The following is a 57671-nucleotide window of genomic DNA, read 5'->3' on the forward strand; positions in this document are numbered from 1 at the left end:
GGCCGACGCCTTCGGGCGTCGTGCAACCTTTCGGCCCCTCCACCACCGCTTCGCGGCGGTCCCCCTCCCCATGGCCTGCGGCCACAGGGAGGATCAATGGGGCGCTCCCGCCCGTTTCCGGACTAACCCGCCTTGGCGGCGATCACGCCGCAGACGATGCGGTCGCCGCTGTTGCCGCTGGGATCGGTCTTGTAATCGTCGGGCTTGGCATGGATGATGAAGGCCGCACCGTCGGCGTCGAGGAGGCCACCCTCGCCCGTCAGGCGCGTACCGACGATCCGCAGCGTCGCGCGGCCGATCGTGTCGGGTTCGATGACGAGGTTGGGAATGTCGCCATGATGCGCGCCGAGCGGATTGTCGCGGCCGTGCTGGGCGCTCGTCGGATTCCAGTGCGGACCGGCGGTGGTGAATTTCGGCGCATCGCACAGCCCGACAGCATGGACGTGCATGCCATAGGTCCCGGCGGGGAAACCGCGCGCGACGAGTTCGAGGCGCAGGCCGTCGCTATCGCGGAAGATGTCGACGCGGCCGCGATCGGCACCGCGCGCATCGAACAGCGGCGCGCTCGCGTCGGGAACGGGCAAATTCGACGCCGGATCCTTCTTCTGGCCGATCAGGTCGCAGCCCGACAGCGCGAGCGCCGACAGGGCGACGGCGCCGATGGTCATGTTGCGGCCAAAGGTCGAACGGATCGTCATGCTTCTGCTCCCCGGAAAAACCATCGGAATCGCAAAGCCGCCACGGCGGCTTTCGTTCCCGTCGGCGATGATGCCTTTATTCGCCGCGGGTTCCAATAGCGATGTGACGGAAGCCGTGGCGCGCCACCTCTTCGCGGCGATAGATGTTGCGCAGGTCGACGAGCAATTTGTCGGCCATGCCCGCGCCAAGGCGGGCGAGGTCGAGCGCACGGAAGGCGTCCCATTCGGTGACGATCGCCACCGCATCGGCGCCGTCGGCGGCGGCATAGGCGCTCGCCTTCATCTCGACATCGGGCATCATTGGCGCCGCGATGTCCATGCCTTCGGGATCGTAGGCGGTGACCCGCGCGCCGGCATCGACCAGCGTCTGGACGATCGCGAGGCTGGGCGAATCGCGCATGTCGTCGGTGTTCGGCTTGAACGTCAGCCCGAGCAGCGCGACGGTCTTGCCGCGCGCATTGCCGCCGAGCGCGGTGACGATCTTGCGCCCCATCGCGCGCTTGCGCAGGTCGTTGGCGAGCACCGTCGCCTCGACGAGACGCAGCGGCACGTCATGGTCCTGCGCGGTCTTGAGCAGCGCCAGCGTGTCCTTGGGGAAACAGCTGCCACCGTAGCCGGGGCCTGCGTGGAGGAATTTGCCGCCGATCCGGTTGTCGAGGCCGATGCCGCGCGCGACGTCCTGCACCTCGGCACCGACGGCCTCGCACAGGTCGGCGATCTCGTTGATGAAGGTGATCTTGGTCGCGAGAAAGGCGTTCGCGGCATATTTGATCATTTCCGCGGTGCGGCGGCGGGTGACGAGGATCGGCGCTTCGTTGAGGAAGAGCGGGCGATAGACTTCGCGCAGCACCGCCTCGCCACGGGCATCCTCGGCACCGATGACGATGCGGTCGGGGCGCTTGAAATCGCCGATCGCGGCGCCTTCACGCAGGAATTCGGGGTTCGAGGCGACGCTGTGGCTGCGCCCCGCCGAGCCTTCGCGCAAGATGCGTTCGACCTCGTCGCCGGTGCCGACCGGAACGGTCGACTTGGTGACGATGACGCAGTCATGGTCGAGGGTGGCGGCGAGTTCCTCGGCGGCGCCGAAGACATAGGACAGATCGGCATGGCCGTCGCCGCGACGCGACGGGGTGCCGACGGCGATGAACACCGCGTCGGCGCCGGCGACTGCGGGGGCGAGTTCGGTGGTGAACGACAGGCGGCCGGCGGCGACATTCGCCGCGACGAGCGCATCGAGACCGGGTTCGTATATCGGCATGCGGCCCGCGTGCAGCGCGTCGATCTTGGACGCGTCCTTGTCGACGCACACCACGTCATGGCCGAAATCGGAGAAGCAGGCACCCGAAACCAGGCCGACATAGCCCGTTCCGATCATGGCGATTTTCATCTGCGAAGCCCTTTTGCTGCTGGTGTCGGCGCGGGTGGGGCGCACGGGGAGAGGGGATGCGGCGCGTCCTTAAAGCCAAAGCGCCCAAAGGGAAAGGGCCGCGAATTGCTTCGCGGCCCCCTGCCTGTTCACGTCGCTTCGATCAGCGATCAGAAGACACGCGCATATTGTTCGTTGCCGACGAAGCCGAGCTTGCCGACGCCGCTGCGCTTGATCACCGCCATCACGCGATCGACGACGATATAGCGTGCGTAGGGATCAGGCTGCACCTGGAGTTCGGGTTCGACCGCCAGCTGCTTGGTTTCGAGCAGATAGCTTTCGAGCGTCGCCAGATCGACCGGCGCGCCGTTCCAGGTGATCGTCCCGCGCGGATCGATCATGACCTTGTTCTTTACCGGATCGACGTTGTTCTTTGCGTCGGTCGGAACCGGAAGGTCGATCTTCACCGCGTGGGTCTGGGGCGGGATCGTGATGATGAACATGATGAGGAGCACGAGCATGACGTCGATCAGCGGCGTCGTGTTCATCTCCATCATCGGTTCGTTTTCGTCCCGATCTCCAACTGCCATGGACATGCGTTTATTCCTTCATAGCTTGTGGCGGAACGCGCTTACATGCGCGCCAGCGTCCCCGAGCCAGGAGCCGGTTCGGAAATGAAGCCGATCTTCTGGAAACCAGCATATTGCATGGTGTAGATCACCCCGCCGATGCACTGGTACGGCGTGTTGATGTCGCCGCGGATATGCACTTCGGGGAAATTTTCCTCGGTAATGTTTTCGACGCCGCCGATATCCTTGATCAGCTTCTCGAGCTTGTCCTGGCCCTTTTTCAGCAGCTCTTTCGAATCGACCGGGGTCTGGCCCCAATAGACTTCGCACGCGGTGCTTTCGGGGTTGGGTTGGCCGTCGCCGTCGGTATCGCCCGAACGCACCGACAACAGCACGTTTTCAGGCTTGGTCGTCGTCGCCTCGAATACCACGTCGGGCAGCTTGAGGTTCACCGTCTCCAGCACCACGGGAACCGTGATGAGGAAGATGATGAGCAACACAAGCATGATGTCCACGAGCGGCGTCGTGTTGATGTCGGACATGGGGGCGTCTTCGCCGCCCTTATCGCCTACACTCATCGACATAGGATCAGCATCCTGTCACAAATAGTTACACGGGACGACCCGGTGTCCGGCGTCCGCCCCGAAGGGCGGCGACGGACACCGGGTCGCCAGATAATCAGGCCTTCTTCGGCGCGGCGGCCGGGGCAGCCTTTGCCGGAGCAACGACGGCCGGCTTCACCTGGCCGCCCGACATGATCGAGCCGAGAACGTCGTTCGAGAAGGTCGACAGACGGCGGCTGATCGCCTTGTTGCGGCTCTGCAGCCAGTTGAACGCGAGCACCGCGGGAACCGCGACGATCAGGCCGACGGCGGTCATGATGAGCGCTTCACCGACCGGACCGGCAACCGCGTCAATCGACGCCTGACCCGACGCACCGATCTTCACGAGCGCGTTCAGAATGCCGATAACGGTACCGAACAGACCGACGAACGGTGCGGTCGAACCGACGGTCGCAAGGAAGGCGAGACCCGAGTTGAGCTGCGAGTTGATGTGGTTCTGCGAACGCTCGAGCGTGCCGTGCATCCAGTCATGCGCTTCGACGGGATCGGTCAGCTTGGTGTGCTCTTCGTTGGCGCGCAGGCCGTCTTCGACGACCTGGCGATAGGCGCTGTTCTTTTCGAGCTTCGCAGCACCCTCGGCGAGGGTCGGCGCGCGCCAGAAATTGACGTCGACGGCCTTGCCCTGGTTCATCACCTTATTCTGTTCGAACAGCTTGGTGAACAGGATGTAGAGCGTGCCCATGAACATGATGACCAGCACCAGGCCGGTCAGCTGCGTGATCCAGCCGCCTTCGCACAGCGCCGGGAAGACGCCATATTTGTTGGTGGGGTCGGCGAGCTTTGCTTCGCAGAACGTAGACGGCATCATGCCGTAGCTCCGGTGACCCGCGGCGGCGGCGGTCGCAATCAGATTGATCATCGTGGTATTCCCTCTCAAAATTTCGTCAAAAACTAAAAATCCAGATCGTTGGGCCCAGATCGCTGGGCCCGGTCCCGATCAACGCGGAATCTGCCAGCGGATGCGGTTGCTGTAGCTACCGCCCGTCGGGTTGCCCGCACGGTCCTTGCCCGGGTTGAACCGGCCGCGACGCGTGATGAGCTTGCAGGTCTCGGCATCGAGATCCGCATGACCGCTCGACGCGGTCACATCACAGGAGGTGATCCGGCCGTCGGCGCTGTACGTGACGCGGAAACCGGTCGTCCCCTCGCGCTCTTCGCGCATGGCACGGGCCGGATAATCGTCGTTGGTCGCCCAGCGCCCGGGGTTGCCGCGCGGCGTACCGGCGGCGCTCAGGTCCGCCGTCGGCGGCGGAGCCGGCGGCGCGGGCGGGATATAGACCGGCGGCGGCGGCGCCGGAGGCGGCTCGCGCACCGACTGAATCTGCGGCGCAGCCACCGGCGGCGGGAACGGCGACGGCGGAGTCACGACCGGCGGCGGCGGCGGCAGGACATTGTCCGGCGGCGGCGGCGGCGGCGGCTCCTCGGGCGGCGGCGGTTCTTCGACGTCCACCACATCCAATTTTTCGGCGAGCTTCTTGACGATGCTGATATTCAGGCCGTTGACCAGGCCGTAGCCCAGTCCCGCCGTCAGCAGTCCCACCAAGACGATCGCCACTACCCTGTTTTTAGGGTCGACACTATCACCATAAGCCATTCAGGAACGACGCTCCTTGCTAGATCATCCTGACACCAATCCAAACCGTCGGGGGGAGTTGCCAAATGCCCGGATAATTCCGATGCGTTCCGCAGACCCGGCGGGCGGCTTCCGGCTATTATGTTCTGTGCCGGACGCTTCGTCGGACGTCCTATCGCGGTGGCGGCAAGTTCGCAAACCCTTTATCAGCGGTTAATGTGGCGCGCGCCAAGATGGCACGCCGCCACCGCAACCGGTGTCAATGACAAACAGAAAGTGGATCCACCATGCGCAAGCTCCTTCCCGCCATCGCGATCGCCCTGGCCGGCTTAAGCGGCGGAATCCCGGCGGTTTCCGCGATGCAGGCGCCCGCCGCCGCGCCGCCGCCGAGCCCGTACAGCTATGCCGACGTCGCCGATCTCGCCACCGCGGCGCCGATGGCGATCCATGCGCGCATCGCGTCGGCCACCGCGCTCAAACCCGAGCGGGCGCCCGGCGTCGCCGCGGGTTCGAGCCGATTCTATGTCGAGGCCGACGTCGTCGGGCTGATTCGCGGCAAGGGGCCGCTGGCGGCGCGCATATCTTACCTGGTGGACCTGCCGCTGGGCGCCAATGGCAAGCCGGTGAAGCTGAAAAAGAAGCAGCCCGTCCTGCTCTTCGCGCGCCCGGTCGCTGCGGGCGCGGCGGGATCGACCAGCACGAACAGCATCCGGCTGGTCGCGCCCGACGCCCAGCTGCCGTGGGATCCCGCGACCGAGGCGCGGCTGCGCGCGATCCTGACCGAGCTGGTCAAGCCGGGTGCGGCGCCCGCGATCAGCGGCTTCGCCAACGGCTTCCATGTGCCGGGCACGCTGCCGGGCGAAGGCGAGACCCAATTGTTCTTCGACACCGCGACCGGCGAGCCAATGTCGCTGACCATCCTGACCAGCGCCGACGGATCGCGGCGCTGGGCGGCGGCGTTCGGCGAGATCGTCGACGGATCGGCGGCGGTGCCGGCGCGCGATACGCTCGCCTGGTACCGGCTCGCCTGCGGGCTGCCGCGCCAGTTGCCGCTCGCCAAGCTGGCGGGCACGCCCCCCGAAGACCGGCGCAAGGCGGCGTCGGACTATGGCATCGTCCTCGGCGCGCTCGGCGACTGCACGCGGACGAGAAAGCCGCCGGCGGGCTAAGCCTCCTCCACTCTTGTTTCCTCGGTAAAAGCCGATAGGGGCGCAGGCTCTATATATAAGGAGTGCCTGCATGTCGCCTTCCCCCGCCCCCGCTGCCCCGCGCCCGCCGCTGCGCGTCGCACTCGCCGGGCTTGGCGTCGTCGGCGGCGGGGTCGTCCGCCTGCTGCAGGTCAACCGCGACCTGATCGCACGCCGCGCCGGGCGCGCGATCGAGATCGTCGCGCTGTCGGCGCGCGACCGGCACAAGGACCGCGGCGTCGACCTCTCGGCCTATCGCTGGGAGGATGATCTCGACGCCCTGGTCGCGGCCGACGACGTCGATGTCGTGGTCGAGATGATCGGCGGCGCCGACGGCATGGCGCTGACGCTGGCGCGGCATACGCTGGGCGCGGGCAAGGCGCTGGTCACCGCGAACAAGGCGATGATCGCGCATCACGGACTCGACCTCGCGCGGCTCGCCGAGGCGACCGACACGCCGCTGAAATATGAAGCCGCGGTCGCGGGCGGCATCCCGGTGATAAAGGCGATCCGCGAGGGTGCGTCGGCGAACGCGATCGCGCGCGTCTATGGCATCCTCAACGGCACCTGCAATTATATCCTCACGCAAATGGAGCGCAACGGCGCGAGCTTTGCCGACGCGCTCGCCGCGGCGCAGGCCGAAGGCTATGCCGAGGCCGACCCGACCTTCGACGTCGACGGCATCGACGCCGCGCACAAGCTGTCGATCCTCGCGGCGCTGTGTTTCGGGACGAAGCTCGACATCGGCGCGGTCGCGACGGGCGGCATCCGCGACCTGATCGCGGCAGACATCCGCGAGGCCGAAGCCTTGGGACACCGCGTCCGCCTGATCGGCATGGCCGAACGCGATGGCAGCGGCCTGTACCAGCATGTCCAGCCGTGCCTGGTGCCCGCCGACCATCCGCTCGCCTATGTCCCCGGCGCATTGAACGCCGTGGTCGCCGAGGGTAATTTTGTCGGGCGGCTGTTCTTCGAGGGCGCGGGCGCGGGCGCGGGGCCAACCGCGTCGGCGATCGTCGCCGACATCATCGACATCGCACGCGACGAATATGGCCCCGCCTTCGCGATGCCGGTCGATGCGCTCGACGAGGCGCCCGCCGCCGACGCCGGGGCGCGGGTCGGCAAACATTATGTCCGGCTGGTCGTCGAGGACCGCATCGGCGTGCTCGCCGAAATCGCCACCGCGATGCGCGACGCCGGGGTGTCGATCGAAAGCTTCATCCAGCGCGGCACCGAGAAGGACGACGGCGTCGTCATCGCGATCGTCACCCACGAAGGCCCGGCGCGCGCGATCGCGGCGGCGCTCGCCACGCTCGCGGCGTCGGACCATGTCGTCGGCGCGCCGATGCACATGCCGATCCTGGCGCTCTAGCCCGCTTGAAATAGCCTTCGCCCCTGCTACCCATGCCCATGGGGAACAGGGGGCGATATCATGACGATAGAGATCGGACGCGGGCTGGCCGAGGCGCGGGCGCTGGCGGGCGCGCATTGGCAGGCGCTGCTCGTCTATGCGGCGCTGGGGGTGGTCTTCCCCTTCCTGCTGCTGTCGAGCGATCCGATCTTCAGCCTGCGCAACATCATGGCGATCGTTTCCGACCCCTGGACCAACCGCGTCGGCGGATCGATCACCGGGCCGCTCTATCTGCTCGGCATCGTCCTGGTCATCGTCTTCGGCGCGATGCTGGCGGCGTGGAACGCGCTGCTCGCCGAGATGCGCGAAGGCTATATTTCCGAGATCATGTACGGGATGGTCGCGGGCGTCGCCTATCTCCTCGCTTATCTGCTGCTCTATCTGGTCGTCGCGCTGGTGCTGGTGCTGCCGGTCATGCTCGCGGTCGGCGTCAACGAATGGGCGGCGGCGAGTCCGGCCGTGTCCTCGATCCGCCAGCTCGTCTATTCGCTGATCGGATCGTGGCTCCTTGCGCGCTTCTGCCTCGTCGGGCCGATCATGGCTGCAGGCGGGCGGCTCGAGCCCTTTTCGCCCTATGTCGAATCATGGCAACGCACGGCAAGCGCCCAATGGTGGCTGTTCGGTTTCTTCCTGCTCTATAATCTTGCGTTCGGTGTCGCGTTCGGCGGACTGGCCGTGGTCCACGGCATGGTCATCATCAACAATGCGCCGGGCAGCCTGATCGAAACGATGATGAGCGTCGCTTGGGTGCTCTTGCTCGGGACCTATTTCATCGGGCAGTTGCTGGTTCCAGCCGGCCTCTATCGCGCGTCGCAGCCGGGCGCGACGGCGGCCGAGGTTTTCGCCTAGGGTTCGGGGTCCTCGGGCGGCGGCGGCACCCCGGTGTCGGGGTCGGTCGCACGCTTCGCCATTTCATAGAGATGATTATATTCGGGGCCGGGTTTGAAGCGGCCGCCAATCGACATCCAGTTGTGGGGCAATTTGTCCAATGGCGTCGGGTTGATGCCCGGCGCCGGCGGTCGGCTGTCCTTCGTCGATTTTCCCACCCCGGCGATCGCTCGCAGTTCGGGCGACAGCCGGTGGCGGTCGGTGTCGCTGCCGCAGACGTTGATCGATCCATCCTCGGCGGGTTTGCAGCGCTTGATCGGATCGACCAGGTCCTTGGCGTTGGCGGCGGCGCTTTCGGCATCGCGCGCGGGCCGGGGCGCGGGCGGACCCTGCACCTGCGCGGCGACGGGCGTCACAGCCATGACACAGGCGGCGGCGAGAGCGACGCCGAATCGACGGATGTATTCTCGACAAGCGGCGCGGGCGACCATATGGCGCGCACCATGCCCATGCGGCGGAACAAGTAAAGACGGAGAGTGGCGAAGATGACGAAGACCGGCAGCAATCTCGACCGGGTGCTCGTGCTCGAAATGGTGCGCGTCACCGAAGCCGCGGCGATCGCCGCCGCGAAGCTGATCGGCCGCGGCGACGAAAAGGCCGCCGATGCCGCCGCCGTCGAGGCGATGCGCACCGCATTCAACACCCTCTATATGGACGGCACGATCGTCATCGGCGAAGGCGAACGCGACGAGGCACCGATGCTCTTCATCGGCGAAAAGGTCGGCAATGCGCCGGGCAAGGGCCCGAAGATCGACATCGCGGTCGACCCGCTGGAAGGCACGACGATCACCGCCAAGGCCGGGCCCAACGCGCTCGCGGTGCTGGCGATCGCCGAGGAAGGCTGCCTGCTCAACGCCCCCGACGTCTATATGGACAAGCTGGCGGTCGGCGCCGGCTATTCGCCGAACATCGTCAATTTCGACAACAGCATCCGCGAGAATGTCGAGGCGGTGGCGCGCGAAAAGGGCTGCGGCGCCGAGGGCATCATGGTGTGCGTGCTCGACCGCCCGCGCCACGAGGCGATGATCGCCGAACTGCGCGCGCTGGGCTGCGGGGTCGCGCTGATCCCCGATGGCGACGTCGCCGGCGTGATCGCGACGACCAATCCCGAAACCAATATCGACATCTATATGGGCAGCGGCGGCGCCCCCGAGGGCGTGCTCGCCGCGGCGGCGCTGCGCTGCGTCGGCGGCCAGTTCAAGGGTCGCCTGCTGTTCCGCAACGACGACGAGCGCCGCCGTGCCGCCAAATGGGGTGTCGAGGACCTCGACCGCGTCTATGACCTCGAAGACCTCGCCAAGGGCGACGTGATCTTCGCCGCGACCGGCGTGACCGATGGATCGCTGCTGCGCGGCGTCAAGCACCGCCGCGACGGGGTGATGACGACCGAAACGGTGGTGATGCGCGCCTCGTCGGGCACGGTGCGCTGGGTCAAGGGCGAGCATCGCGAGGGGTAGGCGAAGCGTAGCGGCGGGATGATACGGCGCCAGCCGTGATCGCTTGCCGCCGATAATCTTTCATCCTAGGGGAAGATCACCGGGGCGATGCAACCTCCCGGACAAGCGCATCCGCGCTCAAGCGTTGCCTGTTTGTCTCCGATGCCCGGAGATGAGGAGGTTTGCTTGCGATATCTCTCCCTTCCCCTTCTGCTCGCGCTGTCGAGTCCCGCTTTTGCCGAGGACGGGCTGACCGTCACCGGCAGCGTGCGGCTTCGTTACGAAAGCATCGACGGACAGGCGCGAACCGGTTTCAACGACTCCGACGACCTGTTGAACCTGCGCAGCATCGTCGGCGCGGAATATCGCCGCAGCGGGTTTCGCATCGGCGGCGAGCTTTACGACAGCCGGGTCTATGGCGACGACCCCGGCACCCCGGTGACGACGGGCGAGGTCAATACATTCGAACTGGTGCAGGCCTATGTCGGGTACGACATTCCGGACGCGTTCGGCAAGGAGACGCGCCTGGGACTTCAGGCGGGCCGCTTCACGCTCAACCTGGGGTCGCGCCGCCTGATCGCCGCCGACGATTATCGCAACACCACCAACGGCTATACCGGATTGCGCGCCGACCTGGGTCTTGGTGGCGCGACGTCAGCAACCTTGATCTATACGCTGCCGCAGATCCGCCTGCCCGACGATCGCGCATCGATCGACGCCAGCAAGGTGCGGTTCGATCGCGAGAGTTTCGACCTTGTCCTGTGGGGCGGGCTGGCGACCAAAAGGTTCGGCGACAAACGCAGCGCCGTCGAGCTTTCCTTCTATCATCTCGGCGAACGCGACGCCCTGCGGCGCCCGACGCGCGACCGGTCGCTCGACACCATCGGGCTGCGTTTCTACCGCGAACCCGCGCCGGGTCGCTGGGATTATGAGAGCGAGACCATCCATCAGGTCGGAACGATCAGCAGCAGCCCGACGCCGACCGCGGCGTCGCTCGATGTATCGGCGTGGTTCGCGCATCTCGAGGTCGGATATGGGTTTCGCCATCGCTGGTCGCCGCGATTGGCGCTGGAATTCGATTATGCCAGCGGCGACGGGCGCGGGAGCAAATTCGGACGGTTCGACACGCTGTTCGGCATGCGCCGGGGCGAACTGGCGCCGGCGGGGCTGTATAATGCGGTCGGCCGCGCCAATCTGGTCTCGCCGGTGCTGCGCCTCGAAGCCACGCCGTCGAAACGGCTCGACGGCTTTGTCGCCTATCGCCCGCTGTGGCTCGCCTCGCGCTTCGACAGCTTCTCGACCACCGGCGTTCGCGATGCGAGCGGCAATTCGGGGCGGTTTGCGGGGCATCAGGTCGAAGCCCGGCTGCGCTACTGGCTGATCCCCAAACGCCTGCGGCTCGAATGGAACGGGTTGCTGCTCGCCAAGGGGCGGTTCCTGCGCGAGGCGCCCAACGCGCCGCGTGGCGGCGATACCATCTATAATAGCTTCAACGCCACGGTCAGTTTCTGATCGACCCGCGCCGACGGCGCTTGCCTCGACACTCCAACTGTATTATAGTTGCAATACAGTTGGAGTGTCCGATGCTGTCGCTGTTGCCCGCCCTAAAAAATCCCCGCCGCGATGCCCTCGGCCAGCGCCGCGCCCAGATCGCGCGCTTCGGCGAGGCGGGTCGCCGGGATCGTCTTGGGCGCCAAAATCGCCTCCGGCGTCTGCGCCGCGGTGTTGACGATGACCGGCTCCGCCACCCGTTTCAGCCGCCAGCCGGTGGCGATGCGGTCGAGCTGGCGTAGCGCGCCATGCCCATCCGAACCCGCGCAGATGATCGTCGCATAGGGGCGGCCTTCGAGCTTGCCGAGACAGGGGTAGTAGTTGCGGTCGAACATCTCCTTCATCGCGCCCGAGAGCGCGGCGAGATTTTCGGGGCCGATAAAGAGATAGCCGCCGGCCGCGAGCAGATCGTCGGGCGTGACATCGGCGGCGGCGATCAGCCTTGCCGTCGCGGCGCCTTCGGCAGCGGCGCGGGCGAGCACTTCGCTGCCGCCGGTGCGGCTGTGCCAGGCGATCAGCAGGGGCGGCGCGTCGGTCATGTGCCGATGCTTGCCAAGCGCGGGCACGCGGCGCAAGCTGCCCCCAAAAATGGGGGACGATGATATGCGCCGATTGACCGCCTTGCTGCTCGCCGCGAGCCTGCCGCTGACCGCCACCGCACAGGATGCCGCGAGCGAGGCCACCCGCACCGCACAGGCCGAGCTGGCGGCGCGCCTGCCGCTCGACGACCCGCGCGACATGGCGAATGCGACGCGCGGCAAGCTCGCCGAAATCCCCGAGGCGTTGATCACCGGCAAGGATGGCAAGATCGTCTGGGACCGCCGCCCCTATGCGTTTCTGAACAGCCCCGAGGCGCCCGATACCGTCAACCCGTCGCTGTGGCGGCAGGCGCGGCTCGATGCCGTGCACGGGTTGTTCGAGGTGGTGCCGGGCAAGATCTGGCAGATCCGCGGCTATGATATTTCGGTGATGACGATCATCCGCGGCAAGTCGGGCTGGATCGTCGTCGACCCGCTGCTGTCCGAGGAAGCCGCCGCCGCGGGGTGGAAGCTGTTCGCCGACACCGTCGAGGCGAAATCGGGCAAGCTGCCGATCAAGGCGGTGATCTTCAGCCACAGCCACAGCGACCATTTCGGCGGGGTCGGGGGGATCGTCACCCCCGAACAGGTGAAGAAAGACAAGATCCGCATCATCGCGCCGCACGGCTTTTCGGAGGAAGCGACGTCGGAAAATGTCCTCGCGGGGGCGGCGATGGGGCGGCGCGCGCTGTACATGTTCGGGTCGATCCTGGCGCCGGGGCCGGCGGGACAGGTCGACACCGGATTGGGGCCGAAGCTGTCGTCGGGGACGATCGGCTATATGGAGCCGACCGAGACGGTGTCGGACAAGGGCGGCACGCTGACGATCGACGGGCTGGTCTTCGAGTTTCTCGACGCGGGCGGGACCGAGGCGCCGTCGGAGTTCGTCTTTTACATTCCCGCCTATAAGGCGCTGCACACGACCGAGGTGGTGACCCACACGTTGCACAATGTGCTGACGCTGCGCGGGGCGCAGGTGCGCGATGCCTTGCGCTGGTCGAAGGTCATCGACGCCGCATTGCTGCGCTGGGGCGGCAAGGCCGAGGTCGCGCTGGCGTCGCACCATTGGCCGACATGGGGCGCGGGCGAGGTGAGCAGCCTGCTGACCAACCAGCGCGACGCCTATCGTTATGTCCATGACCGCACGCTGTTTCTCGCCAATCGCGGCGCGACCTTGCACGAGCTCGCCGACGCGACCGCCGAGGCGCCGGTGCAGGCGCGCGATTTTTCCACGCGCGGCTATTATGGCACGCTGAACCACGACATGAAGGCGACGTACCAGCGCTATTTCGGCTGGTGGGACGGCAATCCGGCGAATTTCAACCCGCTGCCCCCCGAACAGTCAGCGCCCAAATATGTCGCGCTGGCGGGCGGGGCCGACAAGCTGCTGGCGTCGGGGAAGGCGGCGATCGCGGCGGGCGAGTATCGCTGGGCGGCCGAATTGCTGAACAAGCTGGTCTTTGCCCAGCCCGACCACAAGGATGCACGCGCGGCGCTCGCTTCGGCTTACGACCAGCTCGGCTATCAGGCCGAATCGGGGGCCTGGCGGAACTATTATCTCGCCGCCGCCGCGAGCCTGCGCGGCAATGCGGTCGAAGCCGCGTCGGGCAATGGCCAGAGCCGCAGCTTCGTTAGCGCGATCCCGACGGGCGTGTTCTTCGACGCGCTTGCGACGCGCTTCGATGCCGCAAAGGGCGCGGGGCTGGCCGGGACCTTCCAGTTCGTCCTGCCCGACAGCAAGGAGGCGGTGGCGATCTCGGTCGGCGGCGGGGTCGAGTTTCCGCGTTACGGCGTCACCGACCCGGCGCCGACCGCGACGATCACCATCGATCGCAAGACATTGGACGATGTCATGCTGGGGCAGGCGCAATTTCCCGCGCTGCTGCAGTCGGGGGCGATCAGGATCGACGGCGACCGGATGGCGTTCCTGAGTTGGTTCGCGCTGCACCCACCCGCCGACCCGCGTTTCAATATAGTTGTCCCTTGAGCGCCTGACCGACTAACGGAGGATCATGACCGACATCGCCGCCGCCCACCCGACCGATCCCTTCGATCCGCACGCAATCAACGCCGCCGAGGGGCTCGACCCCGTCGATCCGCGCTATGGCCATGTGCTGCGCGTGACGACCGCGATGAACCTGGTGCCGCTGGCGATCGGCGCGAGCGTGTTCGACGCGCTGCTGATCCGCCATCTGGAGGGGCCGTACGGGCTGATCACCGCGCTCGCCTGGCTGATCGCGATCATCGTCATCGTCAGCTTTCCATCGCGGCGCGTATCGCGCTGGGGGTACAAGATCGGCGAGGGACAGCTGCGCGTCGCGCGCGGCTGGCTGTTCCGCACCGACACGATCGTGCCCTTTGTCCGCGTCCAGCATATCGACGTCGGGCAGGGGCCGGTCGAGCGCTGGTTCGGGCTGTCGCACCTGATCGTCCACACATCGGGGACGCACAACAGCACGGTCACCCTGCCCGGGCTGCCCGCCGACCTCGCCGCCGCGATGCGCGAGACGATCCGCCGCCATATCCAGACCGACTTCGCATGAGCGAGAGCGTCGCCGCCCTCCCCGCAGCCCCCGCGGCCCCGGCCGCCGAAGCCGAACCCGATTGGCAGCGGCTGCACCCGGCGACGCTGGCGCTCGCGATCGTCAGGCTGGGGCCGCGCAGCCTGAACTTCCTGCCCGCGGTCGCGGCGCTCGGCTTCACCGGCAACTGGGTGTGGATCGTCCCCGCGATCCTCGCCTTTCTGGTCATTTCCCTCGTTTCCGCCTGGCTCAAATGGCTGCGTTTCCGCTTCCTCGTCGGCGCCGACGAGATCGTCATCGAAAGCGGCATATTGTCACGCCAGCACCGCACCATCCCCTTCGACCGCATCCAGGACGTCGGCATCGAACAGGGGCTGATCGCGCGCGCGCTCGGCATCGCCAAGGTCGGGTTCGAGACCGGCGCGGGCGGCGCGGGCAAGGAGAATGAGGCCAATCTCGACGCGATCGGCCTCGACGCGGCGCAGGCGCTGCGCACGACCATCCGCGCGCATCGCAGCGAACCGGCGACCGCGGCGCCCACCGCGGCATCGGCCGATCCGGCGGTCGCGGCGACGGCGGGCGAAGACCGGCTGCTGTTCGCGATGGGGCCGCGCCGGTTGCTGCTCGCCGGATTGTTCAACTTCTCGCTCGCCGCGCTCGCCGTGGTTGGCGCGGGCATGCAGTTTTTCGACGGCCTGCTGCCGTTCGACTTCAATGTCTTCGACCCGCGCGACTGGATCGACATCGCCGGCCAATATGGGCTGGACCAGTGGGTGATCGCGCACCGCTGGATCGCCGGGCTCGGCGCGCTGATCTCGCTGCTGTTCATCGGTTTCGCGAGCGGCATCGCGACAATGCTGCTGGCAAACTGGGGGTTCCGCCTGACCCGCGAGCCGCGCTCGCTGCGCCGCACCCGCGGGCTGACGACGCGCACCGACGTCGCGATCCCGGTGCGCCGGGTGCAGGCGGCGATCCTCGTCACCGGCTGGTTCCGGAGGCGCTTCGGGTGGCACGAACTGCGGCTGCAAAGCCTCGCGAGCGACGGCGGCAAGGAGAAGGACCATCAGGTCGTCCCCTTTGCGCAGCTCGCCGACATCGACCCGGTCCTGACCGAAATCGCGATCGCGCGCGCCGCCGAGGACGCCGACTGGCAGCACAGCCATCGCATCGTCGCGCTGGGCGGATTCGTCGGCGCGACCGGCGCCACGATCGGCGGATTGACGGCGGTGTCGTTCGGGCAGCCGCTCGGCTGGCTGGGGCCGGTGATCGGCGTGCTGATCGCGCTGGGGTCGCTGTTCGCGGCGCGCTTCCACCGCTGGATCGACCTTGGCGAGCAGATTGCGATCCGGCGCGGGATGTGGAAACCCAAGACCACCCTGCTGCCGCACGCGTCGGTGCAGAGCGCCGACCTCAAGACCGACTTCATCCTGCGCCCGCTCGGCCTCGCGACATTGGTGTTCGGGGTGCCGGGCGGCAGTTCGCTGGCCAGCCACGAAATCCCCGCAATCCCGCTCGGCGTGGCGCAGGCGTTGCGCGCGCGCATCCTGACCGCCAAGACACGGGCATGACCGACACCGCTCTGGGTATCACGCGCTCGATCGCCGGGCAGCCGTGGCATTGGCGCCGCGCGAGCGCCGACATGGCGTCCGAAAACCTCGCGCCCGACGACCTCGTCACCCAGTTGCTGCTCGCGCGCGGGGTGCCGCGCGACGACCTCGAGCGCCAGCGCGCGCCGACGCTACGCGGCTTCATGCCCGACCCGGCGCTGTTCAAGGGCATGGACGAAGCCGCCGCGCGGCTCGCCGACGCGGTCGAGCGACAAGAGGCGATCACCATCTTCGGCGATTATGACGTCGACGGCGCGACCTCGGCGGCGCTGCTCGTGCGGCTGCTGCGCGATCTCGGCGTCCCGGTCGGCGCCTATATCCCCGACCGGTTGATGGAGGGCTATGGCCCGTCGGGCGCGGCGCTGGTCCGGATCGGCGAGGCGGGATCGAAGCTGGTCGTCACCGTCGATTGCGGCGCGCAAGCGTTTGACGCCATCAATGAGGCCAATGCCGCGGGGATCGAGACGATCATCGTCGACCATCACCAATGCGCGACCACCCTGCCCGCCGCCTTCGCGGTGGTGAACCCGAACCGGCTCGACGAGGCACCCGACGCAGCAGTGCACGGCAATCTGGCGGCGGTCGGGGTCGCCTTCCTGCTCGGCGCGGCGTTGCTGCGCGTGCTGCGCGGACGCGATTTCTTCGCCGGGCGCGCCGAACCGGCGCTGCTCGACCTGCTCGACCTCGTCGCGCTCGGCACCGTCGCCGATGTCGCGCGGCTGACCGGTTTCAACCGCGCGCTGGTGACGCAGGGGCTGAAGATCATGGCGCGGCGCGGCAATATCGGGCTGGCGGCGCTGATGGACGCGGCGCGGCTGACCAAGGCGCCGACCGCGACCGACATGGGCTTCGCGCTCGGCCCGCGAATCAACGCCGGCGGGCGCGTGGGCAAATCGGACCTCGGGGTCCGGCTGCTGACGACGAGCGACCCGCGGGAAGCCGCCGACATTTCGCAGGAACTCAACCGCCTGAACGAGGAACGCCGCGCGATCGAGGCAGGGGTGCTCGACGAGGCGATGGCGATGAGCGAGCGCGCCGCCAACGCGCCGGTCGCGATCGTCGCGGGCGAGGGGTGGCACCCCGGGGTGATCGGCATCGTCGCGGGGCGGCTGAAGGAGAAGCTCCGCCGGCCGGCGATCGTCATCGCGCTGGGCGAGGACGGTCTCGGCAAGGGGTCGGGGCGTTCGATCAACGGCGTCGACCTTGGCGCCGCGATCCTCGCCGCCAAGGAGAGCGGCCTGCTGATCGCGGGCGGCGGTCACGCGATGGCGGCGGGATTGACCGTCGAGGCCGGCAAGCTCGACGCGCTCGGCGCCTTCCTCAACGAGCGGCTCGCCGCCGATGTCGAGCGCGCGAGCGGCGACCGCGCCTTGCTGATCGACGCGGTGCTGGCGCCGCGCGGGATATCGCCTTTGTGGTGCGAGGCGATCGAGAGCGCCGGGCCGTATGGCGCGGGCTGGCCGGCGCCGCGCGTCGCGACCGGGCCGGTGCGAATCGTCGAGGCGAGCATCGTCGGCACCGACCATGTCCGCCTGACCGTGTCGGGCGACGACGGTGCAAGGTTCAAGGCGATCGCCTTTCGCAGCGCCGAAACCGAATTGGGGCAGACATTGCTGCACGCACGCGGGCGCAAATTATGGCTCGCGGGGCGCGCAAAGCGCGACGATTGGGGCAGCCGCCCGGCCGCCGAGCTGCATCTGGAGGATGCCGCCTGGGCCGATTAGCGGCATCTGGACGATGCCGCAGGGGCCGATTAGCGGCATCTCGGCGATGCCGCAGGAGCCGATTAGGGACGTCAGAGAGGGAAGCCGGTCATGTACAGCCACACCACGCTCGGCATCGACGATTTCGCCCGCGCCGAACCCTTTTACGACGCGATCATGGCGGTGCTCGGCCATCCCGAACTGGTCCGCGAGAGCGCGGCCAAGGGTTATGGCACCCCCACCGGCCCCAAATTGTTTATCGGCCCCGCCTATGACCGCCAGCCGACGAGCGCCGGCAACGGCAGCCACCTCGCCTTCGTCGCCGCCGACCGCGCGACGGTCGACGCCTTCCACGCCGCGGCGCTGGCGAATGGCGGCAGCGACGCCGGTCCGCCGGGGCTGCGCCCGCACTATCATGCCGATTATTACGGCGCCTATGTGCGCGATCCCGAGGGCAACAAGCTGCAGGCCGTGTGCCATAAGCGGCCCGGTTGAAGAAGCGCCGATAGAGTCCTTGACCATGGGGACATGCGCGGCTAATGCGCCGCTTCACCGAACGACGGCCCCTTCGTCTAGCGGTCTAGGACGTCGCCCTTTCACGGCGAAAACACGGGTTCGAGTCCCGTAGGGGTCACCATCTTTCGGTCTTCATGCCGAACCGGCATGTGCGGCCCCTTCGTCTAGCGGTTAGGACGCGGCCCTCTCACGGCTGAAACACGGGTTCGATTCCCGTAGGGGTCACCAGCTTTTACGCGGCTTTCAGGGATGCACGGATCGAATGTCCCCAATGCATCCCTAATAAGCGGTTTCTAATCAGCGAACAACTTCGACCCGATATCGCTCTTGCAGCCACGCCTGTGCGTCGAGCCTCGCGGGTTTCGATTTGCCATTCAGAGCCAGTCGCATCATCGCTTCTAAATCATTTGCAGCGTCAGCGATTTGATACCTGCGCACCTCGCAACGCTTGCAGCTCAGTGGGCGTAATTGGATCACTTGTCCCATCGTCGGTCTCCTTGTCGTGGAGCCTTATGATCCTAATTTTCCTTGTTGATATCAAGGAGATAGTTGTCGGCCGGTTTGTTGACGGCGACCGACACGGAGCCTCGCCGAAATCCTTCCTATTCGACTTAGCTCGTTGTTTTTGTGCGGCCCGGGCGTTGGCTGCGGTTGGCAGTCGCTGGCTCCATTGGCCTCCAACATATGCAAAACGGACTTCCGCGGATCGGGGGGGGGAACTGGCCGCCAGACCGCACAACCGATGCACAGTGAGCCGTCATCGTCGATGACGCCGCCCGCCGGACGGGGCGTCGCAGGGTCGAGGGGTGGCGCCTCGTCGCCGCGTCGACCCGCACCCCGGCGGGGGCACCCGCGCAGATCGCCAAAAATCTATTTCGGGCGCCCGCACTAAATTTTTTTCGCGCAGAATGTGTGGGTCATATTGTCCCCGCCTATATCGCCTGCGTCGGAACCGTATTATTGTACACGCATGAACGCGGTGGCACCCCATATTGACCAGCTCTATGAACTCGGGCGGGCGCTCCATCGCTGCGGCCTGTCAAAAGAAAGCGGCCCGATCCTTGCTGAAACCGTAGCATTGGCGCGGAATGAGTTCACCCGTCGAACTCCCCGCCTCGGCCGGAAACCTCGAGACTACCTGAGCGAATTCAGCGCATGCTTCCCCGGTCTTCCGGCAGCAACTTCATACGAGCAGCTGTTCTTTCGCATTTCGATCCTGAGTGGGCTACTCGGTAGTGATGAAAAAGCGCACGCTTGCGTTGCCGCTCAGCACCCGACGGGAAGATGCGGCAACGGCGCTGCAATTCTACCGCGGCACCTCGCTGATGCGCGTAAGAACAATTTGAAAGCCGAGCGAGCAAGAGCGACGGTAGAAATGGCCCGACGCAGTAAACGAAGTGCGGCATATCGAAGACTCATTGCCAGCCAAGATCCCTCGCACGGCGTTGATATTATCCACACCAATTCGGCGGATCGAGCGTCGCAGCGTTCAGCTTGGATGGCCATGGGCGGTTAGGAAAAGTGCCAAGTTAGCGGCAAGGGAGGGGGAGGCCCATGAATTGGGAGGCGCTAGGCGTTGTGGCCGCATTGTCCGCCGCGAGCGGCTATATCATGGGACGAAAACTGCACGAAGGAGGCGCGTGGATCGGCGTCGTCGCATTTGGTTTTGCCTGGTATTTCGGCGGGTCACACGTCGAAGCGACATGGATCACGCTATTGATCGTGGGCGTCATAGCCCATCAGGCAGGCAATGCTCGTGCACGCTTCGCAGCGAAGCGGCGCAGTCACGATCCCAGAGGGAAATAGCAGGCCTTCGCTGGTCAGTGCCGCCTTGCAGCGACCCAACCGCGCAAGGCCGGGTGAAGGCAGGCAGCGGGCATGCCTAAAAGACGTATTTCGGCGCAGCGGCGTAAGCGAGCAATTGCGACCAGACAGGCGGCCGCCGGTGCAGGACGCCCGCGACGCATAGGCCAAGGCTCTGGCGCGCCAGCTAGACGCCGCCTGCCGCCTGATGACCACGAGCGGGATTGTCGGGCTTAACAGGTGCCGGCTGGCGAAGGCGGAGTGGGAGTAGGCTAAGCGGTCATTTCAGGCTGGGCGAATTCAACGACGGCTCGGCATCCGCGAGGCGCCCCGGTGCCAAGTTACAGATCATCTCGATAATGGAAGGGTTGATCTGGATCGTGTTCTTTAATTCGTCCACGCTCATGCGCCCGCTCTGCTCCACCATCTCGAAAGCCTTGGTCAGCAATCGAGGGGTTTCCAAAGGGATGATTGAGGGATCGTCCAGAGGCTCCTGCGTACGCCACTTTCGGAACGAGACCTGCTTGCGCATATTCAGGATTTGCCCATCGTCGAAAATGCCAAGGTCCGAACAACGATAAATCATTGCCTGCACCGACACACGCCAGCGACGCTTGAGGTCCAGAAAGGCGTCAAGACGCGGCGTAAATACCTCGTTCGGGAACGAGTTCGCGGGCAGAAGGAAAGCTCCGGCAAAGCGATCAGCCTGGCGCTCTATCTCCTTCAAGAAGTCTTTGTCCTCGATGTCAGCGGAGTCGATATGGCGGTGCATCACCAGATGACCAAGTTCGTGCGCTAAGTCGAAACGTGAGCGCACACCGGCCTTCTTTTCCGATGCCATGAAGATGAACGGTCGGTCGCCATTCCAAAATGAGAACGCCTCGACCTTCTCGCCGACCATTTGATATCGGCAAGCGATGACGCCGTTCGATTCCAACAGTGCGAGCACGTTCGAAATGGGGCCGAGGCCCAATCCCCAGTCTGCGCGAACTCTCTGAGCAATCTCGTCGATGCCGTCCTCGCCGAAATCGGCAACGTCATATTCTGGAACCTTGACCGGCGGATAGTTGACCGAAGCGTCGAGCACCTTCGCTACCTGCACAAGCCAACTCGCAACGGTGTCGGATGCCTCACGGCGCCGCGCGGTGTCCGATCCAAACTTACGATAAAATCGAGTCGAGTAGGCGCCGAAAACCGGCGCTTCTTCGGTCGTGAAAAATCCGACAGGCTGTTCAAGGGCCGCGGCCAGCGCGGCAAAGTTTTCGGGTTCGGGTGAGCGATCGCCACGTTCAAATTGGGAAATGGCCTGACGCGACACACCGATTTTTGCTGCCAACTCATCCTGCGAGATACGCAGAAACTTCCGGGCATCGCGAAGACGCGCCGGAATCAAAAGCCGCCCGCTCCGACTGGAACGGGCGGCCGGGAACTGAACGATATTACTGTGTTCCGTCATCGCGCATCCGCTTTTCAATGTCTTCTTTCAGCGACATCACCGCATCAATGTCGGTTTCCTCCATAGGAACCTCGATCTGAGGCACGGCGTGCATCATCAGCATCAGATTCGACGACTTGTGCTGAAACCCCAGCCGATGCTCCGGCTCGGGGATGGCGAGGTGCGCGAAGTTGAGGTTGCGATGACCGTGCAGGAGCAAGATATGAGGGCGTCCGCTGACTTCCTGCGCCTCGTCCCTCATAAAATCCATGGAAACCTGACCGGCCATCCGCTTGTTCTCGCGGAACACCACGTCGCGCGGCTGCTTCGTCGGGTCCGCCACTTGGCTAATTGTCAGCGCCGAATGAGTGAAAAGGATTTCAAGATACTTCCCGGTCGGCTTAGCAAAATCACGCCAACGAAGGTCGACACCGAACTGCCCCGAAGCGACAAGCTTCTCGAACGCCATATCAACCGCCAACTGGATCAAACGTCCGTGCTGGGGAATCGCGCTGGGAAGGTTGAGCATCGGCTCGCCAGCGATCATGGCGTTAGCGGCCGAATAGGCGCTTCGAAGGGCGGTGGGAACGAGGGCGCGTTGCGCCATCGGAATTTGGTCCTGGAGGAAAGCTTCGGCGAGGTTCAACGAATGGCCCCTTTTCGGTTGCGCGAGTGTTGCCGCAACTGAATATGAAAAATGGTCCGATTTGTCAACTAGCCGGATTTGCTCAACCACCGCTCCGCCGTGTCGTCGTTGGTGACTGGCGGGCGCGACCAAATGTTTCGGATCCGATGCATTTGCCCGACGCCGCACCCTAAAGCGCCCGCTTCTCACGACAGGCGCCGACCAGCCGGGGCAACGTGTGCAAAATCTGCACCGGTTCGCAAGCGGAACAAGTCTCATATTGAGGCTATTTGTTAGGTCGTCCAATATTCTCGGCGGCTTTGATTGACGTCCGCCTGGTCTGATATCCCGCGTGAGTGGTTCCAGCGGCCCCGGCGTCTTGATTTGATGACCAAGGACCCGCCTTAGTCGAGGCGACCGGCTGGCACGCCGCAGCGGCAGAGGGCGGGCGCCCGCTAGCCGATTATCGAGGCAGTATCGCATATTACCGCATGCCGCAGGTGGCCTAGACTCGCGCGCCGCGGCGCTGTGCGACCGGCCGTATCTGGAAATGTTCGCGCTGAGGGCGCGGCCCGGCTCGTCGGCGTGGCGCAATGAGGTCGGGAAGTTCGAGGTGGCGGCGTGAGCGGGTCAGTCGGTCAGGTCGTCGATCGCCGTCGCGATGCGCGCGACTAGGACGTCGTGGCCTTTTCCGATGAAGGCCTCGCCGATGATCTGGAGTTCCTCGCCATCGGGAACCTTGATTTCATTGTTGGTGACCAGCAACAGCGCGCGGTCATCGGGGGCACCCTCGGGAAAGAAAAAGGGGACTTTGCCGCGATAACGCACAGTCCCGCGCAGTTGCACGGTGATCCAGTCGCTGGCGTGTTCCGGCACGGCGGCCCAGTCCCCGCCATGGGGGGATGCGGCGTCGCCGAGATTGATGGCCCGCTTTGGTCGGTCGCCGGTGTTGAAAACAGTCGGATTGAAGATGCCGGGATCGAAGGCGCCGAGGGCGGGCGAATCGTCGCTTCCGCCGTCGAGCGTCGCGTCGTCGAGAATGAAGTTGCGCGAGAGTTGGGCGTCGCTGCCCTTGGCGGTTACCGTGCCGGTATCGGCGTGGAGGACGGCCGCGATCGCTTGATGCTGGTAATGTGGGATATTGGACCGGTTGAGCCAGATGTGGTCCCCGTCGCACCAAAGATCGATACCCGACACGCCATTGAACTGCATCATATCGGCAACGACGGTCGCTGGGGGGTCGGGGTCGACGCTTTTTGCATTGCCTGCGAAGTCGTTGACGAGCGCCAGTGCGGCAATTGTGAGGCCGGCGGCGGCTACGCGAAAAGCCTTGTTGCCGCTGCGATCCCTGTTGCGATCGCGCTCCCACGCGTCGCGGCGCGCCGCGCGTTGTTCCTCGATCAGAAGATCGAGCTTTGGACTCAGTCCTTCGACCGCGCGCCGAAGATCGACATCGGTCCCGAGCGCATCATTTGCCTGTTCGTGCCGCTGAATCGCCTTCTCGGCGATCTGCCGGATTCGATCCTCGTCCTCGGTCGTCAGCGCGTTGCGAAAGACGACGCGCAGCAGAGCGAAGATGCTGCCCTTCGATATCCGGTCGATTTCGATGTCAAACGGCGGGAACAGCGCAGCAACGGGACCCTGGGTGAACTGCGACAGAAATCTCGCAAAGTTGTCCGTGGTGACATTGCCGTTCGTATGAATACGAAAGGCGATTTCCCCGGGCTCCATGGCCGCCGGGTCGAAGTGTCGCATGAATATTCCCCCTGCACGGCATTTGCCGGGTGAGCCGAAGACGCGCAAGCGCCATGGTGTCAGCGCTTTCTGCGCATCACCTCCCATTGTCGGGCCGTCAGCACGGGTATCTCGCCGTCGGCCTGATAGAGGTCACCCGAAATGCGATATCGGTGGTCCACGCGCAGATCGATCTGATCGGGAAGCAGCACGACCACATCGGTCAGGCCATGGTGGGGAGGCGCAATCTCAAGGTGGAAGGCATCGCCCATCGAGGTGAGCATTCCCTCGACTTCGATCATTCGTCGATTCCAGGCGCCCGACTGCTGGAGCCGCGTACGCGCGTCGGTGGCGAAAACGGCGGGGTCGAAGATCTTGCGGTCGTATATCGCGGGAGATGAGGCATCTGCATCGGCCGTGTCGTCGATAATGAAATCACGAGATAACATCGGGTTATCGTCGGCGGAATTGACAGGAAGGTGAGGCTTGTGGGTGCTTCCGCGCGGATCGTGGCCGACCGACTGGCGATGGACGCAAATTTGCTCAAGATGCGTCCACAGGTGGATCCGCGGCGCGCCGTCGAGATCCATGATCGCGGAGGCCGCCTCTGCGCAGGGGTTGGGGTCGGGGCTGCTCATCTTTTCCCACACCGCGAGCATCAGTGTTGCGGTCGCAACGGCGGCGAAGTAATATTGTATGTGACGGCCCTTCACCGATTCCCGGTATTGTCGAAGTGATATTGCCGCCGATCTTCGAGCCGCGGCGGCTGCGATTTCGGAGGCAACGGCACCCCGCTTCGCGGTTTGGAGCACGGGGTCTTCGTTTTGCTCCATCTTTCCACGAAGCCGAACAAACTCAGCTTCCAACGCGGTGAGACGGTCCTCATCGGAAGGCTCATCGTTCCAGCGAATTCGCAGCTTTCCGAAGAAGCTGCCGTTCGATAATTCGAGGATGTCCATGCCATCTAGTGGCAAGGCGACAGTCTCGACATTGCCGAAGCACTCTAGAAAATCGACAAACCTGCGCGCGTCGATAGCCCCGTTCGTTTCGATGCAGAAGGCCAACTGGTCCGGCTCAAGCATCGCTGGGTCGATAGTTCGCATGCTCATTCCCCCTGCCGCCTTCTGGCGCGGCAGGAGGCGGGGCGCAAGCAGGAGGCCGGGCCGCGTTTGGCTTTGATGACCGCCAGCACTTTGTGTTTAGACTGAGCGGAGAAGGCTACGCGTCCATGCCGCTAAAAGGCGTATTTCGGCGCGGCGGCCTCGCCCTTTTTCTTCGGCGGGCCGATCACCTCGCCCGTCTCCGGGTCGGTGACGCTGCCCTTCTCGCCTATCAGCGCTTCCGCGAACCCGTCGGCCATCGTTGAGGATGTGACCGCCATTGTCGCGAGGCCGGCCGCTCCGCTGATGTATGGACCGCCAGGGATGAACTGCAATGCCATCCCGGCACCGGGACCGATGCCCAAGCGATAGATCGCCTTGGCCCGATTATATTCGGCGGTGTTGGTCTTCTCGCTGTTGCGCACAGACGCTTTGCCGATTGCATCGAGTTGTTGCACGATGTTGGCGGGCGCCGGCCCCGCAAGATTTGAGAACATCGACCCATTATATTTCCAGCCAGTATAGGCTTGGATCATGGGATCGAGCGGGGTGGCAAAAGTGCGGCTTAACGCCGTCGACACCAAATAACCGGCCAGCTCGTCCTTTTCGTCCAGTTCCTTCCACTTCTCCTGGTCGAACAGGAACATGCGGATGGTCGAAACCAACAGCTGACCAGCCACCAGAACGGCAGCACTCGCGAGCAAACCGCCTGCGACCTGTGGCGCAATTGCCGCGGCGGCCTTTGCGTTCGCTGTCTTCTTTCCGTCGCCGACCTCCAACGCGATGTCGCGTCGCCGCTCGTACTGGCGCGCCACGCGGATTGCCGAGCCTTTGATGATGTTGCGGTAGAACTCGTAGTTGAAGGACATGATACCATAGGCCAGTCGGCCGAATGCGCTGCTCGCGGCCTGCGGGCGCGACATCACCGTCGGAGACTGGATCGAACCCTTGATGAAGCGATCGACCGCAGTGGTCCAGTCGTGCGTAAACGCATCGCCCTCAGCCAAATCGGCCGGAGTGGGCAGGCCGTCAAAAGCGCGCATTCGTCTCGCGAACGCATCAGGATCGGAAACACCATATTCTTCGAGGCGAGCAATGGCGTCAGCGCGCCTAACGTGGGCCTTTGACGCCGGGGCCGCACTGGCGCCATCGACCACCCAGCCGCTCATGCAATCCAGAAACGCGTGTGCTGTCCCGACCATTTGCCCCTGCTGCGCCCGGGTGAGCGCAACGAGGCCGGTGTTGTAGAACATGCGGGTCGCAGCGTCAGACAGGAAGGTGTCGTTGGCGTAGGAGCCGCCATATCGCTCGGTAAGGACAGCATGCCCGCCGCGAGCGCTGACGATGCCGGCAAACCGCGCGAGATCGGCACGCGCCTTCGATCCATCGGTCTTGACGATCGACGCCAGAAGATCGCCCGTCGCTTTGAATGCGAACTTCGCATTGCCAGCATGGATGCCGGCGGTGAAACTTTCGGACATCGACGACCATACGGCGCGGGGAAGCAAAGAAATCGTACCCCAGATGACGTGGATCGCCTCAAAGGCCCAGTTCACGCCGGGCGGCAATGTGCTGACCGATCGGCCGGTGACGACATCGAAGATCGCGCGCACCTGGTCTTGGCCGACGGCAGACACTCCCTCCCTGCCCATTTGGACGAATAGGGCGTCGATCTTCTTGTTGTCGGCGCCGAACCGCTCGGCGTACTCGATCCGGCGCGCGACCTTGCCGCTATAGAGCATCATGACGTTCACCGGATCGCGCACCATATATTTCTCAAGCAATTTGTCGGCCTCGGGCGGAAGCTCTCGGCCTTTGAGGAAATTGCCGTCTGGGCCGCGGCTGTCGACGTCGTGTGGGTTGGAACTCTGGATCTTGAGCAGCCAGTCCGCCGCAGCCTGGGTCGACCACGCCGCCTCCACCACATCGTAGAGATCGGCGAAAGCTTCGCGCAGATCCTCGTCAAGCGCCGCAAGCTGAGCCTGCATTGTGCCGGTGTCTTCGCTCGCCTTTTCGGCGGCGGCGATTGCACGGTTCAGGCTGGCGATCTGCTTCTTGATCTTGGCGAATGCTGCGTAGGGGGCGACGACGCTATCATGGCCCTTGCGCGACAGGTCCCGCGCGGCGGCGAGAAACGTCGGCATGGCCTCGTCGTCTGCGAGGACAGCATTGCTATCGCCCCACTGGCGCTCAAAGGCGATCTTGTACGCTTTGGCCGCTTGCGACAGAAAACCCGCCTCGTCGCCGCCGATGATCGCATCATCATAGAGGCGCTGTAGATACCCGTTCCGCGCATATCCGACATCGATCCCCGCGCGCTGCATGTCGTAAAAGATGTCGTCGGACAATTTTCGGAGGCTGGCCGCCAGCGCTTGCATCGGCTTGCTTTCGGCCGTCGACTCCGTGCTCGTCAGCAAATCGCGAAGATGGTCGCTTTCCGCGATCGACAACTCGCGCGATCGGGAACGGTTCAGCTCGGCATTATAATTGCCGACCACGCGATCGACCCGGTTCTGATATTGGTTCATGCGAAGATCGATCGCGCGCAGATAATCGCGCCCCTTGGACTTATCGCCCGCGGTGTGCGTCAGCATGTTGTGCAGCTTGATTACCGATGGGGCATTGTAACGGCGGCCGATCATCTTCAACCGGGCCGTCATGCCATATTTGAAGTACGACAAGGTGTCGTGCATGTGCCGCAGGATCGACGCATCGTCATTAGCGGGTCGATCGCGCAGGCGCTTCCGACGCGCTTCGCCGTGCGACCAAATTGCATCGAACTCGGCGCCGACCGCCAATCGGAAGATGTTGCGCTCAGCTGGCGCGACCGTCTCAGGACGTTCGAACGGATTACGGCTCGCCTTGTTGGCGGGGTCAGGCATGGCAGCGGCGCCCTCGCCAAGCGTCTCCTGTGTGGCAATGTGAGCGAAGATGTTGTCGAAGGCGTCGAATATCCGCAGCCGCTCGGTCCCCTTCGGGAAGGTCTGCGCGAAGCGCTCGTCGGCGTCGCTCAGATACGCCGCGTCACCCTTGCCGATAAACTCCGTCGACATGCCGGCGCTTTCGGCCTTGTACGAAACATAAGCTTCGAACGCGCGAGCAAGCATCTCGGTGGGGCTTGTCCAATATTCCTGGGTGCCAGCTTTTGCGCCGAAGGCCTTGGACAGTTTGGCGAAGTCGGAGGTGATCCCGCGCGGCTTGGCGCTGCCGGCCGTGATGTTGTCGATCTGCCGCTGCAAATCAGCACGAACCTTGTCACTGCTGGTCTTGGAAATCTTGGCCTCGAGGTCGAGAACGCGCGTAGCTAGCCCCGCCTTGTCGAAAAACATGGTGTTGAGCAGATGGATGAACCCGTCGCGAATATTGCGGTTCGGTATCCCCTCAGCATCATTGAGACTTTCGCCCATCTGGCGGATGGCGCCACTCAGCCCGCGGCCGGCGATGTCGTTCTCCGTCGAGCCGATCTTGGCCAGCAGATAAAAATCGAGGGCGTGCCCCCATTCGTGCGCGAAGCTGTTGCTGCGACGGGGGAGGCCAATCATGCTCGTGCCAGGCTGGAACCAGCCGAGCGCTCGTGCCTTCTTCTCGATCGAGAGGCTCAGCTTCCCACCCAGCGACATGCCCCGGGCCGGGATGCCCAGGATCGCTGCCATGCCCTGCACATTTTGCAACATGTCGAGCATCTGGTCGATCGCGAAGCGGTCCTGCAACTGGCGGTCGACGGTCACGGTGATGCCGAACGCCTTTTCCACGGCGCGTGTCAGCAGGTAGATTTGGCGAGGGCCGGGCAGGAGAACGAATTTTTCGGGGTCCATGCCGAGCGCCGTCCGCACCACGCCTCCGAAGAATGATGCGCGATTGGTGAAGCTCCGCTCCAAAAATTCTGGATCGTACCCAGCGCGATCAGCGACTGGGGACGGAACGCGTTCCGCGTCGGGCGCGTCGATATCGGGGATGTCGTCATCGTTTGAAGCCTGACGCTTAGGGTGATCGCTGCGCGCGCCCTTTTGCGTCTTCGCTTCCATGCCGGCGTCAGCAGCCGTCGCGAGCAGATCCGCTTCATGCTGGTGCTCGATCGCGGTGGCATATAGATCAGAGGTCGTCGGCGGAGCTGCGTTCCCGAACAGGTCAGCGTCGGCCCGCTGCTCACTCGCCAACTCGGCGTAGCTGCGCAGGATGCCCGCCACCTTGGCTCGGCCGGCCGCGCGGCGCAGATTGCCGTCATAGAAGGACCGGATGATCTTTTCGACCATCGGGTCGATCTGGTCGAAGGCGTCGCGCTGCGCGAACACGTCGCTGATCTTTTTGCCTTGGGCGCGAGCATCGGCGACCATGCCGATCGCTTCGAGCACCTTGTCGGTCAGGTCATATTTCTTGTCGACCGTGCCCTCGTCCATCGTCGCGGTCATCCGGCCCCAATCGGCCGCGACCTCCGAAAGCGCGCCGGTGAGGGTGCGGGTCTGGTTGTCGGTGTTCTCCATCGCCTTCGACAGAAACCGCTTCGCCGCCGGGGTGCCGTTGCCGAACGCGCGCGCCAGCATGGCGTTCTCGATCCGTGCCACGCCCGCGGTCGACAGGTTCCCCTTCTCGTCCATGAAGGTGGACCGCTGCCCATCGGGCACGGCCTCGATGAACTTGCGGATGAAGTCTCCGTTGCGCTGCGACACCAACGCGCCGCCCATATATTTCGCCATGGTGTCCGGCGTCAGGATATCGCTCGCGTCCTGCGTGGCGCGCTCCGGCGCGGAAAGCTCCTGCTTCGTGTCGCTGTTCGAGCCGGTGATGAACTGGCGCAGCGTCGGCTCGTCCATTTCGGTCACGCGCCGGCGGATCAGCACCGGGCGATCGACGCCCTTCGTGTCGAAACCCTGGCTCTCGATATAGTCGCGGTACTGCTGCGCAAGCTCGGGCCGCTCGTCGAACACACGGTTGATCGCCAGCACGCGCCCGTTGCCGCTCTCGATCGTCCCGTCCGGCCCGATGATCGGCGCGCCGCGGTCGGTATAATTGTCGTCGCCGAGCTGCTCGGGATCGAACTTGCCGACGATGGCCATGATCTGCGCCTCGCTCGCGGCGCGGTCCCGGTCGCGGTTCTGCTTCGATCCTTCGGCCTGGGTGATGTCGTCCGCGCTGACCAGCTCCATCCGCACGTCGATCTTGCCGCCGGTCGGGATCGTCACGCGGCGCGTTTCCTCGCGCGCGGCGATGGGTGGTTTGGCGGGTGCCGGTAGCGCCAGCGCAGTTGTGGGTGTCGCCGCAGGTTTTGCGCGCGCCTCTCCCGGCTTCTTTCCAGTCAGATTTTCGAAACGATATTCGACAACCTCTTGAGCGTCCGCCTTACTCCAACCCTGATCAACCAGCTGATCGACAACGCGGTCGGTGAGATTAGCGCCATCCGGTCGATTGCGAAGCGCCCCCATCGCGCCGATGAAGGACACAAAAGAGGCTTGCTGGCCGGGGTCGCCGCGCCCTTCTTGGACGCGCTTCACCCAATCAGCATCGCGGTTGTTAATGACCTGTCGCCGAACAATGCCGACGAGAGTGTCATCGTCCATCGCGGCATAGTCCTGATGCTCGCGCAAGATTTCGTCGATGACCTCGGCGCTGGTGACGCCTTCGTCAACGTCCGCCTCTCGCGGCGCGGTTGCGCGCAGCGCCTCTAGCTCCGGCCGCGACTTTTGCCAGAGCTGGCGATAGTTTTGATCCCCGGTTGGGGTCAGCGAAACATCATCGGACTTTGTCTCCGCCGCGGCCGGCTCGACCTTAGGCACTTCGACCGCAGCCGGGGCCACTGGTTCCTCCACCGTGATGACCGGCGCAGCCTTCGGAGCGGGTGCCACCTTCTTCGGCGCGACAGCCGCGGGCGCTGCGACAGGCGCCGGGGCGGCCTGCGTGGGGCGGAACGCATCGACCGCAATGGCATTGGCCAGCGGCGAGAAATCGCGGCGCTCCTGCCGGTCTGCCAGCATCGTCACGCCCTTGTCGACGACACCGCGCGCGGCGCGCGGCGCCTCGGTCATCACGGTCTTGAGGCCCGGCCCGGTCAGGCCACCGGTGATCCCCGCGTCAAGGCTCTGCTGCAGCGCATCGCCAAGGTCGAACCCGCGATCCGTGCCGAGCGTCGACCCCGTATATTCCACCCCGGTCTGGCCCGCTTCGGTCAACCCTTCGCTGACCGCGCTGCTGCCGAGTCGCACCAACACATTCCCAGCATCGTCGGCTCCGGGAAGAAGATATTTGGTGCCGAGCCTTTCCAGCGCGGTAGACGCCACCGCCGCGGGTGCCGCGGCAGCGATGTCCGTCAGCGTCGCGGTGCCGCTGTCATTGTTCTGCGCGCGCTGCTGGCCGATATTACCGGCCTGCGCCACGGCATAGGGCACGATGCCCGCGCCGGTCGCCAGCATGGCCATGTCGGCGGCCGAACCGACGCCCTGCTCCGCGACGAAGCTGCCCAGCCCGCTCAGCGAGAAATTCGTTTTCAGATCGTCGAGCGTCGTTTCACCTTCGACGCGGCGCCCGAGCCACTGGTCGACATCATCGGCGCGCTGCGTCACCCCATCGCCGAAACCCTCGTCGATCGCGTTCATGCCCGCCGCGATGACGCGCGAGCCGCCCGATCCGATGCGCAGCGCCGATTTTTTGCCGAAATTATAGAGCCGATCGCCAAGGCCATCGGCGGCGATCGGGGCGTCCTGCCACGCCCTGCGGCGCTCCACCGCTGCGGGGTCGGTGATTGCCGAAATCAGGCTCGTCTCCGCTTCGCGCTGGCGGTCCTCGCTCGCCCACGCGCTCTCCTGCATCGTCATGGGCTGCGGAGCCTCACCGCCGAACACAGCCGCCACACCGGGCGCCGGAGCGGGTTTGGGCTTCGGTGCGGGACGATACAGCAAGTCCTTGACTGGCGGCGGCACTCTAGCGCGCGGCGCTGGCCGCCCCGTCACCCGGCTCATTTCCGGCGGCGCGCGGAGAATGGGATCGCCGACCTTATGCCCGCCGGACAACGCGCCGCTGATGTCGGGCTTCGGCTTGGGGCGGGGCGCTGGTCGAGGCGCAACCGGCTTCGGCGAAGCGCGCAGCTGCGCAGCAGTCACACCCTCCGAGGCGACATACTCATCAATCTCGCTCTCGGGAGCGTTCATGCTCATCATCTTGGCGATGTTGCGTTTGATGCGCCCTTGGACCGGCTTTGGCGCGGGACGCCCAGCGCTCGGATGCTGGAGCAGGATCTGTGACCTGATCTGCTCATCTGACGCACCCTCCGGACCGTCGATGCGGTATGTTTTTCCATCCGGCGCTTTGATTTCATAGGTCGGCATCAAACATTCTCACGATCGAGGGGGGTGGAGGTGGCAATAGGCAACGAAGGATTGCAGACGCTCACGAAACACCTCCTAAGTCGCCGTCCGCGACCGGCCAGAAGGTGCAGTTGAACAGGATGGCGGAGGGGTCGCTGTCCGCAATCGCGGGACGCTCTTCCCCCGTTTCCTCATCGATGTACGTGCCTGCGTCGCGATAGAGCAGGCGCCCGTAGGCGAACGGCTCGCCTTCCGCGTTCGGCCCAAAGGTCCGCGTCTCGCCATCCTCGAAATTCATGGTCAGCGTGTGCGCGTCATCGTCCCATTCCCAGGTGCCGATGACACCAGGATAGAAGGAGTGGCCGCCGGCTCCATTGCTATGCCGATATGTGATGCCCATGCTCAGCCTCCCTATGCGATGGTCGACGGCGCGGTCGGGACCCAGTCGCCGTAATGCTCGCCGCCCGCGGCGATGGAACGGTTGAACGCGGCCATGATGACGTTGCGCACCTGGAAGGGGTCGCCGAAGTCGAAAGTGCGGTCGATGCTGCCCCGGTTGCCGAAGCCCTGAAAATCGCCGTAGCCTGTCGCGATCGACAGATCGGTCAGCGAATATTCCCACAGGACATAGGACATGCAGGCGGCGAGGAAGCCCGATTGCGTCTGCCCGAACAGGTGGCCGGCGCCGACACCAATCTCGAAATCGGCGATGGTCGCGGGCTTGGCGCTGTGCCAGGCACGCGCGCCGGTCCAGCGCAACTGCGGCTTGTCGAGGACAGGCGCGCCGGCTGGGTAGAACAAGCTCCCAATCTCGTTGATGGTCGTCGTAGCTGGCGCGATCAGCGCAGGGCCGGTGTTTTCGACCGCTGAAATCGGATAGTTCACCGTTTGCATCGAGCCTTGGATGATGCCCATGGTGTTTGTGCTGCCCGTAGGGTTGCCGATACCCGCGATTGCCGCAGTGTTGCCAACCTTGGTGCCATCGGTGCGGTAGATCCGCGTCGGCTTGAATTTCAGCTTGCTCCCGATCCGGTGACATCCCGCCTGATTGGCGACGTTCGTCCCATCGGTGGTCAGCACGCCAGCGCCGGCATAGCTGTGGTCGAGCAGCCATTGCTTCGCCGCGTCCGGCGCGCAGATCATGATCCGCGTGTTTATCGTATCGACCGACTGGCTCACGATGAAGTGAACCCCGCTGTCGGTTTCCTCGATCTTCATCTTGGTCGCGCCGATGTCGCTGCCCGCCACTGTCTTACCATAACGCGCTTCGGCCTCGGTGCAGCCCGCCATGTCGGCCAAGTTCCGCCACGCGGCGTTTTCCGGCACGAAACCGCCATCAACCGTCACGCCCTTAATGCCGTAGACCTCGTGGCCCGGTTGCCAGCTCCAGAAGGTGCCGGGGAACATGCCGTCGCTACCGGGCAGCAGGATCGTGCCGTCGCCGGGAAGCGGATCGGACCCGCCAAAGAGTGTTGATTTACTCATAGGTCGAGCCATCCTTTCGGCCGGAATTGGAGGTCACGGTTCGCAAAGGAGATTTGCTGGTAGAACTGCGAATTGCCGTGCGAGTAATCGACGCCGCCTTCATGGACGCCCATCCAGCGACGCGGGAGGAGGCCGCGCGCGCGCCAGTCGCCCGCCTCGGGGGTCACATAATTGTAGCTGGACTGGGTATCGTCCTCGCCGGTGAACTGCGCCAGCGAGCGATACATCGCGCCGTTGTAGGGATATTCGTTGCGGAACAGCGCATAGGGGTCGAGGAAGTCGGCACCATACTGCTCGCGAAGGATCGCGTTCTTTTGCAGCATCCGGTTATGGGGATCGGTGCCGATGTCCTGACTTCCATTTCCCGACACGCCATCGAGCGAAATCGCCTGCGGCCAATCACCGATGATGACGTACCGCGACGGCTTCGGCAGCTTGCCCACCGCCGCCGCAACCGCGTCGATGCTCACCTGCACCACCGGGTCGTTCTGCGTCATCCAGAAGACATGAATGGCATAATCGAGCAGATCGGCGTTGAGGAAGAAGGCCGTGCCGGGGGTCAGCGGGATTGTCGCAGTGCCGTTCAGTTGCTCGATGGTATAGACCGGGCTGTTGGCGTTCGGGCCGCCGGTGCATTTCAGGATGCACGGCGCGCCGTTGACCTTGCCATAATAGCTTTCGACCGCCTGCCCACGCCGCATCGACGGGCCGCTATCCGGGGAACAGGTACAACCGACCGCGCCCGAGGCGCCAAGCGTCGTTGCGCCACCGTCGAGCGTGACGAGCGTCGGCAGTCCGCCGGTGCGCTGCGCGATGTTCGGACCGGTCTGCGCGCTGGTCCCGCGTGCGATGACGCGCCAGTCCGGCGATATTTGGCGCAGCACATATTCGAGGCTGCGACCCGGCCCGCCGTTGAGGCCCGAGCGGGGGTTGACTGTTGCCCCCGCCACGGCGCCCGAGGCCGCGACCGCGCTGTGGCCAGGCATGTGAACCGTGCGCCGCATCAGCATCTGGGGCAGGGATAGAAATTCGTTCGCGACCTGCGCCTTCACCGCAATGTCGAAATAGGTCGTGGCGCGCAGTTTGACGCCGCCCTTTTCGACACCGCCGATGCCGCCACGACTTTGCGTGCTGCCCGTCTCGATCCCGACCGTCGCCGCACCACTTACGACGGCGGCAACGGCGGTTGCCAGCGCCTCGCTGGTCGCGATGATCTTCTGCGCTGGCGCAGCGGCGGGCCATGCCGTGGCGACGCCAGAGACGTTTTGCCAGATCGCCAAGCCGCCGGTGGCAGGGACAACGAAATAGTCGCCGTTCGACGTGCCCGCGATGCCCAGCGCCGTACTGGTGAATTTCTTTCCGGCCGCCGCCGCCGCGATTGCCGCGCTCTCCGCATCGTCGGCGAAGTCGGAAGCGGCAACCGCCGCACCTTCGGCGACCTGTTTTGCCAGCGAGGCGGCCAGACGATCCGCCCCCACCTGCGCAGCGATCAGCGCCGCATCGACAGCAGCAGAAACCACCGCATCGCCGGTCAGATCGCCCTGCAGCGGCGCAACACGCTCCCAGCCATACGGAGGTTCGACGCACTGGTAAAAGCCGGTGTTCCTGACTTCCAGATCGGTCAGGGGGTCGGTGTGCGTGCCGATGCCGCCGGTCAGCACAACCGCCTTCTGCAGCGCGGTGCCTTCGGTCGCCAGAAGCTCCGGCCACGTCGTCTTGATGAGAGAGCCTGTCGCCAGCGCAAGCTGGTTGGCGCCCTGCTGAACCATCGTCACCAGCGTCGCCAGCGGCGGTGTCGTGGACCACGAAAGCGACAGCGCCGATACCTTCGCGGCATTCGCAGGCGCCACCGCGAACGTCAGGGTCGACCCAACCACGGAATAGGCCGCCGCGGGCTGCAGCACCCCGTTGACGAACACTTCGATGTCGCCGGCCGTCGCGACCTCCTGCGACAGCCCGAACGCGGTCTGAATGCCGTTGCCGACGAACTCGTCTCGCGCCCGTTCCCCGACCTCCGGCTCGAACACCTTGACCAGATCGCCAGCCGCCAACGCCGCCTCGATCGTCGTGGCGACATGCTCGCGCATCGCCAGGTACACCGCCGTGTCCCGCGAGACGAAGGCACCTTGCGCCAGTTTCGCTCCTGCCTCCCACACCCCGGCGATGCTGAACGTGCCCGCGCTGATGAGGGCGACCGCCTTCGGATCGAGGGTGTCGATGGTGACGATGCCGTTTCGCAATTTGGTGTCATCGCGCTGGATCAGCGACAAATTGCGCAGAACAGCCGTGAACGTGCGCGAGATTTCCAGCAACTCGGCGTCGAGCGGGACACCCGGCGGTAGCGCGGTGCCCGCATCGCCGAATGCGTAGTTTGGCCGGTATGGGGGAGGCTGCGTCATTTTGAAGGTGCTCCGTTCTGGAGCGACGCGGCACCCATGCCGGTCGCGCGAGATAGGTCATGCCGCTCAACGGGGCGGTGGACCCTAAATCCCCGCCCGCGCTTGACCGAGACGCGTCTCGCGCACCCCGGCGAGTTTAGATCAGTGCGATCGGTCCGAAATATCGACGCTCGCGGCGAACGCGCGCCAGCAGCTGCAAGAGGTTCTCGCCAGGCAGCGGCGTTGCGCGCCACGGGGCCGATGCGTCCCACGATTGAAGCGGTGCCTGATGGAGCCGACGCCGGGGGGTCGAAGTGTGGTTCATTACGGTGTTCGCGTTCTGCATGATCGCTGTCCTTTGCCCGGCCGGTTGTTTGTAGAGAGAGGGGGTGGCCGGACACCCCTCTCTCTATAACGGACGCCGGGAACGGGAATGCCGCGGTTTTCCGTGCTTCTGGGGCTACCGTTCCCGAACAGCCGATTTGAGAAAACCTATATTTTTCAATGGCTGTTCCGAGACGTTCCCGCCGTTCCCGGTTCCCAAAGCATGAGATGGGAACGGCGGGAACGGTATCATAATACCCGTTGATGCAGTGAGAGCAAGCGGCGCGCATTAGTGAGCCTCCCCGCGGGCAGACATCAGCCCCATGTCGACATCGTCCACCAACCGGCCGCGCGCGATCAGGTCGGAAACGCCGCTCTCGATCGCAGCGCGGGAGAATTCGAGTTCCGGGCCGCGGGTGAGATTGTAGAGGCCCTTCCTTCCCGTTCGCCTCACCGGCCGGCCGCTCTCGTTGAAGACCGAGATTTGATTGGCAACCCAGTCGTGAAGCGCGCCTTCGACTGCGCTGGCGGGCAGGGGCGTTTCCGTTTCAATGCCGGCCAGTCCCTCCGGCATCTGCCGGAACAGGCGACCCTTGCCGGTTTCGCACCATGTGGGCTGACCAGGCGGCACGTTGCTTTTGACAATCCCTACTTCGACAAGGCCGTCCCCCCTCGGCAGCATGCAGAAGACCAGACGCGGCCGATCGACATGGACGCTCGAGCCGCGGATCGCGCTGCGGACATTGCTGGTCCGGCCGGCACCCTTGCTCTTAGTAAGGTGGTGCACCGCGATGATCGCGCAGTTCTTGCGGCGCGCGAAGGCGCTGAGAGCATTGTAGAACGGTCCGACCTTGCCTGCCTCGTTCTCGTCGTCGACGAACTGCGTGACGGGATCCACGATCACGAGGTCGAGCGACGGCAGCGCGTCGAGGAGCGCCAGGCATTCCTCGATCGCTCGTCCGCACCCATCGATCAGGAAGGCGTTGAGCGCCGACCCAGCGGCCTGATACTGCTCGATACGCAGCTTCATGACGCCCTGACGGTCTTCCGCAGAGATATATGCGCAAAGCCCATTGGAGTGCTCGATCTTGGTGCCTAGGAATTCGGTGCCGTGCAGGGGGCTATCGCTGACTTTGGCGACGAGTTCGGCCAAGGCAGTCGTCTTCCCGACGCCGCCGGGGCCGACCAAGCTGGTCACTTCGCCGCGTTGGATCAGGCCGGGAATGAGCCAGTCGATAATGTCTCCGTCTCGTGCGCCAACTGCGAGCGGGTGCATTGAGAACAGGTTGACGTCTCGGCAGCTCGCTTCCCAGGCTTCTAAAGTCTGGTTGAGCCGATCGGATGACACGCACACTCGGGCGGTCCAATCATCCATGCTCTCGTCAACTCTGGGAAGGCGATCCGAGGCGAACGGCGTTGGCTGGCCGAAGAAGTCCGACTCGTCGCGTGCACGGCATGCGGCGCCGAACAAATCCTCAATGGTCTGGGCGCACGCTGAATTCGCCCATGTTGGATCGCTCTCGAATGCCAAATTGCGAAAGCGGCCGATCGGCGGAAATGTCGCCCAAATGTGCGCTATCTTCGACGCAAGTTCTACGTCGCCGGCCGCGACGATCATGCCTATGTCCGGGCTCTTGTCATCGCCGACATAATCTCGGGGCTTAGGCGCTATGACCGATCCGATTGACGCAAAATGCCGAGCGATGCGGTCGGCACATTCGCGGATCGCGTCTAATGCGTCGGAAATGAATTGATCATCCCTCGGTGCCGCATCGCTCTCTTCGGAATTTAACTCGCAGCCCTCGCGCCATTCGCGCGCGGGGGTGAGACTCGAGACGTCGTAGGAGCCGCCCTGTTCGGTCGCACCATTCTCGATGTGCAGCGCGATCGGGACGAGCGCATATTTGGCGTCGACTGCCGTTTTCACAGGTCAGGCTCCGACCGCGGTCTTGAGTTCGGATAGGCTGGCGACCCATGCAGCCTGGTCGTCGCGGGTGATCAGCGTCTTCCCGCCGGCCTTCACCGCACGGAGCTTCCCAGCCTTGATCTGGGCGTAAACGCCCGTGCGACTTAGGCCGAGGCGATGCGCGGTGTCCGTCACGGTGTCGACGAGCCTATCCGTGGCCTCGATCGTCATGGTTCATCTCCAAACTAAACGCGGCCGTTTGCCGGTGTTTGAAGTTGACCACGGATCGACACCGATTTCTTTCGGAACAATACAATGGGGCATTGTTCCGAAAATCAGCGGAATTTGATCAATGGGGGGATATTTAGGGAGAAGGGCGACGTTGTAGGCGGGGTACTTTAGGAATGCTCCCTGTTAACCAGCACTCCCCAGCGCGAGACTGTTAATTGTCGGTCGCTCTGGCCTCTAGCCCGCGACGTAGCAGCCCGCCCCCGCGACAGCCGTTCCAACGGCCATCAATATCATCGCCCACATTTTCGCCCCCTTCGTTCAACCGATCGCGACAACCTTCGATTTCTCGACAATCTGCATCCCCGTCACCGCGGCGCGCACGACGTCTCCGACATGGCTTGGCGACAAATGCGCATAATGCTTGCGGGTGATCCGCTCGTCGGCATGGCCAAGCGCTTCCGCGATGATCGCCATAGGCACCCCTTTGAGCGCCAGCCGGGCGCCATATGTCCGGCGGAGGTCATGGAAACTCACATGATCGATCTTCGCCGCCAGCCGGGCTTCGGCCATCGGCCGCGCCTGGTGCGCCGCACCCCATGGCTGGCCCGTCGATTTCAGGAACATCCGATCGGATTTGGCCCGGCCGGCCGTCTGCTGTTTGAAGAGCTGCACCCCTTCGGCATCAAGATAGACGGCCCGGCCAACGCCCGCCTTCGTTTCGCGAAGCCACAGGGACGCCGACGCGGCGTCGAAGTCTCGAACCTCCAAGTTCGTCAGCTCGGCGTATCGCGCGCCAGTCAGTAGAGCGGCCTGGATCAGAAGCCGAAAATCCGGCAACGCTGAGTTGACGAGGCGCCGAGCCTCGGCGTCGCTGAGATACCGGAGCCGCGGCGCGTCGACCTTCGGAAAAGGCTTCACCCTGCGCCAAGCGCTGTCGCTGGCCGCCTTCTCCCCGCGAAACGCCTTGTTCAGCGCGGCCTTCAAAACCGTCAAGACGCGGTTGGCGTTGGATTGGCGGCGGCGCATATCTTCCGTCGAGACTGGCGCGGCGCGATAATTCTGGTCGGCATCCGCAGCGGTGCGCAGCCGTGCCGGCGACCGGGCAAGCGCCAACTTCCAGTCGTCGATCTGCTTCGACGTGAGCCTTGCGATTTCGACGGCGCCGAGCGTTGGGCGGATCAGCTTCTCTATCCGACGCTTCGTGTTCGCCAGATCCTTGCCGGTGAAGTCCGCGACATAATCGTCAAGCGCGGTCCCCACCGTGTAAGGGCCAGTCCGCCTCGCCCCGCCGCGATCGGGCGACGCGAACCACGAGCGCGCTTTGTCTTGGGCCTGTCGAAAATTCAGAATGACTTCGCCGTCAGCGTCCGCGAAATCATCGGCCTGCGCCAGCGTGGCTTCCTGGTAGGCACCGCCGCCCGGCGCGCGAAAGCGCGCGAGCCATTTTCCGACCCGCGCGCCACGATAGTATCCAAGGTGCTCACCCTCATTGATCGTCGTCCAATAGGGCTTCTTTCTCGCCTCGAGCCTCAAGCGCTGCTCGCGCTTGCCCAATTTGAAATCCTGAACCGTCCGCGCCATCGAAATCCCTTTTCCCCAATCGATCCCCGATAAGCATTGGGGAACTCGCTGGTTTCAATCTGGACAGATTAGCACATAATTGGCAGATTACTAGGGTTCAGAAGCGTTCGAGAATGTTCCGAAACGTATCGACTTTGCGTTGGAAACAGCCCTCTCACGGCTGAAACACGGGTTCGATTCCCGTAGGGGTCACCAAAGACCACCGGCATCCTCCTTCATCCAATCGCTCCATATCGGCGCCAAAGCCGCGGGATTTTCGCTGGGCTTGTCGGCGTGCCACCGGCAGCACGGACGGCGTGAGCGAGACACAGGGCGAAATCCATCTGGTGCTGCCGGACCCGGTCGAACGGGCCGCCTGTTTTCGTGTCCTCGCCGCCGGGGCGGCGCGGGTGGTGCGCAGCTTTGCCAGCGCCGACGATTATCTGGGCGCGGAGGCCGACCATGGCGGCGGTCTGCTGCTGTTTCACTGGTGCCAGCCGGGGGCGACGAGCGGCAGCGCGCTGCTCGCCCATGTCGCCACGCGCCCCGACATCACCGCCTTTGTCACCGCCGAGCGGCTGAGCCTCGACGAAACGCGGCTCATCCTGCGCGGCGGGGCGTTCGACCTGTTGCCCGCGCCGCTCGACCCGCGGCTGGTGCACCGCACCCTCGACCCCGCGTTCGGCGACTGGCAGCTTTGCCAGCGGGACCGCCTGATGCGCCGCACCGCCGCGGCGCGGCTGGCGGCGCTGACCCCGCGCGAGGTCGATATATTGGACGCGATCGCGGCGGGGCTGGGCAACAAGGCGATCGCGCGAAGGCTCGCGCTCAGCCCGCGGACGGTCGAGGTCCACCGCGCGAACATCATGCGCCGCGCCGAGGCGGGGAGCATCGCCGAGCTGCTGCGATTGCGCTTCATCGCCGAATCGGGACGCGACGCCGCGGCAAACTCGTTCCGTTTCGGAGCATGATCGCCGCCCGGCGCGATCAAATTCTTGCGGGCGCATCCGTAGAAGAGGATTGAACGGCGCATCGCCCTTTCGTTGGTCCCTAGGGGCGGCGCCGTTCGCTCCGCGCGGCCGGCCCCACCAGGCCGCTTCCATCGGCGGGCCGGCCGGGAGACCCCCCGGTCGGCCCCAACCGGTCGGTGCCCCGNACCAGCGCGCGCTGTTCGGCGCGGCCCATCGAGAGCAGGATCGGGTCCGCCGCCTGGCGCGCCATGAAGTCGGCCTTGCCGCCGATCCCCTGCCAGCCGATTCCGATCAGCGCCTGCGCGATCGCCCCGCCGAGTGTGTCGCCGGGGCCGGGCAGGATGACGACGTCGGGGGCGAACTCCCTGACCGCAACCTGCACCGACAGCGCGAAATCGTAGGGCGCGAGGATCTGGTGGCCGAAGGTGTAATCCCACACAGCGGCCGGGTCGCTGGCGAAGCGGCGCCAGATATGGCCGCGGCCGTCGATCATCAGGATCGCGGGGGCGCCGAAGAGGCCGGCAGGCAGTTCGGCCTTCGCCTTGTCCGAACTGCCGAACATCAGCGGGGTGTGGAACGGGCCGTGGCCGGCGAGGCGGAGCGGATCGCGGCCGGGGGTCGGCGGCGCCTCGGCGAGCAGCGCGGCGAGGCCTTCCTCATTGCCCGCGAAGACGAGCATGCCGGCAAGGTCGATCGACAAGGCGAGCGCGTGGCCGGGGCGGGCATCGATGGCTGCGACAAGATCGAGCAGACGGTCGCGCAGACCGGGGACGGGGCGCCAATCCTCGTCGACGACCTGCAGCAGAATCTGCCCGCCGGGGCCGTGGGTCTGGCTGTTGAGGCCCATCGCGTTCGAGATGCGGAAGCCGTCGGCGACCGACACCGCGCCGCCGAGCGCGAGCGCGCTGTACCAGCCCATCGAATTGCCCGCGACCGCGACGATGTCATATTTCTCGCGGTCGATGCTCAGATAATCGAGCGCGGTGGCGGTGTAGATGAGCGGCGCCGCGACATCGCCGCGCATATGCGTCGCGACGCTGAAGCGCTCGGCGCCGTCGAGGGTGCTGACGGTCGGCTGGCCGCGGTCGGCGCGCTGCGCGTCGAAATCGGCGATGATGCCAGCGAAACGCGCGCCGTGGAGCCGGGCGATGCTGCCGAGTTCACCCTTGCCATAGGTGCCGCGACCGGGGGCGATAACGAGGGCGGTCCGGCGCGCGCTCATGCCAGCAGCTCCTTCGCGGCGGCGACAATCGAATCGCGGCTCGGCAGGGTGAGCGTCGCCGCGCGGCCGAGCGGGATGAAGCTGTCGTCGGCGGCGATGCGCTTCAGCTTTTTCTCCGGGGTGCGTTCGACGAAACTCGCCATCAGCGCCTCGCTCTGCGACCCGGTGATGCGGCATTCGTCGACGATCAGGATGCGCTGCGCATCGCCGACCGCGGCGACGAGCTTGTCCTCGTCGACCGGGCCGAGCCAGCGCAGGTCGATCACGCGCGCCTTGACGCCGCCCTCGGCGAGCAATTTCTCGGCCTGCCGCGACAAATAAGTGCCGTTGCCATAGGTGACGATCGCAAGGTCGGTGCCGTCGCCATGGACGCCGACATCGCCGAAGCCGATCGGGGCGCCGTCGCCCGGCGCCGCGTAGACGCTGGTCCACAGGCCGTCGCCCTCTTCGTGGAGGTCGCGGGTCATGTAGAGCGCGATCGGTTCGACGAAGACGACGACGCGCTGCTCCTCGCGCGCCAGCCTTACGCATTCGCGCAGCATCGCGACGGCGTCGCGGCCGTTCGACGGCACCGCGAGGATGACGCCCGGAATGTCGCGGAACACCGCGAGACTGTTGTCGTTGTGGAAATGGCCGCCGAAGCCTTTCTGGTAACCGAGTCCCGCGATGCGGATGACCATCGGGTTGGTATATTGGCCGTTCGAGAAGAAGCTGAGCGTCGCCGCTTCGCCACGGATCTGGTCCTCGGCATTATGGACATAGGCGAGGAACTGGATCTCGGGCATGGGCACGAAGCCGTTATGCGCCATGCCGATCGCGAGGCCGAGGATCGCCTGTTCGTCGAGCAACGTGTTGACGACGCGCGACGAGCCGAAGCGCTGGTGCAGCTTCGCGGTGACGTTGTAGACCCCGCCCTTCGGCCCGACATCCTCGCCCGCGACGACGATTTCCCGGTGCGCGAGCATCAGGTCGGCAAGCGCCCAGCTGAGCAGCCGTGCCATATGCTGCGGCTTGTCCATCTGGCCCGCGTCGCTGCCGAACATCGCCTTGCGGTCTTCGGCCGAGGGGGTGTTGACGCGGACTATGTCGCGTTTCGGCGGGACGATGCTGTCCATCACCTGCGCGGACGTGGTGATCTTGGGGCGCAGGATCGCCGCTTCGGCCTGCCGCGCCAGCGTCGCGCCAATCTCTTCATAGGCGTCGGCGATTTCGGACGCGGTCATCCAGCCCTGCTCGACCAGCAGCGCCGCGCCGGCGAGCAGCGGGTCGCGCGCCTCGTCGGACTCGATCAGCGCTTTCGGCAGATAGGCGCCCTGCACGTCCGACCCGGCATGGCCATAGAGGCGGACGGTCGCCATGTGGAGGAACACCGGCTTGCGCAAGCGGCGCGCATAGTCGGCGGCCTCGCTGGCGCCGGCATAGGCCGAGGCGAGGTCGGTGCCGTCACACTGGATATAGTGCAGCCCGGCGCGGTGGCGGAACTGCGCCTCGATCCAGCCGGTCGGGGTGCGGGTCGAGATGCCGATGCCATTGTCCTCGCACAGGAAGATCAGCGGCATCGGCGAACCCTGGAACGCCGTCCAGCCGGCGGTGTTGAACGCGCCCTGCGCGGTCGAATGGTTCGCCGAGGCGTCGCCGAAGCTCGCGAGCACGACCGCATCGTCGGGCAGCGGCAGGTCCTTCAGCCCCTGTCGCCGCGCGATGCCGATCGAGAAAGCGGCGCCGACCGCTTTGGGCAGATGCGAGGCGATCGTCGAGGTTTGCGGCGGGATGTTGAGCGGTTTCGACCCGATCACCTTGTGGCGGCCGCCCGAGATCGGGTCCTCGGACGAGGCGGCGAAGCTGAGCAGCATGTCCCAGGTCGGGGTCTGCCCCGGCACCGCGCGCGCGCGGTGGAGCTGGAAGGCGTTCGAGCGATAATGAAGAAACGCCATGTCGGTGACGCGCAGCGCCGCGGCGACCGCGGCATTGCCCTCATGCCCCGACGAGCCGATCGTGTAGAAGCCCTCGGCGCGCGCCTGCAGATGACGCGACAGCCGGTCCATCTGGCGGCTGGTGAGCTGCGACAGGAAAATGTCGGTCGCCTCGGCGCGCGACAGGCCGGCCGCCGCGGGACCCGGCGCATCGGCGCGGTCGGGCAGGCGTCCGTCGGCCAGCGCGGCGAGGAATTTTTCATGTACCGCCTGAGCCGCGTCCACCCGGATCCTCCCATCATGACATCGTTACCGGTGCAACCATCATAGCGCGCCGTCGCGGCGCGCTATGATGGCGCGTTTGCCTATGCAAGCATCTCTTGCCATCGCGACCGCGGGCGCGCTACCACTTGTCGCAATGATCCACCGGGGCGGAAGCATTATTTCAACATGATATCGCTGTGGATCGCCCAGGCGTCGGCCGCCGCGCAGCCGCCGAACGCCGATGCGACCGGGGGTTGGCTCGTCGATCCCGAACTCGTCGCACCGGGCTATACCCAGACGATGGCCGGCGGCACGATCCAGACCGCCTTTCCGCCGCCCCCGCCGCCGCCGAACACCCCCGAATGGCTGAAGACGCTGGGCGACGCGGTCCGCAGCCTGTTCGACTGGCTGTCGCCGCTCGGCGAGCCCTTGCTGTGGATCGGCGGCATCCTGCTCGTGCTGCTGCTGCTCTATCTGTTCGTCCCCGCCTTTGCCCAATGGGTCGACGACCTGCGCTATCGCCGCAAGCGCCAGGCGCTCGCCGACGAGGCCGATCTGGCCGGCCATGCCGAGGCCGGCGCGGCGCGCATCCTGCTCGGCGAGGCCGACGAACTGGCGGCGGCGGGGCGCTATGCCGAGGCGGTCCACCTGCTGCTCTATCGCAGCGTCGCCGACATCAGCGATCGCCGCCCGGGGCTGGTCCAGCCGGCGATGACCTCGCGCGACCTTGCCGCGGCGACCGATCTGCCCGGGGTCGCACGCGAGGCGTTCAGCCGCATCGCGCGCGCGGTCGAGATCAGCCTGTTCGGCGGCCGCGCGATCGACGCCGGCGCCTGGGAACAGTGCCGCACCGCCTATGCCGAGATGACGGTGCCGCGAAACTGGGTCCGCACATGAGCGACAATGCGACCGGCGAGACCAGTTTCAACCCGCGGCTGATGGCCGGCATCGTCGTGCTGGGCATCGTCGCCTTCATCGCGCTGTGGGCGCTGATCGCGCTGGGGCCGCAGATCGGCAGCGGCAACGACGGCAAGGGCCATGCGCTGTCGAAGGCCGCACCGGGCTATGCCGGAATCGTCGACCTGGTCGAGCGCGCGGGCGCATCGGTCGACGTGCGGCGCAGCACCAAGCCCTATGTCTATGAGGATTACGAGCCGCTGGTCGTCCTGACCCCGACGCACCAGACGCGCCCCGAGGAAATCGCCGAACTGATCGCCGGCGCCGGCGGGGCGCCGGTGCTGATCGTCCTGCCCAAATGGCGGGCGGGGCGGCTTCCCGGTACCGACACCAAGCCGGGCTGGGTCAGCGGCGGCTATCCCATCGTGCCGCCGTCGAAGCTGCTGCCGTCCGAACATTTCGGCAAGGTCGACATCCGCGCCGAGAAAGCGGCGGCGGCGCCCGCGCCCGCCTGGCTCGCCGGGCGGAACATCAGCGTGGCGCTGCCCGCCAATGTCCAGACCGTCGCCGGCGACGACATCGAAACGCTCGCCGCCGGCCCGCGCGGCGGCGCGGTGCTGGCACGCGCGAAATCGCACGATTATTACATCCTCGCCGACCCCGACCTGATCAACAATTTCGCCTTTGCCACGCCGGACGGCGCGCGCGGCGCGGTGACGCTGATCGACGCCATCGCCGAGGATGGCGACGCCGCCGACGGGCTCGCCTTCGACGTCACGCTGAACGGGCTCGGAGGCGGGCGCTCGCTGCTGCGCTTCGCCTTCGTGCCGCCCTTCATCGGCATCACGCTCTGCCTGATCGCGGCGGGACTGTTCGCGCTGTGGCAGGCGTGGGCGCGCTTCGGGCCGGCGCTGACCCCGCAGCGCGCGATCCCGGTGTCGAAGGCGGCGCTGATCGCCAACAGCGCCGACCTGATCAAGCAGGCGGGCCGCGAGCTCGAGGGGGCGGGCGATTATGTCGCGAGCCTGCGCAGTGCGATCGCGCGGCGGCTCCACGCCCCGGCGGGGCTCGACGCCGCAGCGACCGACGGCTGGATCGACCGGCATTTGCCGCCCGGCAGCAATCTTTTCTCGGCGCTCGCGCGGCGCTTGCCGTTCGCGCGCAACAATCATGAATTCCTCGCAGACGCACAGGCGCTGCACGACATCAGGAAGGACTTAATCCGTGACAGCTGAACCGATCGCCAAGGGAGACGGGGCCAAGGGCATCGAGCGCGTGCAGGCCTTGGGCGCCGCGATCGACGCCGAGGTCGCCAAGGCGGTGTTCGGGCAGGGTCCGCTGACCCGCATGGTGACGATCGCGCTGCTCGCGGGCGGGCATGTCCTGCTCGAAGGGCCGCCGGGAACCGCCAAGACCCTGCTCGCACAGGCGTTCGCGCGCGCGACCGGGCTCGATTTCGGACGCATCCAGTTCACCCCCGATTTGATGCCGGGCGACATTTTGGGGTCGAACCTGTTCAACTTCCAGACGTCGGCCTTCACGCTGACCAAGGGGCCGATCTTCACCGAATTGCTGCTCGCCGACGAAATCAACCGCACCCCGCCCAAGACGCAGGCGGCGCTGCTCGAAGCGATGCAGGAACGCCGCGTGACGATCAACGGCGAGCCGCACGTCATGAGCCCGCGCTTCACCGTGCTCGCGACGCAGAATCCGATCGAGCAGCAGGGCGTCTATCCGCTGCCCGAGGCGCAGCTCGACCGCTTCCTGTTCAAACTGGTCGTCGGCTATCCCGACGCCGCCGAGGAACGGCGGATCGTCGCCGAACATGGCGGGCGTTTCAAAAGCCCCGCGGTCGCCGATTTCGGCGTGTCGCAGGTCACCGACGCGGCGGCGATCGGCGAAGCGATCGACGTGATTTCGACCGTGCGGCTGGCTGACGAGATCGTCGATTATATCGTCCGCCTGATCCGCGCGACGCGCGAGAGCGCCGACCTGGAGTGCGGCGCAAGCCCGCGCGCCGCATCGCTGCTGGCGCGCGCGGCGAGCGCCGCCGCGGCGCTCGACGGGCGCGACTATGTCATCCCCGACGATATCCAGCGCCTCGCGGCCGGGGTGCTGCGCCACCGCGTCATCCTGTCGGCGGCGGCCGAGATCGAAGGGCGCAGCGTCGAACAGGTCGTCGCCGCGCTGCTCGAACGCGAGGAAGTGCCTCGGTGATCTACCCGACCCGCCGCGCGGTCCTCTTGCTGTTGGCCGGCGCGCCGGTCGCGCTTTTGCTCGGGCTGATCCGGCCCGAGCTGTGGCTCGTCGCGCCGGGCTGGATCGGGTTCATCACCGCCTGCCTGCTGATCGACGGCGTTGCCGGTCCCCATCCGCGCGGCCTGGCGCTCGACACCCGTTTCCCGCACCAGGTCGGGGTCGGCGATCCGTTCGACCTCAGGCTCACCGCGACGAGCGAGCGCGGCGTGCCACGCCATGCCGAAGTCGCGCTGGCGGTCGATGAGCGGCTCGCGGTCGGCGGGCGGCTGTCGGACGAGATGCGCGCCGCCGAAAGCGAGGACGGCACACGCCGCGCGCTCGTCCGGACGCTGAGCCTGTCGGCCGCGCGGCGCGGCAAGGCGGTGATCGACAGCCTGTGGATTCGCTGGCGCGGCCCGCTGGGCCTCGTGTGGAAACAGCGCAAGTTCGTCGTCGATACCAACATCGCGGTCGTCCCCAGCCTGCGCGCGGTGACCGAGGAAGGGCGCCGCCTGTTCCAGCGCAACAGCTGGTTCGGGCTGCGCCAGCAGCGGATGCGCGGCGAAGGCGCCGAATTCGAGGCGCTGGCGGAATATCAGCCCGGCATGGACCGGCGCGCGATCGACTGGAACGCGTCGGCGCGGCATGTGAAGCTGTTCGCCAAGGAATATCGCGTCGAACGCGACAATCGCGTCGTGCTGGCGATCGACGCCGGACGGACGATGTCCGAACCCGTCGGCGGCATGCCGCGCGTCGACCGCGCGGTGTCGGCGGCGCTGCTTCTCGCCTATGTCGGGCTGAAGATGAACGACCGCGTGAGCCTGTTCTCCTTTGCCGCCAAGCCGCAGGCGATGACCCCCGCTTACATGCACACCCAGGATTTCCCGGCGCTGCAGCGCGCCGCGAGCCTGGTCGACTATGCGCATGTCGAGAGCAATTTCACCCTCGCGCTGACCACCCTGTCGGCGCAGCTCAACCGCCGCTCGCTGATCATATTGTTCACCGAATTCACCGACGCGACGAGCGCCGACCTGATGATCCGCGCCGCCGGGCGGCTGGTCAAGAAACACCGCCTGCTGTTCGTCGTGCTGAAGGACGAGGAACTGGAGAGCGAAGAGAAACGCCGCCCCGAAAGCGCCGCCGACGTCACGAGGTCGAACGTTGCCGCGGCGATGCTGCGCGACCGGCAGCTGGTGATCGCGCGGCTGCAGCGGCTGGGCGCCGACGTGCTCGAAGTGCCCGCCGACACGATGACGGCGGGGGTGGTCGACGCCTATCTGGGCATCAAGCGCGAGGGCAGCCTGTGATCCCCGACCTTCCCGTCGCCGCGGCGCTCGACGCGCCCGCCTTTTCGACCGGGCGCTTTCGCGCCGAGCGCGAAGCCGACTGGATCGCCTTCGACGCACTGCTCACCCGGCTCGAAAAACGCGGCGCCAAGGGACTGTCGAGCGAGGAACTGCTGCAGCTGCCGGTACTGTACCGCGCGACCCTGTCGTCGCTGTCGATCGCGCGCGCGACGAGCCTCGACAAGGCGCTGCTCGGCCATCTCGAAGCGCTGTCGATGCGCGGCTATTTCCTGATCTATGGCGTGCGCCAGTCGCGGTTCGACCGGATGGCGCGCTTTTTCACCCGCGACTGGCCGCTGGCGGTGCAGGCGGTGTGGAAAGAAACGCTGATCATCGCGGCGATCATCATCCTGGGGGCGATCACCAGCTGGTCGCTCGTGTCGAGCCAGCCCGACTGGTATTACAGCTTCGTCGACGAGGGGATGGCGGGCGGGCGCGACCCGCGCGCGACCGCCGAGTTTCTGCAATCGACGATCGGCCATGGCAAGGCGGCGGCGTCCGAGGACGAAGGCGCGCTGCACGTCTTTGCCACCTTCCTCTTCACCCACAACAGCCAGGTGTCGATCCTGTCCTTCGCGCTCGGCTTCGCCTTCGGCATCCCGACGATGATGCTCGAATTCTATCAGGGGATCAGCCTGGGGGCGATGGTCGCGGTGTTCACCGGCAAGGGGCTGGGCTATGATTTCGGCGGCTGGCTGTTCATCCACGGCACCACCGAATTGTTCGCCGCCGCCTTGTCGGGGGCGGCGGGGCTGCGCATCGGGGCGGCGGTGGTCTTTCCCGGCGCGCGCAGCCGGTTGCAGGCGGCGTCCGATGCCGGGCGCACCGCGGGCAAGGTGATGGTCGGGGTGATCATCATGCTGCTCGTCGCCGGACTGCTCGAAGGCTTCGGGCGCCAGCTGATCACCGACACGGTGATGCGCTATGGCATCGGCACCGTGATGCTGCTCCTCTGGTTCGCCTATTATTATATCCCGCGGCGGAGCACGGCGACATGAGCGCCACGGCGAACGCGAAAATGCGGACCGCGCAAAAGGGCAAGATCCGCCAGTTCATCACCCCCGAGGGGGTCGACCTCGAGCTCAAGATCGCGAGTTCGGGGCTGCGTTTCGGCGCGCTGATCGTCGACCTCGGCATCCTGCTCGCGATCATGATCCTGTTCTCGCTGTTCCTCGACTGGATCGACGCCGCCGCGTCGCGCGACCTGATCGAAATGATCTGGCTGCTCGGTTTCTTCGTGCTGCGGACCTTCTGGTTCATCGGCTTCGAACTCGGCCAGCGCGCCGCGACGCCGGGCAAGCGCCTGATGGGGATTCGCGTCGTTGCGCGCGACGGCGGCCGGCTGACCGCCGACGCGGTGGTCGCGCGCAACCTGATCCGCGAGCTCGAACTGTTCCTGCCGCTGATGATGCTGGGCTTCGGGGCGAGCGAGGATGCGGTGTCGGGCTGGACCGCGTTCGCCGGGGTCGCCTGGTCGCTAACGCTGAGCCTGTTCCTGCTGTTCAACAAGGACCGGATGCGGATGGGCGACCTGATCGCCGGGACGTGGGTGGTGATGGCGCAGCGATCAAAGCTCGACCATGACATCGCCGCCGAGGCCGAGGCGGCCGGGCCGATGGCGTTCAGCGAGGCCGAACTGTCGGTCTATGGCATTTTCGAACTGCAGGAGCTCGAGCGGGTCTTGCGTATCCGCGATGCGCGCGCCATGCGCGAGGTCGCGGACACGATCCGCGCCAAGATCGGGCGGCCGGTCGCGGAGGAGGACGATGTCTTCCTCCTCTCCTATTACCGCCAGCTGAAAGCCCGGCTCGAACGCAAATTGCTGTTCGGCAAGCGGCGAGAGGATAAATATGCCAGCGACTGACACCGCCACCCTTCCCGTGACCGACGCGCTGCACAAGCGGCGTTCGGTGCGTGCCTTTACCGATCGGCCGGTCGACCCCGCGCTGCTGACCGAAATCTTCGCCGCCGCGCAGCGTGCGCCGTCGGGTGGCAATCTCCAGCCCTGGCAGGCCATAGTGATCGCGGGCAGCGACTGGCAGGCGGTCAAGGACGCGGTCGCGGCGCGCATCGCTATGGGCCGCGAGGGGCATCAACCCGAATATGACATCTATCCCAAGGGGCTGACCGAGCCGTGGGAAACGCGGCGCTTCGGGGTCGGCGAGGGGCTGTACGCCGCGCTCGGCATCCCGCGCGAGGACAAGAAGGCGCGGCTCGGCCAGTTCATGAACAATTATACCGGTTTCGGCGCGCCGGTGATGCTGTTCCTCCATTGCTCGCGGATCATGGGGCCGCCGCAATGGTCCGACATGGGCATGTGGCTGCAGTCGGTGATGCTGCTGCTCGTCGAGCATGGCCTGGCAAGCTGCCCGCAGGAATGCTGGGCGATGTACGGCGCGACGATCCGCGAGACCTTGGCGCTCGGCGACGACCAGATCCTGTTCACCGGGCTCGCGATCGGTTACGCCGACGAGGATGCGGCGGTGAACCAATGGCCGGTGCCGCGCGTTGGCATCGACGAAGTGGTCGATTTCCGGGGATTTGCATCGTGAGCCGAAAACGCGCCTGGTGGCGCTACAGCATCGCCCTGCCGTTGACGCTCGCGATCGCGAGTTGCACCGCGGTGCCGACCCCGGCGCCGGCTCCCGCGCCGACCCCGGTCGCCGCGACACCCCGCCCGACCCCCGCGCCGGTTCCCACCCCCGCGAAAGCTTGGGACGAGCGGCGCCTCGATGCCGGCGAGTGGCGTTATGACGCGGCGGCCCGCACCGCGAGCTTCGCGCAAGCGGGCGTCGCGTCGCCGCTGGTGACGATGGCGTGCAGCGGCGGATCGATCGAGCTTGGCGCCGGGCTCGGCGCCGGCGAGACACTCGACGTCGATCTCAGGACCAGCGCCGGCACCGACCGGCTGCGACTGAGCGGCGGCCGCGTGACGCTCGGCAATCGCGACGCCCGGCTCGACCGCATCGCGTTCAGCCGCGGCCGCTTCGCGCTGGAAGCGAGCAACGGCAGCACGCTGACGCTGCCGGTCCAGTCCGAAATCGGCCGGTTGATCGAGGATTGCCGCGGTTAAAGACCGTCGCCCCCGCGAAGGCGGGGGCCGCCATCGGTATACGCAGTGGTGCCGAGTAAGGCCGCCCGCGGCCCCCGCCTACGCGGGGGCGACGGAAATTCTTAAGCCCCCAGCTGCACCGTCCCGCCCTTGATCCAGCCCCAGCGGCACGGACCCTGATATTCGCGCGCCGAGCGCACCGGCCGCGTGACGTCGCAATAGGCCGGATCGCCGCCGGGCGCGGCGAAGACGATACCGAACCAGGCGTCGTCGTCGGTCGCCTCGCATAGCGACACCGACGTGCCCCCCGCGAGCTTCGCCTTGACCGCGCGCGTTTCGCCGGGCGCCCAATAAACATCGGTGCCGCCGGGCTTGACGCGCGAGGTGCTGGCGCAGGCGGGAAGCTGCGGCCCTTCGGTCCCGGTCTTCACCGGACGCGAGGCGAGCGGTTCGCCCGCGACGGCGGGGGCATTGTCGGGCGGCGGGGCGGGCTGCGAACAGGCCGCGACCGAGAGCGCGAGAAGCAGGGGAAGCGAGCGGGCGAGACGAGGTTTCATGCCCCGAAACTAGCCGCCGCGACGCGGGCGCGCAACGCTCGATCCGAAAGGAGCGAGAGCCGCATTTTCGCTTGGGTTTTGGCGACCCCGACCCTATATAATCGCTATGACGGACACCCCAGAAAATATCGCGCCGAGCGCCAACGCCAACCTGCCCAATGTGAACGCCTATGGCGCCGATTCGATCAAGGTTCTCAAGGGCCTCGACGCGGTACGCAAGCGGCCGGGCATGTATATCGGCGACACCGACGACGGGTCGGGGCTGCACCACATGGTGTTCGAGGTTTCGGACAATGCGATCGACGAAGCGCTCGCGGGGCATTGCGACCTCGTCCTGATCACGCTGAACAGCGACGGGTCGGTCAGCGTCGAGGACAATGGCCGCGGCATTCCGACCGGCATCCACGCCGAAGAAGGCATTTCGGCGGCCGAGGTCATCATGACCCAGCTCCACGCCGGCGGGAAGTTCGAAAACACCAGCGACGATAATGCGTATAAGGTGTCGGGCGGCCTGCACGGGGTCGGCGTGTCGGTCGTCAACGCGCTGTCCGAATGGCTCGAGCTGACGATCTGGCGCGACGGCGAAGAGCATTGGATGCGCTTCGAACATGGCGATTCGGTCGGCCCGCTCAAGGTCAACGGCCCTGCCCCGGCGGGCAAGAAGGGCACGCGCGTTACCTTCCAGGCATCGACCGAGACGTTCAAGAATGTCCTCGAATTCGATTTCGAGAAGCTGGAACACCGCTATCGCGAGCTTGCCTTCCTGAATTCGGGGGTGCGGATCAAGCTGGTCGACGCGCGCCACGCCGAGCATGTCAGCCATGACCTATTTTACGAGGGCGGCATCGCGGCCTTCGTCAAATATCTCGATCGCAACAAGACCCCGTTGCTGGCCGATCCGATCGCGATCAGCAGCGAGCGCGACGGCATCGGCATCGATGTCGCGCTCGAGTGGAACGACAGCTATTATGAAAATGTCCTCTGCTTCACGAACAACATCCCGCAGCGCGACGGCGGCACGCACCTCGCCGCGTTCCGCGCCGCGCTGACGCGCACGATCAACGGCTATGGCGACAAGTCGGGCATCCTGAAGAAGGAAAAGGTCAGCCTGACCGGCGACGACATGCGCGAAGGGCTGACCGCGATCGTGTCGGTCAAGCTGCCCGACCCCAAATTCAGCTCGCAGACCAAGGACAAGCTGGTCAGCAGCGAAGTGCGCCAGCCGCTGGAAAGCCTGATGGCCGACCGGATGACCGAATGGCTGGAGGAAAATCCGGCCCATGCGAAAGCCGTGATCCAGAAGGTGATCGACGCCGCCGCCGCCCGCGAAGCCGCGAAAAAGGCGCGCGAGCTGACGCGGCGCAAGGGCGCGATGGATATCGCGAGCCTGCCCGGCAAGCTCGCCGACTGCCAGGAACGCGACCCCGCCAAATGCGAACTCTTCCTCGTCGAGGGTGACTCGGCAGGCGGCAGCGCCAAGCAGGGCCGCGACCGCCATGTCCAGGCGATCCTGCCGCTGAAGGGCAAGATTTTGAACGTCGAGCGTGCGCGTTTCGACCGCATCATCTCGTCGAAGGAAGTCGGGACGTTGATCCAGGCGCTCGGCACCGGGATCCGCGACGAGTTCAACCTCGAAAAGCTGCGTTATCACAAGATCGTGATCATGACCGACGCCGACGTCGACGGCGCGCATATCCGCACGCTGCTGCTGACCTTCTTCTATCGCCAAATGCCCGAGATCATCGAGGGCGGTCACCTCTACATCGCCCAGCCGCCGCTCTACAAAGTCGCGAAAGGCCGCAGCGAGGTCTATCTCAAGGACGATAGCGCGCTCGAAAATTACCTCGTCGACGGCGGGATCGATGCGCTGATGCTCGAGACGAGCGGCGGGGCGCGGTCGGGCAACGACCTGCGCGACCTGATCGAGCATGGCCGCCGGCTGCGCGCGCTGATGCGTTATGTGCCGCGCGGGCATAATTACGAGCTGGTCGAGGCGCTGGCGCTCAACGGCGCGCTCGATCCCGAACTCGACAGCACGGGCCGCATCGCGGCCGGCGTGCGCGCCGCCGAATGGCTCAACGCCGCCGAGGGCGCGCTTACCGGCGGCAGCGAGGCGAAATGGACGATCGTCGCCGTGGACGGCGGCTATACGCTCGAAAAGCGTTGGCGCGGGGTCAGCGACCATCATGCGATCGACGCGGCCTTCCTGGCGAGTCAGGAAGCGCGGCGGCTGCACAAGCTCGCCGGCGAGCAGGCCGACACCTATGCCCGCCCGGGCCGCCTGGTGAAGGGCAGCAGCGCCGCGGCGCAGGCCGCCGAAGCGGCGGCGCTCGCCGCCGCCGAAGCCGATAGCGACGCCGATACGAGCGATAGCGACCTGCCCGCGGCCTCCACCGGCAAGACGACGCCGATCACCCGCCCGTCCGAACTGCTCGAAGCGATTTTCGCGCACAGCCGCAAGGGTCTGTCGATCAGCCGCTACAAGGGGCTGGGCGAGATGAATGCCGAGCAATTGTGGGAAACCACGCTCGATCCGTCGAACCGCACGCTGCTGCGCGTCGAGGCCGAACAGGCCGATATCGCGCACGAGATCTTCGAGCGGCTGATGGGCGACGAGGTCGAACCACGGCGCGATTTCATCCAGACCAACGCGCTGTCGGTGGCCAATCTCGACGTCTGACCGCAAATCCCGCGCGGCGTAACGCGGACCGGCTTGCCTCGGCAAGCCGGGGCTGCTTGCTGCCGCCAGAGGACAAAGGGGAGGATGTCATGCGGGGCTTTGCCGCCATGCTGATGCCGCTATTGCTGGCGGTTCCGGCCGTCGCGCAGGACGCCGATGGCGATGACGGGGTCGTCGTCGAAACCGAGCTTTCGAGCGGAATGGCGAGCTATTACAGCCGCGAGCTTGAGGGCAATCGCACCGCCAACGGCGAAATCTGCGATCCCGACGACCTGACCGCGGCGCACCGCACCCTGCCCTTTGGCAGCAAGGTGCGCGTCACCAACCTGGCCAACGGCGAGAGCGTTATCGTGCGGATCAACGACCGCGGCCCGTTCGGGCGCGGGCGGGTGATCGACATCAGCCATGCCGCGGCGAAGGAAATCGGCATGCACCGCAGCGGCACGGCGCGGGTCAAGCTGACGCTGCTCGACGATTGAAGGCGCGGCCTTAGTCGAACACCGACCAGCCGGCGGCATAAGCGAAATGTTCGAGCGCGATCGCGCCGACCAGCGAGGTGCCGGCTTCGTTCAATCCCGGCGACCAGACCGCGATCGATCCCTGCCCCGGCGCGATGCAGAGGATGCCGCCGCCGACGCCGCTCTTGCCCGGCAGGCCGACGCGAAAGGCGAATTCGCCGCTGTTGTCGTAATGGCCGCACAGCATCATGATCGCATTGATGCGCCGGGCGCGGTGCGGTTCGACCAGTTGCTCGCCGGTGCGCGGGTCGCGGCCGTCCATCGTCAGGAACAGCCCGGCCTTCGCCAATTGGGTGCAGCTCATGGCGATCGCGCATTGGCGGAAATAGACGCCGAGCGTCGTTTCGACGGGGTGACGCAGGTTACCGAAGGCGTCCATGAAATGGGTCAGGCTGCGGTTGCGGGCGCCGGTTTCGGATTCGGAAAAGGCGACGTCGAGGTCGATGTCGACCCCCTCGTCGCCGGCACGGGCGCGGATGAAGGCGAGGATTTCCTCGATCACCGCATCGCCGTCGCGGCCATCGATCAGCCGGTCGGTGGTGGCGATCGCGCCGGCGTTGATCAGCGGATTGCGCGGGATGCCAAGCTCGGTCTCGAGCTGGACGATCGAGTTGAAGGCGCTGCCCGAGGGTTCGCGGCCGACGCTGTCCCACAGCGAACTGCCGACGCGGCGCAAAGCGAGCGCCAGCGTGAAGACCTTCGACACCGACTGGATCGAAAAGGGCGTGTCGGCGTCGCCCGCGACGTGAATCGTGCCATCGGGGAGCGCGAGCGCCATGCCGAAATGGTTCGGATCGACGCAGGCGAGCGCCGGGATATAGTCGGCGACCTTGCCCTGCCCGCGGTGCGGCAGCGCGATGGCATAGGCTTCGGCGAGGCAGCGGGCGAGATCGACAGTCATGCGCTTTTCCTAGCAACTTCATTCGCGATTGCATGTATTTTCATTTTTATGAAAATATTGTACGATAGTGAAATCATCTGCGAATCGGGAGAGATATCATGGTCGATCATCCACGCGGCAAGGGGCTTTCGAGCGCCGTGAGTTATCAGGACAGCAAGGCGGCGTTCCGCTGGCTGGAGGACGCCTTCGGCTTCGAACCGTTGTTCGTGCTGCTCGATGCCGAGGGCAATCTGGCGCACAGCGAGATGGGCTATGGCAATTCGGTGGTGATGGTCGGCAATGAATGGTCCGACGACCACAAGAGCCCGAAATCGATCGGCGACAAGAACAGCCAGTCGGTGCATGTCCAGCTCGCGGTCGGCGAGGATATCGACGCGCATTGCGCGGTCGCGCGCGCCGCAGGAGCCGAAATCCTCGCCGAGCCCGAGACGCAATTCTATGGCGACCGCAGCTACCGCGCCAAGGACCCCGAGGGGCATATCTGGACCTTTGGCGTCACCGTCGCCGAAAAGACGGCGGAAGAGTGGGACGCCGAGGGCGGCTTCACGACGAAGACGCGGCTCGACGATTGAGCGCCGAAAGATCGAGCGAGGCCGTCGATCGCCTGTTCGCCGCGCTCGCCGACCCGAAGCGCCGCCGCGCGGTCGAGCTGCTCGGCGCGCGGCCGTATAGCGCGGGCGAGCTGGCCGACGCGCTCGGGCTGGCGCCGCCCGCGATGAGCCGCCATCTGCGCGCGCTGAAAGAGGGCGGACTGGTCGAGGACGGCCATCCGATGTTCGATGCGCGGGTGCGGATATACCGACTGAAGGACGGTGCAACCGGCGAACTCAAGCAATGGCTCGCCGAGACCGAGGCGCTGTGGAGCGACCAGCTGGCGAGTTTCAAGCGCCATGTCGAGGGCGGCGCATGAGCGCCGCGGTGATCGTCGCGCTGCGCGTCGCGGCAACGCCGGCCCGCGCCTTCGACGTCTTCACCCACGAGATCGGGCTATGGTGGAAAAGCCATGCG

Annotated in this window: 49 protein-coding genes and 3 tRNA genes (1 of these 52 running past the window's edge); 29 read left to right on the forward strand and 23 right to left on the reverse strand. The window is 65.7% G+C overall.

Annotated elements, in window-relative coordinates; translation table 11 throughout:
- Positions 1 to 122: 122 nt before the first annotated feature.
- The 6 genes from ASD67_RS00005 to ASD67_RS00030 all read right to left on the reverse strand — a co-directional run bounded on the left by ASD67_RS00005 (position 123) and on the right by ASD67_RS00030 (position 4850).
- Entirely contained in the window at positions 123 to 698 is a 576-nt protein-coding gene (locus ASD67_RS00005; RefSeq protein WP_082544787.1) for a superoxide dismutase family protein, read from the reverse strand.
- A 76-nt stretch (positions 699 to 774) separates the two neighbouring features.
- Positions 775 to 2085: a UDP-glucose dehydrogenase family protein gene (locus ASD67_RS00010; protein ID WP_056341467.1), complete on the reverse strand. Its 1311-nt coding sequence runs from the start codon at positions 2083 to 2085 to the stop codon at positions 775 to 777.
- Positions 2086 to 2234: 149 nt separating this feature from the next.
- Positions 2235 to 2660, reverse strand: a complete 426-nt coding sequence (locus ASD67_RS00015; RefSeq protein WP_056341472.1) for an ExbD/TolR family protein — start codon at positions 2658 to 2660, stop codon at positions 2235 to 2237.
- 35 nt (positions 2661 to 2695) lie between these two features.
- Positions 2696 to 3217, reverse strand: coding sequence for an ExbD/TolR family protein (locus tag ASD67_RS00020; RefSeq protein WP_056341475.1), 522 nt, complete (start codon positions 3215 to 3217; stop codon positions 2696 to 2698).
- A 94-nt stretch (positions 3218 to 3311) separates the two neighbouring features.
- Complete coding sequence (locus tag ASD67_RS00025; protein ID WP_056342795.1) at positions 3312 to 4061, reverse strand: MotA/TolQ/ExbB proton channel family protein; 750 nt, start codon at positions 4059 to 4061, stop codon at positions 3312 to 3314.
- A gap of 132 nt (positions 4062 to 4193) precedes the next feature.
- A complete protein-coding gene (locus tag ASD67_RS00030) occupies positions 4194 to 4850 on the reverse strand; it encodes an energy transducer TonB (RefSeq protein WP_056341477.1) in 657 nt (218 codons plus the stop codon).
- A gap of 266 nt (positions 4851 to 5116) precedes the next feature.
- Here ASD67_RS00030 and ASD67_RS00035 point away from each other — a divergent pair, with 266 nt between their 5' ends.
- The 3 genes from ASD67_RS00035 (at position 5117) to ASD67_RS00045 (ending at position 8276) form a co-directional block, all read left to right on the forward strand.
- Positions 5117 to 5998 (forward strand): hypothetical protein, encoded by an 882-nt coding sequence (locus tag ASD67_RS00035; RefSeq protein ID WP_056341480.1) that lies wholly within the window; start codon positions 5117 to 5119, stop codon positions 5996 to 5998.
- A 70-nt stretch (positions 5999 to 6068) separates the two neighbouring features.
- The gene (locus ASD67_RS00040) at positions 6069 to 7388 is read left to right on the forward strand and encodes a homoserine dehydrogenase (RefSeq protein WP_056341483.1); all 1320 of its coding nucleotides are present in this window, start codon (positions 6069 to 6071) and stop codon (positions 7386 to 7388) included.
- A gap of 60 nt (positions 7389 to 7448) precedes the next feature.
- A complete protein-coding gene (locus tag ASD67_RS00045) occupies positions 7449 to 8276 on the forward strand; it encodes a hypothetical protein (protein WP_056341486.1) in 828 nt (275 codons plus the stop codon).
- Here ASD67_RS00045 and ASD67_RS00050 read toward each other — a convergent pair.
- A complete protein-coding gene (locus tag ASD67_RS00050) occupies positions 8273 to 8677 on the reverse strand; it encodes a hypothetical protein (protein WP_235535509.1) in 405 nt (134 codons plus the stop codon). The two genes, ASD67_RS00045 and ASD67_RS00050, sit on opposite strands and share 4 nt — an antisense overlap.
- 123 nt (positions 8678 to 8800) lie before the next feature.
- Between ASD67_RS00050 and glpX the strand changes: the two genes are divergently transcribed.
- On the forward strand, positions 8801 to 9772 hold the full coding sequence (glpX, locus tag ASD67_RS00055) for a class II fructose-bisphosphatase (protein WP_056342798.1): 972 nt from the start codon (positions 8801 to 8803) through the stop codon (positions 9770 to 9772).
- A 165-nt stretch (positions 9773 to 9937) separates the two neighbouring features.
- Complete coding sequence (locus ASD67_RS00060) at positions 9938 to 11263, forward strand: alginate export family protein (protein WP_235535510.1); 1326 nt, start codon at positions 9938 to 9940, stop codon at positions 11261 to 11263.
- 92 nt (positions 11264 to 11355) lie between these two features.
- Here ASD67_RS00060 and ASD67_RS00065 read toward each other — a convergent pair whose 3' ends face one another.
- Complete coding sequence (locus ASD67_RS00065; RefSeq protein WP_056341493.1) at positions 11356 to 11841, reverse strand: flavodoxin family protein; 486 nt, start codon at positions 11839 to 11841, stop codon at positions 11356 to 11358.
- 64 nt (positions 11842 to 11905) lie between these two features.
- On the opposite strand from ASD67_RS00065, the gene ASD67_RS00070 reads away from it, so the two are divergent.
- The 7 genes from ASD67_RS00070 to ASD67_RS00095 all read left to right on the forward strand — a co-directional run bounded on the left by ASD67_RS00070 (position 11906) and on the right by ASD67_RS00095 (position 18456).
- Entirely contained in the window at positions 11906 to 13867 is a 1962-nt protein-coding gene (locus tag ASD67_RS00070) for an alkyl/aryl-sulfatase (protein WP_056341496.1), read from the forward strand.
- Positions 13868 to 13892: 25 nt separating this feature from the next.
- Positions 13893 to 14423 carry a PH domain-containing protein gene (locus ASD67_RS23545; protein ID WP_235535511.1) on the forward strand — a complete coding sequence of 177 codons (531 nt, stop codon included), beginning with the start codon at positions 13893 to 13895 and terminating at the stop codon, positions 14421 to 14423.
- Complete coding sequence (locus tag ASD67_RS00075) at positions 14420 to 15970, forward strand: PH domain-containing protein (RefSeq protein ID WP_235535512.1); 1551 nt, start codon at positions 14420 to 14422, stop codon at positions 15968 to 15970. The genes ASD67_RS23545 and ASD67_RS00075 overlap by 4 nt, the downstream gene beginning before the upstream one ends.
- Positions 15967 to 17733: a single-stranded-DNA-specific exonuclease RecJ gene (gene recJ / locus ASD67_RS00080; RefSeq protein WP_056341502.1), complete on the forward strand. Its 1767-nt coding sequence runs from the start codon at positions 15967 to 15969 to the stop codon at positions 17731 to 17733. The genes ASD67_RS00075 and recJ overlap by 4 nt, the downstream gene beginning before the upstream one ends.
- A 90-nt stretch (positions 17734 to 17823) precedes the next feature.
- The gene (locus tag ASD67_RS00085) at positions 17824 to 18207 is read left to right on the forward strand and encodes a VOC family protein (protein WP_056341505.1); all 384 of its coding nucleotides are present in this window, start codon (positions 17824 to 17826) and stop codon (positions 18205 to 18207) included.
- Between the two features lie 66 nt (positions 18208 to 18273).
- Positions 18274 to 18349, forward strand: a tRNA-Glu gene (locus ASD67_RS00090).
- 32 nt (positions 18350 to 18381) lie between these two features.
- Positions 18382 to 18456: transfer RNA gene (locus ASD67_RS00095), tRNA-Glu, on the forward strand.
- A 69-nt stretch (positions 18457 to 18525) separates the two neighbouring features.
- On the opposite strand, the gene ASD67_RS22815 is transcribed toward ASD67_RS00095, so the two are convergent.
- The gene (locus tag ASD67_RS22815; RefSeq protein WP_156377510.1) at positions 18526 to 18714 is read right to left on the reverse strand and encodes a hypothetical protein; all 189 of its coding nucleotides are present in this window, start codon (positions 18712 to 18714) and stop codon (positions 18526 to 18528) included.
- A 484-nt stretch (positions 18715 to 19198) separates the two neighbouring features.
- On the opposite strand from ASD67_RS22815, the gene ASD67_RS22820 reads away from it, so the two are divergent.
- Entirely contained in the window at positions 19199 to 19744 is a 546-nt protein-coding gene (locus ASD67_RS22820) for a hypothetical protein (RefSeq protein WP_156377511.1), read from the forward strand.
- Between the two features lie 38 nt (positions 19745 to 19782).
- Complete coding sequence (locus ASD67_RS22825) at positions 19783 to 20034, forward strand: hypothetical protein (RefSeq protein ID WP_156377512.1); 252 nt, start codon at positions 19783 to 19785, stop codon at positions 20032 to 20034.
- 277 nt (positions 20035 to 20311) lie between these two features.
- On the opposite strand, the gene ASD67_RS00100 is transcribed toward ASD67_RS22825, so the two are convergent.
- From ASD67_RS00100 to ASD67_RS00155, 11 genes are all read right to left on the reverse strand, one after another.
- Entirely contained in the window at positions 20312 to 21487 is a 1176-nt protein-coding gene (locus ASD67_RS00100; RefSeq protein ID WP_056341507.1) for a helix-turn-helix domain-containing protein, read from the reverse strand.
- The gene (locus ASD67_RS00105) at positions 21471 to 22112 is read right to left on the reverse strand and encodes a hypothetical protein (protein ID WP_056341510.1); all 642 of its coding nucleotides are present in this window, start codon (positions 22110 to 22112) and stop codon (positions 21471 to 21473) included. Before ASD67_RS00105 ends, ASD67_RS00100 begins: the two co-directional genes overlap by 17 nt.
- Positions 22113 to 22721: 609 nt before the next feature.
- A complete protein-coding gene (locus ASD67_RS00110; RefSeq protein WP_056341513.1) occupies positions 22722 to 23846 on the reverse strand; it encodes a hypothetical protein in 1125 nt (374 codons plus the stop codon).
- A gap of 59 nt (positions 23847 to 23905) precedes the next feature.
- The gene (locus ASD67_RS00115; protein WP_156377513.1) at positions 23906 to 24928 is read right to left on the reverse strand and encodes a hypothetical protein; all 1023 of its coding nucleotides are present in this window, start codon (positions 24926 to 24928) and stop codon (positions 23906 to 23908) included.
- 131 nt (positions 24929 to 25059) lie between these two features.
- Complete coding sequence (locus tag ASD67_RS00120) at positions 25060 to 32241, reverse strand: LPD1 domain-containing protein (RefSeq protein WP_156377514.1); 7182 nt, start codon at positions 32239 to 32241, stop codon at positions 25060 to 25062.
- 61 nt (positions 32242 to 32302) lie between these two features.
- Positions 32303 to 32620 carry a hypothetical protein gene (locus ASD67_RS00125; RefSeq protein WP_056341521.1) on the reverse strand — a complete coding sequence of 106 codons (318 nt, stop codon included), beginning with the start codon at positions 32618 to 32620 and terminating at the stop codon, positions 32303 to 32305.
- 11 nt (positions 32621 to 32631) lie between these two features.
- Positions 32632 to 33627, reverse strand: coding sequence for a hypothetical protein (locus tag ASD67_RS00130; RefSeq protein ID WP_156377515.1), 996 nt, complete (start codon positions 33625 to 33627; stop codon positions 32632 to 32634).
- Between the two features lie 74 nt (positions 33628 to 33701).
- A complete protein-coding gene (locus ASD67_RS00135; RefSeq protein ID WP_056341528.1) occupies positions 33702 to 36104 on the reverse strand; it encodes a hypothetical protein in 2403 nt (800 codons plus the stop codon).
- A 592-nt stretch (positions 36105 to 36696) separates the two neighbouring features.
- A complete protein-coding gene (locus ASD67_RS00145; protein WP_056341534.1) occupies positions 36697 to 38334 on the reverse strand; it encodes an AAA family ATPase in 1638 nt (545 codons plus the stop codon).
- A 3-nt stretch (positions 38335 to 38337) separates the two neighbouring features.
- On the reverse strand, positions 38338 to 38544 hold the full coding sequence (locus ASD67_RS00150) for a helix-turn-helix domain-containing protein (protein WP_056341539.1): 207 nt from the start codon (positions 38542 to 38544) through the stop codon (positions 38338 to 38340).
- Positions 38545 to 38862: 318 nt separating this feature from the next.
- A complete protein-coding gene (locus ASD67_RS00155; protein ID WP_056341542.1) occupies positions 38863 to 40125 on the reverse strand; it encodes a tyrosine-type recombinase/integrase in 1263 nt (420 codons plus the stop codon).
- A 130-nt stretch (positions 40126 to 40255) separates the two neighbouring features.
- Between ASD67_RS00155 and ASD67_RS22830 the strand changes: the two genes are divergently transcribed.
- A tRNA-Ser gene (locus ASD67_RS22830) sits at positions 40256 to 40320 on the forward strand.
- A gap of 101 nt (positions 40321 to 40421) precedes the next feature.
- Positions 40422 to 41075, forward strand: coding sequence for a response regulator transcription factor (locus tag ASD67_RS00160; protein ID WP_235535513.1), 654 nt, complete (start codon positions 40422 to 40424; stop codon positions 41073 to 41075).
- A gap of 1218 nt (positions 41076 to 42293) precedes the next feature.
- Here the strand turns inward: ASD67_RS00160 and ASD67_RS00170 are convergent.
- Positions 42294 to 44495, reverse strand: a complete 2202-nt coding sequence (locus tag ASD67_RS00170; protein ID WP_056341545.1) for a dehydrogenase E1 component subunit alpha/beta — start codon at positions 44493 to 44495, stop codon at positions 42294 to 42296.
- A gap of 165 nt (positions 44496 to 44660) precedes the next feature.
- Here ASD67_RS00170 and ASD67_RS00175 point away from each other — a divergent pair, with 165 nt between their 5' ends.
- The 8 genes from ASD67_RS00175 to ASD67_RS00210 are packed head-to-tail and all read left to right on the forward strand — an operon-like array spanning position 44661 to position 52028.
- Positions 44661 to 45371: a DUF4129 domain-containing protein gene (locus ASD67_RS00175; RefSeq protein ID WP_056341548.1), complete on the forward strand. Its 711-nt coding sequence runs from the start codon at positions 44661 to 44663 to the stop codon at positions 45369 to 45371.
- Entirely contained in the window at positions 45368 to 46606 is a 1239-nt protein-coding gene (locus ASD67_RS00180) for a hypothetical protein (protein WP_056341551.1), read from the forward strand. Before ASD67_RS00175 ends, ASD67_RS00180 begins: the two co-directional genes overlap by 4 nt.
- Positions 46596 to 47588, forward strand: a complete 993-nt coding sequence (locus tag ASD67_RS00185; RefSeq protein WP_268797725.1) for an AAA family ATPase — start codon at positions 46596 to 46598, stop codon at positions 47586 to 47588. The genes ASD67_RS00180 and ASD67_RS00185 overlap by 11 nt, the downstream gene beginning before the upstream one ends.
- Entirely contained in the window at positions 47585 to 48916 is a 1332-nt protein-coding gene (locus ASD67_RS00190) for a DUF58 domain-containing protein (RefSeq protein WP_056341554.1), read from the forward strand. Before ASD67_RS00185 ends, ASD67_RS00190 begins: the two co-directional genes overlap by 4 nt.
- Positions 48913 to 49953: a stage II sporulation protein M gene (locus tag ASD67_RS00195; protein WP_056341557.1), complete on the forward strand. Its 1041-nt coding sequence runs from the start codon at positions 48913 to 48915 to the stop codon at positions 49951 to 49953. The genes ASD67_RS00190 and ASD67_RS00195 overlap by 4 nt, the downstream gene beginning before the upstream one ends.
- Positions 49950 to 50819, forward strand: coding sequence for an RDD family protein (locus tag ASD67_RS00200; protein WP_056341559.1), 870 nt, complete (start codon positions 49950 to 49952; stop codon positions 50817 to 50819). Before ASD67_RS00195 ends, ASD67_RS00200 begins: the two co-directional genes overlap by 4 nt.
- Positions 50806 to 51507, forward strand: coding sequence for a nitroreductase (locus ASD67_RS00205; protein WP_056341563.1), 702 nt, complete (start codon positions 50806 to 50808; stop codon positions 51505 to 51507). The genes ASD67_RS00200 and ASD67_RS00205 overlap by 14 nt, the downstream gene beginning before the upstream one ends.
- Positions 51504 to 52028: a hypothetical protein gene (locus ASD67_RS00210; protein ID WP_056341566.1), complete on the forward strand. Its 525-nt coding sequence runs from the start codon at positions 51504 to 51506 to the stop codon at positions 52026 to 52028. The genes ASD67_RS00205 and ASD67_RS00210 overlap by 4 nt, the downstream gene beginning before the upstream one ends.
- Positions 52029 to 52129: 101 nt before the next feature.
- Here ASD67_RS00210 and ASD67_RS00215 read toward each other — a convergent pair whose 3' ends face one another.
- Positions 52130 to 52564, reverse strand: coding sequence for a hypothetical protein (locus tag ASD67_RS00215; protein WP_056341569.1), 435 nt, complete (start codon positions 52562 to 52564; stop codon positions 52130 to 52132).
- A gap of 106 nt (positions 52565 to 52670) precedes the next feature.
- On the opposite strand from ASD67_RS00215, the gene gyrB reads away from it, so the two are divergent.
- Together gyrB and ASD67_RS00225 are read left to right on the forward strand one after the other, a co-directional pair.
- A complete protein-coding gene (gyrB, locus tag ASD67_RS00220; protein WP_056341572.1) occupies positions 52671 to 55244 on the forward strand; it encodes a DNA topoisomerase (ATP-hydrolyzing) subunit B in 2574 nt (857 codons plus the stop codon).
- Between the two features lie 89 nt (positions 55245 to 55333).
- Entirely contained in the window at positions 55334 to 55723 is a 390-nt protein-coding gene (locus ASD67_RS00225; protein ID WP_056341575.1) for a septal ring lytic transglycosylase RlpA family protein, read from the forward strand.
- 10 nt (positions 55724 to 55733) lie between these two features.
- Here the strand turns inward: ASD67_RS00225 and ASD67_RS00230 are convergent, their stop codons facing one another.
- Positions 55734 to 56663 (reverse strand): glutaminase, encoded by a 930-nt coding sequence (locus ASD67_RS00230; protein WP_056341579.1) that lies wholly within the window; start codon positions 56661 to 56663, stop codon positions 55734 to 55736.
- A 98-nt stretch (positions 56664 to 56761) separates the two neighbouring features.
- Between ASD67_RS00230 and ASD67_RS22835 the strand changes: the two genes are divergently transcribed.
- The 3 genes in view from ASD67_RS22835 to ASD67_RS00245 are tightly spaced (each overlapping or abutting the next) and all read left to right on the forward strand, a layout consistent with a single transcriptional unit that may run on beyond the window.
- Positions 56762 to 57235, forward strand: coding sequence for a VOC family protein (locus ASD67_RS22835; protein WP_056341582.1), 474 nt, complete (start codon positions 56762 to 56764; stop codon positions 57233 to 57235).
- Complete coding sequence (locus ASD67_RS22840; protein WP_056341585.1) at positions 57232 to 57573, forward strand: ArsR/SmtB family transcription factor; 342 nt, start codon at positions 57232 to 57234, stop codon at positions 57571 to 57573. Before ASD67_RS22835 ends, ASD67_RS22840 begins: the two co-directional genes overlap by 4 nt.
- Positions 57570 to 57671: the beginning of an SRPBCC domain-containing protein gene (locus ASD67_RS00245; RefSeq protein ID WP_056341588.1), read on the forward strand. The gene runs 366 nt beyond the window's last position; 102 of the gene's 468 nt are visible here — the first part of the coding sequence; the start codon lies at positions 57570 to 57572; the stop codon falls past the right edge of the window. The genes ASD67_RS22840 and ASD67_RS00245 overlap by 4 nt, the downstream gene beginning before the upstream one ends.

Origin of the sequence: Sphingopyxis sp. Root1497, from assembly GCF_001427085.1 — a bacterium.
In the GTDB taxonomy this organism is placed as follows: domain Bacteria; phylum Pseudomonadota; class Alphaproteobacteria; order Sphingomonadales; family Sphingomonadaceae; genus Sphingopyxis.

Excerpts from the sequence above, each read along its gene's own strand:
- ASD67_RS00115 (WP_156377513.1), bottom strand. The coding sequence starts at position 24,928 with ATGCGAACTATCGACCCAGCGATGCTTGAGCCGGACCAGTTGGCCTTC.
- ASD67_RS00005 (WP_082544787.1), bottom strand. The coding sequence starts at position 698 with ATGACGATCCGTTCGACCTTTGGCCGCAACATGACCATCGGCGCCGTC.
- ASD67_RS00040 (WP_056341483.1), top strand. The coding sequence starts at position 6,069 with ATGTCGCCTTCCCCCGCCCCCGCTGCCCCGCGCCCGCCGCTGCGCGTC.
- ASD67_RS00015 (WP_056341472.1), bottom strand. The coding sequence starts at position 2,660 with ATGTCCATGGCAGTTGGAGATCGGGACGAAAACGAACCGATGATGGAG.
- ASD67_RS00045 (WP_056341486.1), top strand. The coding sequence starts at position 7,449 with ATGACGATAGAGATCGGACGCGGGCTGGCCGAGGCGCGGGCGCTGGCG.
- ASD67_RS22835 (WP_056341582.1), top strand. The coding sequence starts at position 56,762 with ATGGTCGATCATCCACGCGGCAAGGGGCTTTCGAGCGCCGTGAGTTAT.
- ASD67_RS00230 (WP_056341579.1), bottom strand. The coding sequence starts at position 56,663 with ATGACTGTCGATCTCGCCCGCTGCCTCGCCGAAGCCTATGCCATCGCG.
- ASD67_RS00025 (WP_056342795.1), bottom strand. The coding sequence starts at position 4,061 with ATGCCGTCTACGTTCTGCGAAGCAAAGCTCGCCGACCCCACCAACAAA.
- glpX (WP_056342798.1), top strand. The coding sequence starts at position 8,801 with ATGACGAAGACCGGCAGCAATCTCGACCGGGTGCTCGTGCTCGAAATG.
- ASD67_RS00225 (WP_056341575.1), top strand. The coding sequence starts at position 55,334 with ATGCGGGGCTTTGCCGCCATGCTGATGCCGCTATTGCTGGCGGTTCCG.
- ASD67_RS22825 (WP_156377512.1), top strand. The coding sequence starts at position 19,783 with ATGAATTGGGAGGCGCTAGGCGTTGTGGCCGCATTGTCCGCCGCGAGC.
- ASD67_RS00155 (WP_056341542.1), bottom strand. The coding sequence starts at position 40,125 with ATGGCGCGGACGGTTCAGGATTTCAAATTGGGCAAGCGCGAGCAGCGC.
- ASD67_RS00110 (WP_056341513.1), bottom strand. The coding sequence starts at position 23,846 with ATGCGACACTTCGACCCGGCGGCCATGGAGCCCGGGGAAATCGCCTTT.
- ASD67_RS00070 (WP_056341496.1), top strand. The coding sequence starts at position 11,906 with ATGCGCCGATTGACCGCCTTGCTGCTCGCCGCGAGCCTGCCGCTGACC.
- ASD67_RS00030 (WP_056341477.1), bottom strand. The coding sequence starts at position 4,850 with ATGGCTTATGGTGATAGTGTCGACCCTAAAAACAGGGTAGTGGCGATC.
- ASD67_RS00135 (WP_056341528.1), bottom strand. The coding sequence starts at position 36,104 with ATGACGCAGCCTCCCCCATACCGGCCAAACTACGCATTCGGCGATGCG.
- ASD67_RS00205 (WP_056341563.1), top strand. The coding sequence starts at position 50,806 with ATGCCAGCGACTGACACCGCCACCCTTCCCGTGACCGACGCGCTGCAC.
- ASD67_RS00050 (WP_235535509.1), bottom strand. The coding sequence starts at position 8,677 with ATGGCTGTGACGCCCGTCGCCGCGCAGGTGCAGGGTCCGCCCGCGCCC.
- ASD67_RS00180 (WP_056341551.1), top strand. The coding sequence starts at position 45,368 with ATGAGCGACAATGCGACCGGCGAGACCAGTTTCAACCCGCGGCTGATG.
- ASD67_RS00085 (WP_056341505.1), top strand. The coding sequence starts at position 17,824 with ATGTACAGCCACACCACGCTCGGCATCGACGATTTCGCCCGCGCCGAA.
- ASD67_RS22815 (WP_156377510.1), bottom strand. The coding sequence starts at position 18,714 with ATGGGACAAGTGATCCAATTACGCCCACTGAGCTGCAAGCGTTGCGAG.
- ASD67_RS00175 (WP_056341548.1), top strand. The coding sequence starts at position 44,661 with ATGATATCGCTGTGGATCGCCCAGGCGTCGGCCGCCGCGCAGCCGCCG.
- ASD67_RS00130 (WP_156377515.1), bottom strand. The coding sequence starts at position 33,627 with ATGTTCCCCGGCACCTTCTGGAGCTGGCAACCGGGCCACGAGGTCTAC.
- ASD67_RS00125 (WP_056341521.1), bottom strand. The coding sequence starts at position 32,620 with ATGGGCATCACATATCGGCATAGCAATGGAGCCGGCGGCCACTCCTTC.
- ASD67_RS00215 (WP_056341569.1), bottom strand. The coding sequence starts at position 52,564 with ATGAAACCTCGTCTCGCCCGCTCGCTTCCCCTGCTTCTCGCGCTCTCG.
- recJ (WP_056341502.1), top strand. The coding sequence starts at position 15,967 with ATGACCGACACCGCTCTGGGTATCACGCGCTCGATCGCCGGGCAGCCG.
- ASD67_RS00035 (WP_056341480.1), top strand. The coding sequence starts at position 5,117 with ATGCGCAAGCTCCTTCCCGCCATCGCGATCGCCCTGGCCGGCTTAAGC.
- gyrB (WP_056341572.1), top strand. The coding sequence starts at position 52,671 with ATGACGGACACCCCAGAAAATATCGCGCCGAGCGCCAACGCCAACCTG.
- ASD67_RS00075 (WP_235535512.1), top strand. The coding sequence starts at position 14,420 with ATGAGCGAGAGCGTCGCCGCCCTCCCCGCAGCCCCCGCGGCCCCGGCC.
- ASD67_RS00120 (WP_156377514.1), bottom strand. The coding sequence starts at position 32,241 with ATGCCGACCTATGAAATCAAAGCGCCGGATGGAAAAACATACCGCATC.
- ASD67_RS00200 (WP_056341559.1), top strand. The coding sequence starts at position 49,950 with ATGAGCGCCACGGCGAACGCGAAAATGCGGACCGCGCAAAAGGGCAAG.
- ASD67_RS22820 (WP_156377511.1), top strand. The coding sequence starts at position 19,199 with ATGAACGCGGTGGCACCCCATATTGACCAGCTCTATGAACTCGGGCGG.
- ASD67_RS00020 (WP_056341475.1), bottom strand. The coding sequence starts at position 3,217 with ATGTCGATGAGTGTAGGCGATAAGGGCGGCGAAGACGCCCCCATGTCC.
- ASD67_RS23545 (WP_235535511.1), top strand. The coding sequence starts at position 13,893 with ATGACCGACATCGCCGCCGCCCACCCGACCGATCCCTTCGATCCGCAC.
- ASD67_RS00065 (WP_056341493.1), bottom strand. The coding sequence starts at position 11,841 with ATGACCGACGCGCCGCCCCTGCTGATCGCCTGGCACAGCCGCACCGGC.
- ASD67_RS00010 (WP_056341467.1), bottom strand. The coding sequence starts at position 2,085 with ATGAAAATCGCCATGATCGGAACGGGCTATGTCGGCCTGGTTTCGGGT.
- ASD67_RS00150 (WP_056341539.1), bottom strand. The coding sequence starts at position 38,544 with ATGACGATCGAGGCCACGGATAGGCTCGTCGACACCGTGACGGACACC.
- ASD67_RS00100 (WP_056341507.1), bottom strand. The coding sequence starts at position 21,487 with ATGACGGAACACAGTAATATCGTTCAGTTCCCGGCCGCCCGTTCCAGT.